Source organism: Pseudanabaena sp. PCC 9330 (genome assembly GCF_055795045.1).
This window is the reverse complement of the sequence record NZ_JAYFES010000047.1, coordinates 57,672-115,342: the sequence shown is the minus strand read 5'-3', so window position 1 is coordinate 115,342 and position 57,671 is coordinate 57,672. Positions and strand designations below refer to the sequence as shown.

Sequence of the window (57,671 nt, the reverse complement as noted above, 5' to 3'; positions counted from 1 at the left end):
GCTGGTGCGCCCTACGGTGCGGTCTTAGGGAAACCAGGGTTATCAGGAGCCTGATTGGGTCTTATTTCCCCTTGGTGCGCCCGAAGTGGATACCGCGATCGCGGTGTCTGAACCGTTTGTCTGACGGCTCCACGGCTTTGAGAACCGGTTCGTTGTGGGGATGGCCTTCCGGCAATGGTTTGTGGGTGCTCATGACACGTCCTCCCCCTTCAGGATAGAGGCTATGGGTAGGTGCCCTAGGTCAACACATCACTCAATCAACGATGCACCCAATGACCATTCAGGCGCTCTACCTACCTATATTTTCGCATTTATTCCTGGTTTTAGGCAAAGGGTTAGGGCGTGTCATTCATGACCGCCCATCCAGCCAAAAGCCTTGGGCTACAAGCGTTGCCACAAACCAGGCTAGGGCTCTGTAGCGGCCTTGCTCACCCGCCAGGCGGTCTGCCCTCCCAGCTTGCCGGTCTTGGTAAAGACCCAGTTGCCCCGCTGAAACGAGTCGTGGCCCTTGGGGCAGGTGGGGTGCACGCCAATCAGCTGGTGAATCTCTTCGCTGGCCAAAATCCAGCCGCCGGCGCAGGCCTGCTCTAGCACCTCCATGTACCAGAGGGGGTTGACCGGGGGCGGCGGTGTGGCCCGCAGGGTTTCGCTGAGGCGATCGAGTGCCGCTGCGATCGCCTCCATGGCCCGCTGGCTGCCCCCCGGCTCAGCCGCTGCCGCATCGGGGCTGCGCCCTGGGGCGGGCGGGGCTACTAGCGGCTGGGGAGCTGGGGCCGGGGCCAAAGTTTCTGACCACGGATCCTCCAGAGGCGTGGCGGACGGCCCTGAAGGGGGGGACGCTGGCGCGGCAGTAGGTGGCGTTCCAGCGTCTGGCTCAGCCGGGCCGGGCTTGGGCTTGGTCTCAAAGTCGTGTTTTTGCAGCCACAGGTGGCTGAGCTCCGTGGCCCAGCCATAGAGATAGCTCGCCGAGTCTGGATCGCCCTGGGCGGCCAGCTGAGTGGCCACCTGCTGCATGTAGTGAACCAGGCCAGGGCCGATGAGCGCCTCGTGGGCCGCCAGCAGATCTGCCTCAGCGCCCTCGGGGCAGTCTAAAAGGGCTTTGGTGAACTCCAGATAGGCCTGGGTTTGGTCGTCCGCCGCCGGGGCGGAGGGAACGGTTTGCGCCACAAACAGGTGGTGAATTTGCCCCGCCAGATTGTGGAGAAACTTGGCTTCCTGGGCACTGCCCTGGCGCACCAGTTGGGCGGCCACCTGTTCCATAACCTGCACCAGTTCTGGGGTGACTAGCCCTTCGTTCTGGCGCAGCACAATCCACTCTTCTCCCCTGGGGCAGGCCAGCAGTTGTTCGATCAGGCTGAGGTAGCTCCGCAGATGTTGTTGGTTCATGGGGCCATGGCTCCCTCGCGTTAGAGCGTTACCTCTATTTTCTGGCGAATCTGAAGCCGGGGCGATCGCCCGTCACGAAGCGTAATGCCCGGTTGAGCGGTGGTCTTGTTTGCCGAAGCCAACTTGTACCTGCCTGCCCAGGGCAAACTTTAGACTACAGCTTTCGGGATTACTCCCGAAAGAAGTGTTGCTCATCCCATTGCCGGATATGCCTTTGGGCCGCTTGCGGTAGGCAATTGGTAGGACGGTTTATTGAGAGCCGCTATAATCGAGATACAGAAGGGGTTAGAAGGTTTCCTGAACTTCGTTGGGGACGGAGGGGCCGTGGGTTCGCATCCCGCCATCCCGATGTCGAGGTCAAGATGTTCGTGGGCGAAGCCTTCGCCGTGGGCCTCAGCAGCGACTGCTGGGCGACTTACGGGCCGCAAGCCGTTGCCGCCCAGCAGAAGTCTTGGGCGCACTTACTTGGAGCGATAATTAAAGGCATTAACCACCTCTCGCTTCCAGAGCCCGCCCTGGCTAGACCACTACCCTGGTAGATCGAGCCAGCGATGGCCCCACCGACGTTCTGACCTTGCTGGGTCAAAGGAGGCAGCTTGAGCACCCGTCCCCAGCCCCCCATTGTTGCTCTCGATCTGCTCGACACCGATTACGCCAAAATTGTCGCTGGCGAGCCTATCCCCCAGGCCAAAAAAGATCGCCTTTCCCAAGACAGCTATGATTTCACCCGGTTAGGGCAGCATATTGCCCGCTACCGCTACGGCGGGCTCGACGATCAGGGCCGCGACGATATTCTCTGTACCCTGGGCCATACTGCCGGGCTCTTTACCCTGGCGGATATGGAAGACATGAACGATCGCCTCCGTCAGACGGGCCGCTTTTACCTCACCCCCGGCGAACGCCAGCAGGTGATCAACTGGCTCGCCGATGAGCTGGGAATTGACCTCACCCTTGACTAAATCCAGCGGATGAAGGGAGGGGCCGACAGATTAGTGCTGCATTGGCTGAGAAATTCGCTACCCTAAGTGGTCGTAATCGTGCGGGACGGCCAGGGAAATGACGACCATAGGATGTGTTGGCGGCAGTGTGGCGAGTCTTTTGCTGGGGCTGGTGTTAGTCGGAAGTGGGGATCTGGCTATGGCCAAATCCTTCAACCTAGACCCCAGCTACGACGGCCCTAGCCTCAAGCAAAACCGATCGCAGACCTATACCAACGCCATGCTGGCGGCCTACGGTGCTGCCGAGCGGCAAGACTACCACACGGCGCTGATCAACTTTCGCCGCGCCCTGGCCGCTCGACCGGGCGATCGCTATGCTACCGCTGGCATTCGCAATATGGAGAGCTACATTGCCCGCGATCGCCGCGAAGCCGCCAAGCAGGCCGAGATCGTCGAGCGCCAGGCCACTCTGGCTGAGGCCGTGGCCGCCAGCGACTGGGCCTGTGCGGCGGCTTCGGTCGATCGACTGGTGGTGCTAATGCCGCCCGATTCTGCCGATCGCGCTCGTCTGATCGCCTACCGGGGCGAGCTCACCGGCTTCATTCAGGCCAGAAGCAATCTTGAGCAGTGGTCTACGGTCTGCCCAGGAGGGCAGGTTTAGATTAGGCCAGCTAGCGGGGGAGGCTCATCATAGCAAGGCATAATATCAGTTGGTCTACCACCGTTTGTTTCGCCCCGCCCTATGAACTATTTGGTTGCCGTTTTAGACAATCGCATCAAGGCTGAAGAGGCCTACAGTGCTCTGGAGCAGGCTAGCCTGCCCAAAGACGATATCGACATTCTAGGCAAAGGCTTCAAAACCCCCGACGAGTATGGCCTGATCAACCCCGCCGATCAAGCCTGGAAGCAGGTTCGCCTGATGATGGTGTGGCTGGTGCCCTTTGGGTTTGGGGCCGGGTTTGTGTTTGATCAAATCACCGGCCTCGAAACCTTTGCCTGGACGGGGCAGCTGGGAAATCAGCTGATCGGCGGGCTGCTGGGGGCCATTTCTGGGGCCATGGGTGCCTTTTTTATCGGTGGCGGGGTGGGCATTGCCGTCGGCAGCGGCGATGCTCTCTCCTATCGCAATCGCCTGAGCGAAGGTAAATTTTTAGTGGTAGTGCGCGGCTCTGAATCTGTAATCCGCCAGGCGACCCCTATTCTGCGGCAGTTTCGCCCCGAGGCCATCCAGGGCTATTCGGGCAGCTGAGCAGAGGGGTGCCTATTTCTCCTGAGCCTGTTATACCTTCCCCCTTCAACGGTTCGCTGCCCTATGTCTTCTCGCTCTGCCGCCCTCCGCTACTACATTTTTACGCGGCTGCTGCTAGCTCCTCTGATGGTTTTAACCATCACTACGGTGGTGTTTTTGCTGCTGCGGGCGACCCCAGGTGACCCTGTAGATGCGCTGCTGGGGGCGCGGGCCCCCCTAGAGGCTAAGGATGCCCTGCGGGTGCAGCTGGGTCTTGATCAGCCGTTGGTGGTGCAGTACCTCAGCTACCTCGGCAATCTGCTGCGCCTCGATCTGGGTACCTCCCTCGCTACCCGAGGGCAGACGGTGTGGCAGATTATTCAGGCTCACTTTCCAGCCACGGTAGAGCTGACGGTGTGCGGTATGGTGGTGGCCACGGTGGTGGGGGTGGGGGTCGGTGCCCTGGCGGCATCGCGACCCAACTCGCCCATTGATGCCGGGGGGCGGCTGTTTGGCATCATCACCTACGCCATTCCAATGTATTGGTTTGGCATGATTTTGCAGCTGATCTTTGCGGTACAGCTGCGCTGGTTTCCCATCGGCACCCGCTACCCGCTGCGGGCCACCCCTCCGTCGGGGCCAACGGGGCTATACCTGGTTGATAGCCTACTGTCCTTTGACTTTAGTGCTTTTGCCACCACCCTCTACCATCTGGCTCTGCCCAGCCTCACCCTAGGCATTCTCATCAGCGGTGTGTTTGAGCGCATGGTGCGGGTCAATCTCCGGCAAACCCTGGCCGCCGACTACATCGAGGCAGCCAGGGCGCGGGGCATTCCTGAGCGTCGAATCGTCCTGGTACATGCTCTAAAAAATGCCATGATTCCAGTGATTACGATTTTGGGGTTGACCTTCGCCGCCATGCTGGGGGGCGCGGTGCTGACGGAGGTGACTTTTTCCTGGCCGGGGCTGGCAAACCGGCTCTACGAAGCGATTTCCCAGCGCGACTACCCGGTGGTACAGGGGCTGATGGTGTTTTTTGCCACCATTGTGGCCTTTATCAGCATTGCGATCGACATTTTGAATGCCTACGTCGACCCGCGCATTCGCTACTAGGGGACTGTTAACGTTAAAAATTGGGGTGACGGCCGAGCAAAACTCCGTTATCTCCAGCAAGATTGCCTATATGTATCGGGAACCGTCTCCTCTTGGGGATGGGTGCCTGAAGGTAGGGGTGGGTTTTAGCGTCCAAGTTGACCCACCCCTACCCCTCCCAGGAGGGGATTTCTCGTCACGAGCCTGCTACCCTGGCGGCGGTGACGGCGGCCAATAGGTCTGCATGTACAGCCTTAGAGCAGCCGATTACCATGCCGGGCCGTAGGTAGTCGGTGCAGGCGTGCAGGGGCGGCAGCGGTTCCCCGCTGAAGGTGGTGACGACGAACCCCATTTCCTGGGCCATAAAGGCCAGGGCGGCCCCGTCGATAAACTGCCCCCGAGCCAGTATCGCCCCGGCTAGATCGCCGCTGAGCAGCCCGTTGAAGTTGGGAATTTGGGTCTCTTTAGAGTAGGCAGTTTTGGTGTGGTAGACCCGGTAGCGATCGCCAATGTGCGGCACCACAGCCCCCATCTGCCAGCCCAGACAGATCGCTGGAGTGGGGGTGTCGACCCTAATCTGGGTGCAGGCCTCTAGGGATTGCTCAAGCGTGCCTTTGAAGGTGCCCTGGCCCCGCAGGGCGTAGTAGTAGAGGTCTTGGCCGGGAGTAATGGCGATCGCCCCCTCATACTCATCCGCATTGAGAATGGCCAAAATAATCTGATAGTTGGAGTGGCCATCCAGATAAAACTGAGTGCCATCGATGGGGTCAAGGGTAATCAGGTAGTCGCCTGCTGGCCCCAGATCAATGGCGCGAAAGTACTTGGTGTTGTAGGTCTGCTCGTACTCTTCACCGTAGAACCGCATTTGGGGAAACAGCCCCAGCAGCACTACCTCCATCATGGTTTGAATGGATAAATCGGCATCGCTCAGGGCTGAAGAAAAGAAATTGTCGCCCTTACCCTCTTTGTCGGGCTGGGCCGCAATCTGGGCCTGAATCTGCTGGGCATAGGCTCCAGCCGTTTTTAGATAGGGCAACAGGGCTGCGAGAATCTCCCGAGGAGTCGTTGGGGATAGCATGGTGTAACCATTTAGGGGCAGAGCAATCTTAATTTAGGCGGTAGGGGCGCAGGGCCTGCGCCCTTTGGAGAGATCCTAAATTTTGGGCATTAATTTTGGGCATTTTCGTTGTCAGCGGCCCGCAAACAAAGGCTAACCCGCCCCTGCTCCTCCCAAGAGGGGAAAACCAAAAACAGGGCTCCCTCAACGAAGAAGCCCTGTTTTATCAATCTATAGCCTGTTCCCTAGAAAACAGAACTGGGGTGACTAGACCGCAGCGACGGTGGAGACTTTGGCATCGAGTTCGCCCTTGGCGTACTTGACAGCGTAGACTTCCACAGGCTCTTGCTTGATCTTGCTAGCCTGACCGGCGGTGCCAAAGGCGTCGTAGCGCTCGGCGCACACTTCGGTCATATACTTCATCGAGGGCTTCATGAAGTGGCGAGGATCAAAGTTAGACGGATCTTTGAAAGCCGCTTCGCGGATCGCAGCGGTGATCGCCAGACGGTTGTCGGTGTCAATATTCACCTTGCGCACGCCGCTCTTGATGCCCTTCTGAATTTCTTCGATGGGCACGCCGTAGGTCTCAGGGATATTGCCGCCGTACTCGTTGATCATATCGAGCCACTTTTGGGGCACAGAAGATGACCCGTGCATGACCAGGTGGGTGTTGGGCAGGCGGCGGTGAATCTCTTCGATGCGGCTGATGGCCAGAATTTCGCCAGTGGGCTTGCGGGTAAACTTGTAGGCCCCGTGGCTGGTGCCGATCGCAACGGCCAGAGCATCTACCTGGGTGGCTTCCACAAACTGCACCGCTTCGTCGGGGTCAGTCAGCAGCTGGTCGTGGCTGAGGGTGCCCTCAAAGCCGTGGCCGTCTTCCGCTTCGCCTGCGCCGGTTTCGAGGGAGCCGAGGCAGCCCAGCTCGCCTTCCACGCTGCAACCGATGGAGTGGGCTACTTTAACCACTTCACCGGTAACGGCGGCGTTGTACTCAAAGCTAGCGGGGGTCTTGGCGTCAGCTTCTAAAGAGCCGTCCATCATGACGCTGGTGAAGCCGTTGCGCAGGGCCGAGTAGCAGGTGGCGGGGGAGTTGCCGTGGTCTTGGTGCATCACCACGGGAATGTGGGGGTAGGTTTCGACCGCAGCCAGCACCAGGTGACGCAGAAAGTTTTCGCCAGCGTAGGAGCGAGCACCGCGAGAAGCCTGCAAAATCACGGGGCTGTCGGTGTCATCCGCCGCCTTCATGATGGCTAGAATTTGCTCCAGGTTGTTTACGTTATAAGCCGGGATGCCGTAGCCATTCTCAGCGGCGTGATCCAACAGTAATCTCAGTGAGACAAGCGCCATAAAAATCCTCCTAGTGTGTTCTCGCCGTTAGGCCTTGAGACGTTTGAGTAGGTAGCCTTACTTATCAATCTTAGGATAGATCGATGATCTATAACGAAATGTTCGGACAAGCTAAAACTAAGCTTAAAAGAACTCCCCACCCAGCCGGAATGTGTACATTCCATTACTCTGCCCCATCATAGATCACTGGGGGGCACAGTCCGTGGGTTGCATGATTCCAGAAAAGTAAATCTGGTCTAAATAAATGGGTCGCCTGGGATTCGAACCCAGGACCAATCGGTTAAAAGCCGAGTGCTCTACCGCTGAGCTAGCGACCCCCTTGCGGGGAAAGTGGTGCGTGGTTGTTAACCGGGCACGGCTTATAAACATAGCATAAGAAAATCACATTTTTGAAGCGATGCTGAAAAAAAAACTAACAATTACCTCTGCGTTAACCTTCTGGACGAGGTTGGGACTAGACCTCGTCCAGAAGGAAAGCTGATTTTCTCTCGCTTTAGCGGCTTGCCCAGAGCGATCATTGGCCTGCAAAGCCGCCTGACAAACTAAAGCATTGGCCTAGAGAAGGTTCACATCAGTGCCGAGGGCTGCGATCGCCCCTGCACCCATGCTGTCATCCCAGGTTTATAGATTACAGAACGTAACCGATCGCTTGTGTTCGCCCCCAAAGAAAGCTTTAGTTTAATGAAGCTTCATTTTTAGCAATCCCTTCAGGCCATGTTCCCCACCCACCGCCCTCGCCGTCTGCGCCAGCACCCCCAGCTTCGCCGCATGGTGCAAGAGACCGTCGTCACCCAGGCCGATCTGGTCTACCCGCTGTTTGCGGTGCCTGGGGAGAGCTTTGCCAAGGAAGTTTCCTCCATGCCGGGGGTTTACCAGCTTTCTATCGACAAAATTGTGGAGGAGGCCAAGGAAGTTTACGACCTGGGCATTCCCGCTATCATTCTCTTTGGCATTCCCGCCGACAAAGACACCGACGCTACGGGAGCCTGGCACGACTGCGGCATTGTGCAAAAGGCGACTGAGGCCGTCAAGGCGGCGGTGCCCGACCTGCTGGTAATTGTCGATACCTGCCTGTGCGAGTACACCAGCCACGGCCACTGCGGCTATTTAGAAACTGGCGACCTGACCGGGCGGGTGCTCAACGACCCCACCCTGGAGCTGCTGAAAAAAACCGCTGTGGCCCAGGTGAAAGCTGGGGCCGACATCATCGCGCCCTCGGGCATGATGGATGGCTTTGTGCAGGCGATTCGCAGCGGGCTAGATGCGGCGGGCTTTATCGATACGCCGATTCTCTCCTACGCGGCTAAGTACGCCTCGGCCTACTACGGGCCATTTAGAGATGCGGCGGAAAGTGCGCCCCAGTTTGGCGATCGCCGCACTTACCAGATGGATCCGGCCAACGGCACCGAAGCCCTCAAAGAAATCGAGCTAGACATCGCCGAAGGCGCCGACATGCTGATGGTCAAGCCCGCCCTGGCCTACATGGATATCATCTGGCGGGTGAAGCAGGCCACCAACCTGCCCGTGGCCGCCTACAACGTGTCGGGTGAATACTCGATGGTGAAGGCCGCTGCTCTCAACGGCTGGGTCGACGAGCAAAAACTGGTGATGGAGACCATGACCAGCTTTAAGCGATCGGGAGCCGACATGATCTTGACCTATCACGCCAAAGACGTGGCCCGCTGGATTGGTTAGGGTTCCATAGTCCCTGTCTCCCGGCTGTGACTACTTCTGCTCCCACTGGTCTTTCATCCGCTGAATGCGCTCTAGCAGCGTTTCGTTAGACATCCGCGAGTTTAGCCTTTCTACCAGTAGTGGAAAGGCTAAGGGAGAAGGGCGGGGAGTCTCTTTCCATACCACAGAGCGGCGATCGAGGCGGTTCAAAGTCTGGGTAAGGCGGTGGGTTTCGAGCTGATCTTGCAGCACCTCGCGCTCGGCCTGCTTGAGCAAAAGATTCTCAGGCTCGTATTTGCTGAACACGTCGTAGAGCAGCGAAGTGCTGACTTGCAGCTGGCTAGAGGTTTTGCGCGACCCTGGATAGCCCTTAAACACCAGCCCCGCCACCTGAGCGACACCGCGAAACTTACGCTGGGTTAGCTCTGAGATATTCAAGCTGGCGCGAATGTCAGTTTCTAGATTTTCCAGGCTAAAGAATTCGCTAGAAAATAACTCCCGATAGGGATAGCCCTTGGGGCCAAGAATCTCAAAGCCGTAGTCGTTGACCGAAATAGTGAAGGTGGCGGTCTTTTGCTTAGCAAAACGGTAGCCCCAGAGAAAGCCCAGCCCCTCGTGGACAAAGCGCCCCTCAAAGGGGAACACGTAGAGGTGCTGGCCCTCGCGGGTCTTGCAGCTTTCGACCAGCAGCTCGTCGGCGCTGGGCAGGGTAGAGAGCCGCTGCTGGGCTGCGAGAATGGGCGCGATGGTGAGAATTTCGTCATTGGGGAGATCTCCCCTGCCTCCCTTGGTGAGGGGTGGATCAGAGGGCGTTTCTACAGTTAGGGATTGGGGAGATTCGGTGTCTGTAAGCGCAGGGTGTGGATCCCCCCTGCCCCCCTTAAAAAGTGGGGTGCCGGAGGACATTCCTAGGGCTGGGGATTGGGGGGATCGGGGCTTGTCAGCGATGGATTTCTCTGGTTTTAGAGAAGCCGCACCGTTGGAGGTGGTGAGGATCGTTCGCACCCGCTCTACCTCGCGCCGTAGATGGTGGCTGAGGGTATCAGAAATGGCCAACTGCCCGCCCCCCCAGCTGGGGGTGACGGTCGATTTTTTGCGGGTGCCCTTGACGTAGAGCACCATATCTTTGAGTTGAAAGTACTCTAGCTGCCGCCCGGCGAAGAAAAACACGTCCCCTTTCTTTAGCCGCGAGACAAAAGATTCTTCTACGGTGCCGATCGCCTTGCGGTTGGTGTAGACAATCTTGATCGGGGTATTGCTGGTGATGGTGCCAATGCCCATGCGGTGGGTGCGGGCCAGCTTAGCGTCGCTAATGTTGTACAAACCATCCTCTAGCACCACCTTTTTGTAGCGGGGATAAGCCCCTAGGCACTGCCCCCCTTTTTCGATGAACTCTAAAATCCACTGATATTCTTCATCGGTGAGGTTGGTATAAGCGACGGTCTGCCGCAGGTGGCTAAGCGTTTTTTGCGGGTCAAAGCCATCGCCGCAGGCGAGGGTGACCAAGTGCTGCACCAGCACATCGTAGGGCTTGTACTGAGGGCGGCGGGTTTCCATATCGCCCTGCTCTAGCCCCCGACGAAAGGCAGAAATTTCAAGCAGCTCTAGGGCGTTGGTGGGCAAGAAAAATACCTCTGAGGTGCCTTCGGGCACGTGGGCGCTGCGCCCTGCCCGCTGCAACAGCCGAGCCAGATTCTTGGCGCTGCCGATCTGCACCACCCGCTCTACGGGCTGAAAATCGACCCCCAGATCGAGCGATGAGGTACAGACTACCCAACGAATGTCGCCGGATTTTACCCCCGCCTCGATCGCTTCCCGCTCCTTTACATCAATGGAGCCGTGGTGCAGGGCAATTTTGTTCTCGTGCTCTGGCAGGGCAAAGTGCAGCGCCTGGTACCACCGCTCGGCCTGGTTGCGGGTGTTGGTGAAAATGAGGGTAGATTTCTCAATGTCGAGCGCGGCCACGAGGGCATCAAGCATGCGCAGCCCCAGGTGCCCCGCCCAGGGAAAGGTATCTACCGACTCGGGGCGAATGCTGCTGATCACTGTGTCGCGCTTTAGGGTTGAGCGAATGATTACCGGTTCGATGCCCAGCCCCACGGCGGTTTGGGCCGCTTCTGCGAGGTTGCCCAGGGTGGCGGAGATGGCCCAGGTGCGGAGGGCCGGACGGAGCGATCGCAGATGGCCCAAACACAGCTCTGTCTGGGTGCCCCGCTTCGAGCTCATCAGCTCGTGCCACTCGTCGAGAATCACGGCCTGCAAATGGCCAAACCGTTTGGCCCCGTCTTTGTAGGACAGCATCACCGCCAGCGACTCTGGCGTGGTGATCAAAATATTGGGCATGGTCTTGAGCTGCTTGGTCTTGCGCGCGGAGCTGGTATCGCCCGTGCGCGACTCGACGGTGATGTTCCAGTTCATCGCCTCAATGGGCGCTTTGATCGCCTGCTCAATGTCTCTCGACAGGGCGCGCAGGGGGGTAATGTAGAGCAGCTGCAAGCCTTCCAGAGGGGCGGCGAGCATGTCGGCCACTGGCCCCATGACCACCGCATAGGTTTTGCCCGACCCCGTGGGCACCTGCACCAGCCCGCTGCGGCCTGCCAAGTAGGCGGCCCAGGTCTCGGCCTGAAATGCCAGGGGCTGCCAGCCTCGGGTTGCGAAGTAGTCAAAGATAGGAACTAGGCGCTGATCAGCCGTCACAGAGGGTGCCTAAGGTCGGAGTTAGCCTATCTATTGTAAGGAGTTGTAGTGAGCCAGCTTGGAGCTGATACCCCGCAACCCTTTCGCCAGCGATCGCCGATATCCTTTACCATCCAGAGAAGGCTATTATTCTCACCTGACCTCTTACCATGACTACTCCCTACGCCCACCGCCGTCAGCGTGTAATGGATCTCATCGGCAGCGGCACTGCGATTTTCGCCAGTGCCCCCCCGGCGGTGATGCACAACGATGTCGACTACCCCTTTCGCCAGGACAGCAACTTTTACTACCTGACGGGGTTTAACGAGCCGGGGGCGGTGGCGGTGCTGGCCCCCCACCACGACGAGCACAAGTTTGTGCTGTTCGTGCGGCCCAAAGACCCTGAAAAAGAGACCTGGTCGGGCTACCGAGTGGGGGTAGAGCTGGCCAAGGAGCAGTTTGGGGCCGATGCGGTCTACCCGATCGCCGAACTGGACGAGCACCTGCCCAAGTATCTGGAAAAGGCCGATCGCCTCTACTACCACTTTGGCCACGACGAACCGCTGAACCAGCGCATGCTGAAGCACTGGCAGCGGCTGCTGGCCACCTACTATAAGCGCGGCACTGGCCCGGTGGCGATCGAAGACGCCGCGCTGATGATGCAGACCCTGCGACGGGTCAAGTCGGAGGAAGAACTGGATTCGTTGAGAAGGGCGATCGCGATCGCGGCCAAGGCCCACAACCACGCCCTTGAGATCGCTCGTCCCGGTCGCTACGAGTACGAGATTCAGGCCGAGATGGAGCATATCTTTCGCCTAGAGGGGGCGATGGGGCCAGCCTACGGCTCAATTGTCGCCTCGGGGGCTAACGCCTGCATTCTGCACTACGTCGAAAACAACTGCCAGATGCAAGACGGCGACCTGCTGCTGATCGATGCTGGCTGCGCGGTGGATTACTACAATGCCGACATTACCCGCACCTTTCCGGTGGGGGGGCGCTTTAGCGATGAGCAGCGGATTTTGTATGAGCTGGTGCTGGAGGCGCAGTTGAGGGCGATCGCCGCCGTTAAACCTGGTGCTCCCTTTAATGAATTCCACGATGCTGCCACCCGCACCATTACCGAGGGTCTGGTGGAGTTGGGTCTATTGGCGGGCAATGTGGATACATTGATCGAAGAGAAGAAGCACAAGGCCTTTTTCATGCATGGCACCGGTCACTTCCTCGGACTAGATGTCCACGACGCGGGCATTCTCCGCAACGCCGACAAAACCTGGAAACCCTTTGAAGTGGGCAATGTCGTCACGGTCGAGCCGGGCATTTACATCTCCCCTACCTACGAACCCGTCGAGGGTCAGCCCCCGATCGACGATCGCTGGCGGGGCATCGGCATTCGCATCGAAGATGACGTGCTGGTGAGTGACAGCGGTTGCGAGGTACTGACTGCGGCTGTGCCCAAAGCACTGGATGATATGGAACGTTAAGGAATTTGAAAAATCTATGATCGGTACTCAATCGACTGCAAAAACTGTGTTCTTGCTGGTTTCTATGGTGGGCTGGCTGCTAGTAGGGGCAGCGCTGATGTATCTCTTTCCGGCGATCGCCGACGGGCTGGTCGGCAGCGATCTCACTCACCTCTGGATAACCAATCTGGCCCGCAGTGGCTACAACCCCGCCCTCGGCTGGATCGGAGGCGGCATCGTTCTCGCGGTGACGGTAGCGGGCAACTGGGTCTGGTACCAATACTTTGACGGCAAGCACTAGAATTCTGCCGTAGAAACCCATAGCCCTAAATTTAAAGCAGCTGTTGCTTGATCACCCAGCCCAGCACAAATCCCAAAATGAGGTGATAGGGCATCAGCCACAGCACAATGGGGTAGTGGGCAAAGAAAAACAACACCAGCAGCAGTGGGTAAAAGCCAATCAGGGAAAGGGCGATTCCGGAACGGATCGCTTCGCGAATCGCGATCGCCAGATTCTGCGCGTAGAACCGCAGCCCAAAAGGCACAATCGCAAACTCCCGCAGAATATTTGGCTGCTTGAGTAGACCCTGCACGTAGCGGTCTTGAAAGAAAAACGAGATCGCGTTGATCAGCACCGCCGCTGCCAGCAGCACCAGCACCGCCTGCCCAAAGGGTGCTCCGTTGGCATAGGCCTTGGGCAAACTCCACCGCCAGGCCAAGCCGAGGATGGTAATGCCAGCCAAGAGCACCACCAGTAACCCGTAGTAGAGCCGAAACTGCTTGAGAATAGCCTGCTGAGCTACAGGGGTAAGGGATATTTGCTCGGTCATGGGGCACACCTGTCATGCGATCGCTCAAAGACTTTGCCAGAGTAGCGGATTTTGCAGCTGAGAATACTGTGGAATCTGCAGGAGAAGTTCTTTGGGCAATTTGCGCAGCAATCCGTTTTGGAATCGGCAAAATAGTGCCTATCCTCTGCTAAGATATAAAACTGCAAACGCAGCACGGGCGATTAGCTCAGTTGGTAGAGCGCCTGCCTTACAAGCAGGATGTCACTGGTTCGAGTCCAGTATCGCCCATACAGGAAACCTAAGCCCTCAGGCCTCTTCAGGCGGTTGCTTCAAGCATCGCCAGAACTGACTGAATGGGGCTGAACTAGAATAAACGGAGGCATTTCTAGATCAAAATTAGATCAGGAGCTAGCTCGCCATGGGACGAAAAGCGCTGACAGTGGACGCGGCCAATCAACGGCTGGAGGCGGCTCAGATGGGGCTGAGGCTTTACCAGCGTGGCGAGAAGCTTTCGCTGCGGGGCACCCTCCCACCCCGACCAGACAGCAAGGTAACTCGGCCCAAGCAGCAGTTCATCACCTTGGGAGTCTATGCCAACCCTGCGGGTATCGAATATGCCGAGGCAGAGGCCTTTCGCCTGGGGGCGCTGCTTGCTCAGAAGCGCTTTGACTGGCGCGAAGTTGAGCCTGACACCAAAGAGAACAGCGAAACCTGCCAGGCCTGGATCAATCGCTTTCAGCAGGATTGGCAAAAGCAGCAGGAGGGCGATGAAGAAGCCATTGCCCTGCGTTGGCGAGAACAGTTTTGGTACCCGGCCTTCAAATGGCTACCACCAGCGGCGAAATTAACATCCCATCTTTTGGATGACGTGGTGGATCGGTGGAAGCCCAATAGCCGCAGTCGCCAGGTCGCCTGCCAAAAGCTCCAGCGGTTGGCCGACTTTGCCGGTATAGAGTCCAAGGTGCGCGATCGCCAGGGCGACTACCGGCTCAGCAACGTCGAGCGCATCATTCCTAACGACGACGAGATCATTGCCGCTATCGACGGTATGAAAAACAAATCATGGCAGTGGGTCGCTGCGATGATGGCCACCTACAACCTCAGAGACCACGAAGCCTTTCTTTGTGAGGTGGAGTGGCGTGAGTACGACGGCCAGCGGTGGCTGGTGGCCCTAGTGCCCGATGGCACTAAAACCGGGAAGCGCGAGACCTTTCCATTACCGCCAGAGTGGGTTGACCGCTGGCAACTGTGGGAGGTGCGCCGACCCGCCGTGACGGCTCGCATGAATAAGGACTACGGCGATCGCACGTCTACGGCTTTTCAACGGGCTAAGATGCCCTTTCCACCCTATAGCCTGCGTCACGCCTGGAGTTTGAGAGCTGCTCTGTGGCTGGAGCTGCCAACGGCGGTGGCCTCACAGTTTATGGGGCACAACCCCAACGTCAACCTGGGCACCTACCAAAAGCACATTTCTAAGGAGCGAGCCGCCCAGACCTATTTTGCCGCTCTGAAGAAAAAGCAGGCGGGTTAAGGGCTGATCAGCCTCGCTTGCTGGCCATGGTGCGATCGCGGAGCTGACACTTCTCGATATCGGCATACCAGTCTGGGCGACGGGAATCGGGCGATCGGCGATCAACAATCTCTTTATTCACCCGGTAGTGGCCAGACCGCACCTTGTAGAGACAGGCATCATAATTCGGGTAACCCAGAATTTGCCAAGCCTTGTTGAGCTTTACCAGCTTAGGCACATCCACCTCGCCATTCAGGCGTTGCCTCAGCTCTCGAAGATTGCCTTCGATCAAGTCAAGGCGGGCGTTAAGCCGTTCAAATAGCGCTTCCAAAAGGTCATGGGTGTCCATCGTTGCATCTCCAAAACCGATCCACACAAAGCTCTTAGCCGCCTGGGCAAATCGATCCCAGCCGCCCGAATTTGGCTTTCCGACGGTCAAAAGGCAAAGAATTTGATAGACACACACCTTGATGAGAGCATCTTAGGATGAATCATTCGCTGCTAGCTGAGTCCATGCTGACTAATTCATAAAACTTAGCAGTAGAAGCGCACGGCTAGAGTTTTTAGATTGTTGGCCCTGAAAGAAAAGCCTTCAGCAATCAGCAATGCTGGAACATGGTCGATAGGAAGAATGCATTCTAGACCTAACAGGCATTAGATCAGCATGTACTGGTGTTGCAGTGTAAAATTGTCTTGATAGGTGACTAATCATAGTTATCTACCCAAGGTGCTGATCACGATTGAACCATATAGGCTGAGTTTTGACCTATGCCCCGAGGACGAAGCCCTTCCCCAAGCCCAGATCCTGCAAACCCTGATAAAAAGTCTCGGGTGCGCTTCATTTTTGAGCCCGATCGCACCTCTCCCAACGGCATCACCTACTCCTGGCTGATCCACGAGACCTACAACGGCAAAGAGAAAGCGGCTACGGCGACCCGTGCCTTTTGGCTGCCCTTCGCCTACCGGCAATCGGGAAACCACTCCGAGGGAGAGCTACGCGATCTGGCGCAGCAATCGATCTGGCAGATGGAAGCCCAGATTCAGCACTTACGCGAGGAATTTGATTTGGGGATGGCTCGATCCGGTAGCACCGAATTGGTAGGCACGCCTGATGCGGAGAATCTATCAGCAGAGGCAGACACTATGCTGGTACAGCCCGTGACCGTTGCCACTCCATCGGCTGACTTGCTCGACGAGTTCACGGACGCCCTATGACTGAGCCACAATTGCCGAAGGAGCCCGAGACGGAGAAAGGACGATTGATGCGTCAGCAATACCTGGCGCTGGCCAAGGCTTCTCTTAAGGATGCCAAGGACTACGAGAGTCTCTACACCCGCTACAGCGATAACCCCGCGTCAGCCCGATTAGATCAGGAGGTAGCTAGAGCGGCGCTACAGACCGGCAAGGCTCCCCGACAGGTAATTCAGCTGCTGGCCCAGGGGCCATTTACCCAGCAGCAGATTTTGGGGTTGTCTGATGAAGAAAAGAAAGAAGCGTTACCCAAACTACTTCAGTACGCCCAGACGACTGTGGATAGCCTTCAGCAGCAGCGCTACCTGGAGTATGCCTGCTCGGTGACGGGGAAAATCCAGAGTTATCCCGATCTCTATAGAGACTATGTGAGCAGCGATCTCACCGGCATTCAGTTGGATCAGAAGGTGACGGCGGCGGCGCTGGGGGCTGGGGAATCAGGAGAAGCGGTAGCGACGCTGCTGCACCAGGGGCCATATGCCCGATTCCAGCAAGATGTGCAGGGGGTGGCCCCGCAAACGATTGAGCAGTACGCCCGAGGGACGGTGGCCCAGGTGCAGGCGATTCAGGCACTCCAGGTAGGGCAGCCGAGGCGGATGCCGACTCGCAATAGGGGGATGGAAGCCTAGGGAATGGCAGAACGTCGGCTGGGGAAGTATTTGACGCTGAAGGAATTCTGCACCTGCACGCAGATCTACCAGCGGTTTGCTGACCAGATTGACCCGTTTCCCAAGAATCTGGAGGAGACGTTACCAGCCTTGGAGGCTCTGTGTCAGCACATCATCGACCCGGTAATTGATGGGTTTGGGCGGGAGCGCTTCCAGCTTACCTATGGCTTTTGCTCAATGGATCTGAAGCGGTGGCTGGCGAGAAAAGACCCGCTGACGGGGAAGAAGCACGGTATCGCTACCCCTAGCCTGGATCAGCACATGGCCCATGAGGTGAATCGGAAAGGGCGGTACTATTGCGATCGCCTCGGTGCCGCCTGCGATTTTCGTATCCTCGACCTGCCCAGCGATGTCCTGGTGGACTGAATTCTGGCCCAGAGACTGCCCTTTGACTCGCTCTATTTCTATGGCCCAAATCGCCCCATCCACATCAGCTACGGCCCCCAGCACAAGCGCGATATTTGGGCCTTTACCGACCAGGGGACACCGACGCGGTACCGTCCTGATTAGTCATAATTCAACCAAATGCCGCTCAATTTGCCAGAGCTGATCAGCCGTGAGCCACTCCGACTGAAACTTAAGCAGGTCAATGCGGCAGTCGGCACTGGGCTGTTAAGAGGTGATGAACTGAAAACCTTGCATTGTGAGGAGTTCGCGGGTTGAGAGTGGACGCTCACAATAGCCCATGAGCATCGCAGGTGTCGTCTTCTTGCCCAGTCCCCAGTGTGGTCGCACCCAGTTATGGATCAATCGTTGGATGTTCAAAGCCCGCTGTAACCCCTGCACTCGTTTGGCGTAAAGATTCTGTCGTCTACGATAGGCACTTGCCCGTCGCCGCAATGCACTATTTTGCGCCTCGTTATGGTTAGCATGTACCTCACTCATTGCGCTGATGGCCGTGAAGGGATGTTCCGCTTTGACCCACGCTACTCGTCGCTGTCCTTGAGACCCTTTAATTTTCATGGCCACTTCCAATCCCTGCCGCCACACTTTTCGTTTGCCATAGCCTGGAGTTGTCTCACGATGCGGGAGGAACACACTCGCCAGGGGCCATAACGCCTGACCATAGCGCCGCTCACCATCGGTGAACCAGCGAATAAACTGCGCGGGTTCAGCCCACTGCCAAGCCTGCACGGTTCCTTGCTCAAACAACTGCTGGTCTTTCAGGCCTGCTTGGGCGGCTATCCAGTAGCGACTTCTGCGCTCAATAAAGTGAATGGTCCAGCCTTCAGACTCACTGGGGGGGAAGGTTCTCGCCCACGCGAGTGTAGACTTCATCTCCTTCGACGGTAATGTCACTCCTCTCAGGGGCAGGAGGTGACCAAGAGTCGACTTGCTCAGACAATCGCGCTTCCCAGCGAGTTATGGTGCGATGAGACTTGCCGAAGGAGCGACCCGTCGCCCGCAGCCCCAACCCTTCTGTGCGCACATTCAAAGCCGCAGAGACGATGGCGGCAGGCACCCGTAACCGGGCCATCGGGGTATTGGTATGTTCGTTAAATCGCTTGTCACAGTCACGGCACAGATATCGTTGTCGAGGTGGTTGCCCCTTCAATATGGCCGTGCCGTTTCTCACAGTGCGTTCACTCTGGCAGTGTGGGCATTTCATGGGCTAGAACTCAAATACCGTATATATTCTAGCCATCACCCGTTAGAGAACCAGTGCCCGAAGCACAACAGCCGTGGACTAGAGATAGGCGATTGAATGGGCTATGGAGCCTTTTAGTTTTGAATTATTGCCGAGGCGGGTGGAACGATCGCCCTCTATAAAGCCTATGGTGCAGTAGCATAGCGATCGAGCCGCCTGGCGGGTTTTGCCGAGGTTGCTCGACCTATTGGGGGAACCACCATGCCGCATCTCTGGCCGCCGCTGAGTCTGGACGATTGGCAAGATACCTGCACCACGTTGCACCTGTGGACGCAGATTGTGGGCAAAATCCGCCTGGTGCAAACGCCATGGATCAACCACTCGTGGCATGTGCCGCTGTACCTAACGGCGCGGGGGCTGACGACGAGCACCATTCCCCACGATGACCAGATTTTTCAGATCGACTTCGACTTTTTTGACCACCAGCTGCGCATTGTCACCAGTGCAGGGCAGGAGCGAATGGTGGCGCTGCGACCTCGCTCGGTGGCGGACTTTTACGAAATGGTGATGGCGGCATTGGGGGAGTTGGGGATTACCGTGCGCATCCACACCACACCGAACGAAATCCCAGACGCGATACCTTTCGAGCAGGATGACACCCATGGGGCCTACGATGCCGAGGCCGCCCAGCGGTTTTGGCGGGTGCTGTTGCAATCTGATCGTGTCTTTCGTGAGTTTCGCTCCCATTTTTGCGGCAAGGTCAGCCCGGTGCATTTTTTCTGGGGCAGCTTTGATCTGGCGGTGACGCGCTTTTCGGGGCGGTCTGCGCCGCCGCATCCGGGGGGTGTGCCTAACCTGCCGGACGATGTGGCTCAGGAGGCTTACTGCCAGGAGGTCAGTAGTGCTGGATTTTGGCCGGGTACTGGACTGGGCTACCCGGCGTTTTATTCCTACGCCTATCCGGTGCCGGAGGGGTTTAAAGACGCCACTGTGCAGCCGGAGGCGGCGTTTTTCCATGAAGGATTGGGGGAGTTTGTCTTGCCCTACGAGGCGGTGCGCGAGGCTGCTGACCCTGACCAGGCGTTGCTGGGGTTTTTGCACAGCACCTATGAGGCTGCTGCTGAACTGGCGGGATGGGATGTCGCTGGACTGAAGCAGACCTGGTTTAAGTAGGGGCGGTTGGCACGGATGGCTTTTGGTGGCGATCTGCCAGAGTTGTCGGTAAGAGCGTAGCGCAAGGTGTCTTATTGTGGCTTGAGTCTGAAATCTCTGCCATCTCCCCAATGTGGATGCGATATTAGAGAGAGCGTCGGGTCATGTCTGAAATCTCACTATGTTGGAATGGTTGGCAGCGACAACAGGAATTGAGCTTGGCAAGTTAGTACTGGATCAGGTTCTCGATTTGAGCAAGCCTGTTCTGGAAGGGTATGTTCAAGATTTTTTCAAGGATTGTCTAAGTGGCGGAGTCAGCCGATTAAATGCCTCAGCGTTGAAAGCGCCAATGGCAGAAGCAGTTGGCTACTTTATCAAGCGCTTTGTTAAAGAACTTCAGATTAACGACATTCCTGAAACCAGTATTCAGCATCACTATAAAACAGCGATCAAGAAATTTGTGCAAGATAAGGCGGTGCGCCCGATTCTGGGGAAAGCCTTTGAGAAGGATTGCAAACAAATTGATTACAGGCAGTTAGAGAAAATTTGGGCAGAGCAGTATCAAGGCTCTGGATGGCAGTTTCCTTTAGAGGAGTTTGATTGGCGAGGAGTCGGTAAAGAATATGTGTATGAGGTCAAGGGCATTGTTAAAGCAAATCCAGAGTTGCGCGAGATTCTGAACTCTGACCTGCTAGAAGACATTGTCCGTAATACTGCACAACTCTCACCGGGATTTGATATTGAAACCTATCGAGACAGTTTGCAGTCTAGCTATGGCTATCTGAAGCTGCATACCCTCGACAGCACTGACCGAGTCGATGCCATCAAACTTTGGGCTATATTCATTGAGCAAACGGTGCGAGAGGCATTGCCCCCGATGCGTTACGATCTGCCTCTGGACTTGAAACGACAACTACAAGACAGAGGACAACTTGAAGCAGATTTATCGCCTGAAGCCTTAGAGCATTACCGCCACGAGTATTTTCAGCAGCCTGCACGAAAGGTTTTAGAAGCGATAGCCGACTCTCAGCGGGCGCTTATTTTAGGAGATCCGGGATCGGGAAAATCAAGCCTTTTGCAATATTTGGCGTTGGAGTGGGTTGAGGGTAATACCGAAAAACTGCCATTATTGATTGAGTTGCGAGAATTTGCTCTCAATCCATCTGCTAACTTTCTCGAATTTCTGCATCGCGGTCGAGGTGTAGATTGGCAGTTTGACCAGCAGCAACTCCATCAGCATTTGCTAGAGTTGCCCACGCTAATCATGTTTGACGGTCTGGACGAAGTGTTTGATCGCACCACCCAATCCACCATCATTGATGACATCATTCGTTTTTCTCAGCAATATCCCAAAGCACGGGTGCTTGTTACATCTCGGATTATCGGCTACAACCCCGATCGCCTCCAGCACAGCGGGTTCCGACACTTTACGATTCAATCTCTGAATACCGATGAAATACATGAATTTATAGATCGCTGGTATGACCTATCAATGGGCAGTGATCTCGATAAAGTGAGGCTGAAACAGCGGTTGAAGGATGCTATTGCCAATTCTAAAGCGATCGCCAACCTGGCAGACAATCCGCTGCTGCTGACGATGATGGCAATTCTGAATCGACGGCAGGAGTTACCGCGTGATCGCGCTGACCTCTATGACCAGGCTTCACGGGTACTGCTCTACCATTGGGATGTGGATCACAAGCGTTTACAGATTCCTATACATGCGATCGGACGACGGGAAAAGCAGGAAATGCTTCGCCTGATTGCCTATGAGATGCAGGCCGGGGAAGAAGGGCTGAAGGGCAATCTTATTAGTGCAGAACGCCTCACCCACATTTTGACCAACTATTTACGCGATCAGGGCTTCAGCGAACCCCGTGAAAAGGCCGATCGCTTGATTCAGCAACTTCGAGAGCGCAATTTCATCCTTTGCTATCGCGGAGCCGATACCTATGGCTTCATGCACCGCACTTTCTTGGAATATTTCTGTGCGGTTGAAATCGTCCATCGCTTTGAAAAACAGCGCACTCTCACCTTTGAACAATTACGCGATGAAGTATTCGGTCAACACTGGCAAGATGAAACCTGGCACGAGGTTCTTCGGTTGATTTGTGGAATGGTTGACTTCCAATTTACCGAGCAGTTGATTTGGTGGTTGATTAGACAAGAAGAGGCAAATACGTTTACCCACATATTTCTGGCTGTTGATTGCTTGTTAGAGAAAGATATTCACAGACGTTTAGCAGAGTTAACTGATTCATTATTGACTACTCTAAAGGACTTAATGAAATATGGCCCTTATGGGGAAGATCCAGAAGATAATGGAAGAATTCTTAGAATTAGGACAGATTCAGTCGTTGCTATTTCAAAAATTTGCCAGCATGATTTGGAAACCTTTAACTGGCTTAAACAGATTGCCTTGTTTGATGACACGATTGGAGACAATAAAGATATAGTTAGAGGTATTGCATATGGGTGGAAAGAAGACCCAAGTATCTTAGACTGGCTTAAATACTGTATTCATTCTGAAAAGCCAGTTAGACCTAAAGCAAGATATGGGGCTGTGATAGCTATGCAAGAACTTTATTCAGATGACCCAGATGCATTAGCTATTTTTAAGGAGGCGGCGCGAACTGGGTATAATTGGGGCTTTAGGTTGAGTGGGTTAAGAGGTTTGTTATCATCATGGAAAGATGATCCAGAAACATTCTTAATTGTTAAATCCCTCGCTCAATCTGACGAAGAAGATTTTCTGCGTGGACAAGCACTTGAAAAACTGGCACTCAATTGGAGTAACTCCCCAGAGGTTTTTGAGATTCTTTGCACTTCTATCATTCATGATCCATGTAATAAAACTGAGCATGATTGGATTCCCAACCCCCGAAAAGTTGCTCTAGAAGCTCTCCTTACCCATTATCCAAAACATCCTAAAACTCTCGATCTGTTGCGAGATCGTGCACTCAACGATCTCGACGAGAAACTGCGAGAATGGGCGCAGGAGAAGTTGCAAAAATTGGGGAATAAAGGAGGATCAAGCTAATGGACTTGATTTACCTGGACTACAACTGCTTTCAGCGAAGATTTGATGACCCCAATCAGAGTCGCATTCAAATTGAAGCGTTAGCCTGTCAAGAAATCTTCAATCGAGCAGAAGCCCAAACAGCTCAGTTAATCTGGTCATTTATGCATGAAGACGAAACGCTACTCTGTCCCTTTCCAGAGCGGCAGGAGTTTGCTTTGGAACTTTCCACCCTGTGTCAAATCAGAATTGGCCCAGAAGACGCTATTTACGGCCTTGCCCAGCAATTAATGCAGCAAGGTAAATTCTCGGCAAAGGATATTTTGCATGTCGCATGTGCTAGCTATGCTAATGCAAACTTCTTCCTCACCTGTGATGATGTCCTGATGCGACAAGCCAAGAAGCTATCATTAGCTTGTGAAGTCATGAACCCGGTTGACTATATTCGGAGAGAAACCCCATGACAGATTCCACCCCAACCCTAAATGATGCTCAACTTCGAGTTAAAGCTCTAACCACCCTCAAGCAAGAACTTGGCATGGCCAATACTCTGCGTTTTCTGGCATTAATCAATCAAAACCCCACGGACTATGTAGAGATATCTCGTCAGATTTACGAAGAGCAGCAATTAGACGAAATTTTTTCTAGAGCGAAACAAAACTGGAAAGGCTAGTTTTTGGATATTAACCTTGCCAACCCTGCTGATGACTGCCACAGCTACTAGAGCCGCCGTCCAAGTTTGGTAGGCGTTTTTAGAACGTCTCTCTTTAGCATTCCAGTGCCCTTTTCGGCTCCTAAGGCATTTCAGTAGTCATTGCCTTTTCTCCCATCAATACAGTTCATCTGTATTGATATCTGATAACGTATTAGCCTGGGAACCCTAGAGTTTGGATAGCTATGACAGTATCTAGGGAGGGAAACAACACCGATGGAATCTGGTGAGCAACTCAGCCTGCTACGTCAAATCGAAGAAGTCCAGGCAAGCCCCAATCTCCAATTGCCTGCCCACGATCGCTTCCCTCACAACCATAATCGCCACACCGTCAAATCAGCCGTCTTTCCAGACCTGCTGAACTCCCATCGTCCCCTCATCATCAGCGGTTACACCTCTCTGAGCATGGTGATCGAGTTTCTGGCCGAATGCCACCAGAAGTTGGAAACAAACGAAGCTGCCTTCGACACCATCCAAATCCTAATTGGCAACGAGCCACATCCTACCCAGCGCACCACCTTTCGCCTCAAAGACAGCAACCTAGCTACCGAAGTTCAACGCTACTGGCTGGAAGAGCGAGGAATCTCCATCTTCCTCTGTGCCAAAGTGATTGTGGCCATCGAACTCCTCCGCAGCGGCAAGGTAGAAGCCCGACTCTCCAATCAATCCCGTCCCCTACATGCCAAAATTTTCCGGGGGGATGAGGCTATTACCCTCGGGTCAAGCAATTTCAGCCAGTCCGGCTTAGAACTCCAACACGAGGCCAATAGCCGCTACCAGCGGGAAGCAGAGCCCGAGCGCTATCAAGAAGCCTGCCAGATAGCAGCGAGCTACTGGGAGCTAGGGCGAGACTACCAGGCAGAACTGATCGAACTGCTAGAACTGCTGTTGAGCGTCGTCACCTGGCAAGAAGCTCTGGCCAGAGCCTGTGCCGAACTGCTGGAAGGCGATTGGGCCATTCGGTATACCCAGGGACTGCAATACAGCGATGAAGCCGCCCTCTGGCCTTCTCAATACCAGGGCATTGCCCACGCCCTGTGGGTGATTGAGAACGTTGGTAGTGTTCTGGTTGCCGACGCCACCGGTTCTGGCAAAACGAAAACCGGTGCCAACCTAATTCGCAGCGTGATGCAGAAGATGTGGAGTACCGGTCGCATCAAGACGGAAATTCCTATCCTGCTGTGCCCGCCTAGCGTCGAAGCCTCCTGGCAAGAAGAGTCTCACCGCTGTGGAGAGAATACCCTCACCTGTTCCCATGGCCTATTGAGCAACACTACTGAAAACAAGCGAGAGGATGTCTTGCGCCTCATCCGCCGCGCCCAGGTGCTTGCTGTTGATGAAGCCCATCGCTTCTTGAACCTGAAATCCACTCGGACTCGACAGCTGTTCAACAATATTGCAGACCATGTGCTGCTGTTCACGGCTACCCCCATCAATCGCGGCCCCCTAGACTTAATTGCCATTGTTGACTTGCTGGGGGCCGACAACTTTGACGACGACTTGCTAGATACCCTCAGCCATATTCGACGGCGGCGGGGGGAAGACATTGCCCAGGCCGAGCTAGAGAAAATCCAACGGGCCATTCAACGCTTTACGGTGCGGCGAACCAAAACCATGCTGAACCGGATGATTGAGGGCAATCCAGAGGCATTTAGAAATAAGCATGGGGTTCCCTGTCGCTATCCCAAGCACATCACGGATGTCTATATCTGCGATCGCAATACCGCCACCGCCAATCAAGACCGCCAACTGGCCGCTCAAATCCGGGAAACCGCTGCTCAGCTCAAAGGCATCCAGTATGTCCAAAAACCGATAGAAGTGCCCGATTTCTATGGTGGAACCCACGAACAATATCTGGAAACTCGGCTGAGCAGCGCTGCTGCCCTGGCCATGTATTACGTCATGGCGAGCCTAAGATCCTCCCGAGTTCGCCTTATCGAGCTGATTAGGGGGACGGAATTTGCCAAGACCTGGGGCAAGATTTCTACCAAGGTCAAGGCTCAAGAGACTGGCAATGTGATCAGCAGCCTGCAAGAGAAAGCCGGTAAACCTGCCCAGCAAACCCTGAATATTTCAATGCCCGAGTGGCTGACCGACTCAGAGCAGCATGAGCTGGCCAGCCAGGAAGAAATTCGCCTGTATGAACGTATCGAAAAGCTAGTCAACCAAATGTCGGATGGTCGAGAAGAGGTCAAAGCCAGGAAACTGACTGACTTATTGAAAAAACACGGCATTGTCATCGCCTTTGATAAAAGCCTGATCACCCTAGCGGATATTCACGATCGCCTCCGTCAGCACCCAGGTTGTGAGGTGATGATCGCGACGGGCACCAGCAAAACGGAAAGAGACAAAGCTAACCGGGCCTGTCAACTGGGGTCTCAACGAAAAGGCGTCATTCTGCTCTGTTCCGATGCCATGTCAGAGGGCATCAATCTCCAGCAGGCGTCGGCAGTGGTCAACCTCGATATGCCCACCGTGGTGCGGGTGGCTGAACAACGAATTGGGCGCATTGACCGCATGGACAGCCCCCATCCTCAGATTGAGGTGTTTTTTCCGAAGGATAGCGAAGAGTTCATTTTGTCCTCTGACCAGCGGTTTGTGGATCGGATGAGATTTTCTTCTGAGATGCTGGGGGCCAATATTCCCCTGCCGAATGAATTGTTGACCGGGGAGCTACAGCTATCAGACACGATCACTCGCTTAAATGAGGTGATTGAAGCGGGCACCCCGGCAGACCAGCTCCTGGATGTGTTTACCCCAGTGCGATCGCTGGTTGAAGGAGAATCAGCCCTGGTTCAGCGGGATATTTACGAACGAATGCGAACCAGCGATGCGCGGGTAATTGCCTCGGTGCGGGCACTGCAACGCAAGCGGATTAGCATCGTATCGGCCCGCCGTCCCTGGGTATTTTTTGCGATCGCAGGCACTGAATGGGGTGCCCCTCGCTGGGTCTACCTGGATAGCCCCCAAGCCAAACCCGTAACGGATCTGGAGGAGGTCAGTCAGCACCTCCGCAATGTGCTGACTGATGAAGTCGATAACCTACCTAAAGACAAGCTGGAACAGGCGGCTAGGGTTCTCCAAGACTTCCTGCAACAGCTCCGTCAGACCGAGGTGCTGCTCCTACCTCGTCGGAAACAACGGGCGTTGGAGGAAATGAAGTTCATTTTAGGGGAATACCTGGAGCGGGCTAATCTCAAAGGGGATAGTGATCGCGCCAATTTCATTCGACAGCTCTTAAAGCTTCTACAGCCCAACTCCCAGGAACCCGTAGACCCCGGTAGCTTAGCCGAACGCTGGCTCGACCTGATTCGTCCTATCTGGTATGACTGCCTCAAACAGCAACGGCGGCGGCATGGCCCCCTCAGGTTGAAAGACATCCGTCAAGAACTGCTGGATAGACCATTGGTGACCCAGGACTTACAAAAAGCTTTCGCAGGAATCGATTTAGGTTACCTCAAGCCCCTAGACGAGCGAATTGTCGCGGCGATCGTTGGCGTTGCATCATGACCTCTGTCTTTCGACTGCTGCTACATCTCAACATCTACAGTCTTCTTAACCACCGCCCTTGGCCTACTCCCCAAATCTCGCTGCATAGCCGCGATCGCCTTCTCCGACAGTGACTGTCCTTTCGCTACTTCTCTCGCCACCTCCGTTATCCGGCTCAAATACCCCTCTGGTCTCCCCAGCGCCACGGCTGCCCCATGCCATCGCCAGAGTTGACCTAACTCCGGGCGGCTCTGCTGCCACCCATTGCCGCCCCCCTCCGGATTGACCAACACCTCATTCCAGTCCTTGCCTTGGTTCGGCGTCAGCCGCTCAATCCCCGGCACCTGCTGCGCTACCCGCCAGGCCATGGTCTCCCCCGCTACATCCGCATCAAACGCCGCTGCCACCAGCCCCCCACTCCGTAGCACGGTCTTGAGTGCCTCGACTGGCACGCCACCCGCGCCATCCGTCGAGAGATAAATCGACACTCCCTCCGGCCCTCGTTGCGCCCGATCCAGCACCGCCAGCGACATCGCATCAATCGGCGACTCCACCAGCAGCACCCGGTTTACTGGCCCCTGCCCGGTGCCAATCCAAAACCACCCTTGGTCTCTGGCCGACCCTGGAGCTAACCCGTGGAAATGGTTCTCCTCCCCCCAAGTCCCCCGCAAACTGGCCCCAATCACCTCGCCCCGACTCCAGGTTTGAGCCTGCAACTCATGGCGCAAAAATACGGCATTCTGATGGTCATCGGCGAAGATCAAGCCCCGCTCATTGAGCCGATCCACCAGCACCGCCGGTAGCTTGCGGATTTCCACCAGATACTCACGCACCGCATCCCATCGCCGGGGAGAGTCCCCCGGCATCTCCAATGCCCGAGGTTCCGAGGCTTTCGCCTGGGCAGAGCTAGACGCCTGTGCCGGTCGCTGGGAGAAATCCTGACCTGACAGCCATTCCACCGCCTGCTTGAACTCCACCCCCTGAACATACATCACCAGGTCAATCGCTCCGCGCCCCCCAGCATCGGCCAACCAGTCCATGAACAGCGGCCCGCTGATACTGATGATGTGGTCGCCATTGCGCCACTTGTGCTTGTCGTGGCGATCGCATTCCAACCCCAAATGCGCCGCCACATCCTCCAAATCCGCTCCCCGCACCTCATCGGCAATCTCTTGTAGCGTTGGCCCCTGAACCGGTTTTACAGGCTTGGCTGGGGGCAGATTCTGAGATGGCGCGGGCGCTGTTGTCGCTGGCTCTTGCTGCCACAGCGGATCTGGGCTAGGTCGTGGCACCTGTCCAGTGGGGTGACCTGTCCGAAAGGGTTCCACATCAAACAAACTCTGCACCCGAAATTCAGGTTCTCCAGTAGCTGGGGCATCAACCACAGCTTCGGGTTCAGGCGGTGGTGCTTCCTCCACAGCGAGGGCAAGCGGTTGATGGGGGTGGATGGCGATCGCCCCCTCTCCCTCCGCAATCACCACCTCCCCCTGCTGGGTCAGCCTGTCTAAATACTTGTGCAAACTCTGCACCGGAAACCCTGCCACTCGTACCCGTCCGAGTTCCTTCACCCCAGACTCCATGCTGGTACCAATCATTTCTAGATGCTCGATCAAGGGCCGAGCCCCGTCAAAAAACGCCTCATAGAACCGCTGGTCTGGCGACTGCACCAGCACGATCGCATCAGAATACTGTTCTTTCACCTCCAAATACTGCCGCATATCACTCGGCATCCGCGATCGCTCATCCTCCGGTTCCTGCTCCACTGCGGGTGCTGCTTGGGCCTGAAGCTGGGCCTTCGCAGCCTCCGCGAACCCCTGCTGCACGATGTTCTTGGAGAAAATCTGGGCAAAGGTGCGATCCGGCAACCGCGACTCCCCACCGCGCAAACTCTGCACCGCCGTCTCCTTAAACTCGATGTGCCCCTCACCCCGCACCCGAAACACCATCTCCGAGTCGATGAACATGTCGCCGTTTTGGGTCAGGTAGTGGGTCAGATACAGCTCATCGCCCTGACGCTCCACCACCAGGGGAATAAACGGCTCATTCTCAATCCGCAAGTGAAACTCCTGAGAGGTCATTACGTCCTGCTCAATCCCCGCATTTCTCAAAAACCGCAGAATCCGCTTCTCCAGTTGGCCCATTGGGGGTTGATTGGGTACGGCTGGGGACACGGGATTCTCTGCTGTTTCAACCGCAGGTTTTTCCACGGCTTGCTCTGGGCGTGGCTGACTTACCACCGGTTGGGAAACAACCGGTGGCTTAACTGCCTCCATCTCCACCTTTTCCAGCGTCGGCAACGACACCCCCACCAAATCCCGCGCCACCTCCTTGAACTCAAACGCCGCCAGGGTGTAGTTCCGTTGGTGCATCACCACTCCTAGCACCCGCTCCAGCCGCTCTGGGGGAATGACGACTTCCATGCGATCAGCGACCGAGTAAAAATCCGACCCCGCCGCCGCAATTAGTTCCTCATCCAAGTAATACCGCCCGCCCGACTCTTTCGATTTCGGTGCTTGCAGAATAAATCCGTCCCCTGCCTGCTGGGGCTTCAGCAGCAACAGCTCATCCAGGGTCTTTACCGTCCCCTGTCGGTTGGTCAGCTCCGTGAGGAACCGAAACACCTGCTGGGGCTCCTTAAACGCCACCGGTTCCTTAGTCAGCTCCGACTCAATATCAAAGCCCTTGGGCATAATCAGCCCCTGGCAGACCTCGCCCCGGAAGTCGGTGTAGTTCACCAATTTCCCATTGGAGTATTTCTCAAACGCCTTAATCAGGTTGCCCGTGAAAATCTGCCGGTTGACCCGCCCTGCTTCCTGCTGCATGTCGAACAGCGAGTACACGCTATTGCCAAACCAATCCTCGGTCTGCACCGTGGCGTCAATTGCCCCAGCCCGCCCCGTGTTGAACTTCGACAACGGCACCGTAATCTGCCGTGCGGAATCTGCCACCAAAATCCTCAACTTCCAGCGGTTCGGTGCCGCCGGACTCCCGGATCGCTTCTTGGCGTCCGCCCCCGCGACCACACCATAGAGAATCGTCTTACTGGCTGGGGTTACCAGCCGCAGCGGTGTCCCCGGTACGAAAGTTTCCAACACGCCAGAGACATGCATAAACTGCTGTTCAATGCGGTCGTTGAGTTTCTCAATCGCCTTGCTGTCTTGCTTTTGGGCGATCGCCGCCTGCCGATATTGGTTCGTCTCTGATTCCAACTGGCTAATTGTCGCCGCCACCTGCTGCCTGGCCTGCGCAGCTACAGCATCCGGGTCATGGGCTTCTACCAAATTCACCTCCGCCAACCCCACCGACTCGCAAACCACATTGATCGCCTGGAGCTGGGTCAGCGGCTTGCTCTCACTCTTCGCCTCCACCAGTTCCAGATACACTGGCCCGGTAAACTCGCTCGCGGTCTCACTGTCATCGGACATCACCTCCATCCGCGCTAGGGGCCGGGCATCCAAATCCAGCTGATCTGCCTCCAGAATGTTCTCCCCCATCGCCCGCGCCTGATCCACCAGGTCGCAGTACTCGGATTCAATCAGGCTGTAGACGGCTTCTTGTTCGGCAATGGGCAGCAGCGGAATCCGACCTGTCACCCTCTTGATCAGGGCAATATCTGAGGCATCGTTTTCGGCCTTGGCAGCAGGAAAATCTAGCTTGGCGTTGAGTTCGGGGTCATCCGCCAACAGCTCCGTCACCACCTGCTCGCCGTAGGGATTCATAAAATCCACCACCGTGTTGAGCGAGATATCCGTCTCTCTTGCTGCCGTGGTGTTGGCATTCAGACTGGCCATCTTGCGACACAAAATGGCCCCTGGTCGCTTTTCGGCTGGGAGGTCACCCATCAGCAGCGTATAGTTGGGCAACGCTACCTGCCCCGTGCGATGCACCCGGCCCAACATCTGCATAAACACGTTAATGTCTCGTTCGGCCTGGGCCACAATCATGTGGCGAGGCCGCTGGTCAGCAAACTTCTCTGAGGCGTGGAGCGAGATGCCAGTCGAACCCGAGCAGTTGAGCAGAATAACGTCCGCATCCCCGGCATTGAACCGGGCCACCGCATCGATCCTACCCTTGGCTGTCTTTTCCTCCCCCAGTCGAACCTTGTAGGCCATGGTGCCATCGGCCCCATACTCGATGCCCGCCTTGCGCCCGGTGACTTCGGTAATCCGGTAGCCTGCCCGCTCTAGCTGCTGCTCGATGTAGTCAATCGGGCTAATGGGAATGCTGCTGAAGTCGGACTCGCGAATGCAATCCAGCGCTTCTTCATAGACCAAAACCGCCTCGGCTCCGAGTTGCTCATCGCTGAGTCGCAGCCGAGTGGAGTGGCCCCGGTAATCTTTGATAACGACATCACGCGATCTCTCCAGATACCGTTCCAGCAGATCCCCAAAGGAAAGGCTCATGGCGTCCCCAGGGCTCAAATCCTGGGATTCCGCATAGGCCTCGATGAAGCTGCCCATGGTGTTAGCCACTGTAATCACGGGCTTTTCGCCCCTCTGGAGAGCTGAGATCGCCTCTTCTACCGTCGCATCCGCTTTCTGGGCCAGCAATCCCTGCTCAATGCAGTTGTGCATCAACGAGGTGAAGTTGGTACTCTGCGCTCCCACCTCGCCAATCGCCCCATCCTGCCCCAAGGCCTTCGCTTCCGCCTTCACTTCATTACTGATCGCCTTTACTGCCTTCTGCTTGGCCCGGTCAAAATCCTTGATCCCCCGCATCGCTGCCGAGAAGTCGTCGGCCACCACCCGATCCACTGGCACCGTCTTGGCTTGAAACGAAATGCCCTCATAGGAGCGCTCCCGCCTGAGCATTTGCCCAGAAGCGACAAACTTACTGGCGACAATCTGCTGGAGCGGCACCCCGCCACGGGTGAGGATATTCTCCAAGGCCGTCATGCTGCTCACGCCCAGCCGCAAATCGGTGCGCCGGGCATAGAGATCCATCACATCGGCTCGTTTAGCGTAGGTGGCCGAGGAATAAAACACCCCCGAGGACAGATCGATCAACTCCCGTACAAAATCCGCCCGATCCGGTGGCCCCGCTTCCTTCCACCCGCCCTTGCTGCCCCCCGCCTGGTGGGCCTCATCAAGGATCAAGATGGCATTTGGAGCCATCCGTCTCAGGAACGTGCGCCGTAACGGTTCCTTCTTCCCTACGGTCTGAAGCTGGCTGTAGGTGGTAAACACCGCGCTGTAACGGCCCAGGTTGCCCCGCTGGATCATCCCCTGCATTTCCGCCTGCTGCTTGGCGGCCCCAGCGGTCTTCAGCGCCGCGCCATTGGCCAGCGGAATCTCGGTACCGCTATCGGTAATAAATGGGGTGAACCGCCTCATCCCGATATCCCCCACATCCCGCATCATGTCGGCATAGAGTGGTTTGTCTTTGGTGATGAACAGGGCGATCTTCCCCTGCTGCTGGGCATAGCGCATGATGCTGGCACAGATTCGGCCCTTGCCGATGCCGGTCTGGTCGCCGGTAATAAACCCCGCGCCCCGCTCGATGTTGCTAATTGCCAGGGCCGAGGCATCCACCTGTTCTGCACTGAAATACTGATGCAGCTCCGCCACAGACCCATAGCCCAGGCGGGTAGCTAGGTAGTCATCAATGTCGCCATGCTGCTGCTCAAATCGCTCTAGCGCCTGCTGAGCTGCACTGGCCATATTGAACGGAATCAGAGTCTGGGTTGAGAAACCCTTGCTTTTGGGCACATAGGCCACTTGCCGAGGCTGGACATCATAAGTGTCTACCGACGGAGCCACAGCCTCGCCGGTTGAAAGAGGAGTATTCATGGTGAGTTCTGGGTGAAGGGCTACAGGCTTAGTTCGTTCAGCCACGTCTCTAGCGTGGTTTCGTCGTGCAGGCTCAGCCAGTCCGGATAGTCGGGATAGCTGGGGGTTACGGGCGTTACCGGAAAGCTCCCCCCGTAATAGCCGAGTCGTTCCTGAAACCGCCAGTTGCTCCGAATCAAGGTCACCGCCCACTGCTGCCGCCAATACTCCAGGGCGAAGTCCGGGTCGTCGTCTGGCTCCAGTATCGGAATTTCCTGAGCCCAGTCCAATTCGCTGAGGGTGGTGGCCAGCCCTTGTTGCGTCTCGATTTGGGAGGTTTCCGAGACGGAATCCTGAATCATTCTGTCCAGCCGAGTTTGCATCAACTGTAGGTAAGTTGCTTCGCTCAGCTGATCCAGTTCGGGCGGCACTTTGACGATGAATAGCGTTCCCAGACCCTCCGGCGTCCAGAGGTTGGGAAAGCTGGGATACTGACGGTTCATGAATGGATACGTCCAAGGGGATACGGGCATGGTGGATAGGTTCATTGGGAAGTAGCTCCTTTAATTCAGTAAACGATGTGTAGATGGCAGGCACCTCTGCGGCAGGCAGGGGGCGCTCTGATTTACCCCGCCCCTCAATCACAATCACGTCGATGGGAAACCCAGCGCCCTGCTTGCGGTACAGGTCACCCCAGATCGAGACATGCTGGGTAACCCGGTAGTGCTGGTACAGCAGGTAATAGAAGGCACGACTCTCACGGCTGTTGTAGCGCTCCGAGCGGTGTTCGTCTTCACGACCTTGCTTGCCTCCTAAAATTAGGACTGCTCGACCGCCCTCTTTCATCACCGTCAACGCCTTCAGGGCGATCACCTGGTCGATTTGGGCTGTCCAGGTATCGGCCATGGGAAATCGGCGGGTGTGACGCTGCTCGTCTTTAACCACCCCGAAGGGCGGATTACTGATGACCACATCCACCTGGGCCTCAGGCTTGTAGGTCAAAGCATCGGCCTGGGTGAGCTGGCTAAAGCCACGGGTTTGGAGTTCAGCCCAGCGATCTGGATTCAGCTCATTGGCGATCACCTGCTCTGGATTCGCCCCAATCAGCAGCGCTCCATTACCCGCCGTGGGTTCATAGACCGTCTTGTCAACGTTGATGCCACCTAAAACCGAAGCCAAATAAGCAATTGGAATCGGCGTACTGTAGGCTTGTTGCAGCACCGAGGTGGATGACCGCACGCTTAAATTAGGCTGTCGCTGGAGCAACTCCACTAGCTGGTCATAGGCTTCGTGAGTCGTGGCTGAGTTCTCCACCACTTGCCGCCCAGCCCGCACCACTGCTGCTTCAACGGATTCATCCACCGTCTTGGCTAGCGCGGTTCCAGGCTGCACCGGCTCCCCAAGAACAGCCGCCGCAAACCGCCGCGCTTCGACAATAGAGCCAAAGCCTTGACCCGATAGGAAGTAGGACGCATAGGCCTCAGCCAGCTGAGGATGGCCCATGATTATGGTCTCCGGGAATGGACGGTCGAGGTAGATGCCGGAGAATCCCTGATTGCGGTGATGATTCAGCCCAGCTCCATCTGGGCCTTGGGCTGACGATGGGTCTGCTGCTTAACCAGCTGCATCCGCTGCTCTAACCGCTCAAAGTGCAGCAAATCCTGCTGGTTCAGCCGTGAGACAACGTTGCTGTGGTGACGTTCAAATACCACCCCGCGCCCCCACTTATCGGTGATGCGCAGCAGGTCGTCGGTGCCCACTTCCAGCTTGAACTGGCCCCCTTCCTTATTCCAGGCATTGGCATAGACGTGACTCTGGAGGAAGCCCCGAACGGTATGCTCAACCCTGCGGGTGCGAGCCGCATAGACGGCTTCCACATCCAGCTTGCCCTGGGGCATGGTTGCTCGGTTGTGGCGCAGGCGGCTCAACTCCTGCCTCTGAAAATCACTGACCCGCTCTGCCACCGATACCACCTCAATGCCCCGACCCAGCCCGGCAGATCTCGTCACCCGCACCTGCATCAGCTCTCCCTGCTGGTCTCGCAGGCTGTATTCGCCCGCCCCTTTACGGCTGAGGTTGTAGTCCCCGATTTGATAGAGGGTTTCCCCCGTACGTTCGTGCCCTCGCTGAAACAGCTCCACCACCGCCCGCGCCATCTGCTGATTGCGCCGGTTCTCCAGGTGTTGACTGGTCCACTGGGTGACGCGAACATCAAGCGTTGGTAGTTGCCAGGTTTCTGCCGTAGCCTTCAGCAGGGTCTTGGTCGGACTATTTTTTGATCGCTCCACTTCCCGGTTCAGCACTTTTAGTGCTGGTAGGGTTGAACCATTGCGGGATAGTTCTGGCTGAGCTACCTCCGCTGCCATGGCTGGGGAGAGCCGAGTCTCCAGCTCCAGGAATGTGGCCCGATCAGTGTCCTGCAACTGATTGGACACTACCGCCCCATCGCGCACCGCCAAAATTATCTGGTTGTCGCGACTAACGCTCAGGTGGTGACCACTCTGTTTGATGCGGTAGTCGCCAACAGCTACGGCATCATAAAGAGGCTTGCCCTCGTGGAGCGGGTTAATCAGGCGAGCTGCGATCTGAGCCACAGCCTCTGGGTCAACCGTCAGACCTGGCTGTTGAGCGTCAGGAGTTCTCCCGTTGCGGCCATTCAGGGCTGGACTGGGAGCAGTGGGTCGAGCTTGTTCAACAGCCTCCCCAATCTGCATCTGGATCTGGTTAATGGTAATGACACCGTCCCGCTCTTCGCGAAACAGCACCGTCCCGCGATCTCGAATCTCAATGGCCGGGACTTTGCCCCGATACGCGTCTGGATCAACGCCTGGGGTGACCGGCTGCTGAATGGCATCGAGAATTACCTTCAGACTGTTGGGGTTCAGCTCTCGCCGTATCGTGCCATCGGCCAGTTGACCATAAACCACCCGTTGCCCCAGCTGAATCCGCAGGTCATCTTGCCCCGCTTGGGGAAGTGGTGGCGTTTGTTTGAAGGTCATCGCTAGCCTCTGTCCCACCTGGGTCAGGGCCATCACCAACTGCATCTCATCTTCTTGAATCGCCTGAGCTTCCTGGGGACTAATCACAAAGGGATTCATGCCACCCTCCCGTGCACCAGCGCTAGACCACCCAATCGATCAACCACCACGTCGCTGCCGACTTGAAAAAAGGCCAGCTGGTCATCCAGTCGATATTCCACGCAGCCAGGCTGGTAGTCAGGTAAGCAGTCTCTGGAAAAAATCAATTCTCCGTTTACCGCTCGGAGGTAAGGCACATCATCGAATAATACCTCTACCACCTCGGGCACATAGCCAGGGGGTAACGGCGGTAAGGCTTTTGCGTCAGCCAGTGCGGACAGTTGCTCTGGATGCTGACTTAAATATGACGTAGCCCCTGGGGATAGCCCCCAAGTTGTTACAGTGTGGTTCATCGTAATGCCTCATCGAATTCGTCTTCGGTAATGTCAGAACTGGCAGACAACCCTGATAGCTGTTGCCCGTCACTCAGTGGCAAAGGAAATAAGCACTCGGCGATTTCCTTGCGTTTTTGGTTCTCGTCATCTAAATCCGTTAGGGTCTGCTGCTGTTGGCAGCGAGCGATGAGTTTCTGCTGCACGGTGCTGTTCCAAAGGGCTTCACTCCTGGCTTGAGTCGCCTGCTCTTTTTTTGAAATCTTCACCCTCACCCGCAGCGGCACGGATGCCTCGCCCCCACCTCGGTAAGCCGGGTTGATAAATACGCATTCCCCCTGATCCAGCTTGAGAATCTGATCCGCCGTCATCAGCGGCACTCGCTGGCACTGCTCTGAACGACTGTTGCTGCCGTAACGGCCCTGGCTGCGGGAGCGGGTATAAATCCGCACGTCCTTTTCCCCCAGGTAGCCGGAGAACTCCTGAGCCGTCTCCCGGTCTTTGGGGTTAAAGAACACCTTGGTACCACAGGCCGCGAACAGCGCCCTGGAGAGATCGCGCCCATAGATGTGCTGGAGTTGAGCAAAGTTCTGATAGCCCAGCAGCGCCACAAACCCATAGGAGCGAAATTCGTTGATCCACTTGGGGAGATCAGGCAGATAGAGCGTCGGCAACTCATCGAGGGCGAGCACCAGGGGTTCAGAACGGGGCCGCGCAAAGTTGCGGGTGACGATCAGGTGGAGGATAGCGGCCAGGAGGGGGCTGACGGCATCTCGCTTCTGGATATCTACCTGCAAAAACAGAATGCGCTTGCCGGTCATATCCAGCGGGATAGTGGTCTTGCCGCAGAAGCTAGAGACCAACTGCTTGCCGGTAAACGTTTTGAAGGTGCGCTGGGCAGTGGCGACAATCCCCGCGATCTGCTTATCGGCTTCCTCGGAGGCAATCAGCTGGTTAAAGCTCTCCATCGTCCAGGGCGGAATCCATCCCGACTCACCCGCCTGCCGAATGCGCCCTGGCAGGTTGGAAAGGTTCAAGATTTTGTTCGCCATCAGCAGGTCAGGGTAGGGCGTGCGCTTGGCGAGCAGCATCACCGCCTCAACCAGGTTGGTACCGGCACTGTTGAAGAAGTCGTTATCCCGGTAGCCGCCGTCTCGCTGGGTATTCTTTTGCAGCACCGCCGCGAGTTGCGACGCCATCAGGGCATCGGTTTCATCTTCAAGGAAATCGAGCGGGTTGCAGATACCGGTATAGGGCTGACCCGGTGCGAACACATCCACTTGATAGCCCTGACTCGCGGCCCAAGCAGCATGAGCCGCGAGCTGACTGCCCTTGAAATCGTAGACCACGATGGGAAATCCCTGGGCGATCGCCGAGCGAATGGCCGGATCAATAATGCTGTAAGTTTTCCCCGAGTCCGGGGCTCCGGCCACCACAATGCTCTGCTGGGCCTGGGGGATATCCAGATCTCCGGCTTTGAGCGGCACTTTAGCTGGATGCCGCTGCTTCTGCTGCTTCCGCCCCAGAGCCTTCGCCCGTCGCCGTTCAACCTTCCCCGCAAAGCGTCCGGTCGCTAGCTTGTTCTTGGTGGTGCTGTTGCCAAACAGACTCATCCCCGCCCACAGCACCACCAGGCCGAGCAGCAGGGTACCCAGGCCGGAGTCCAGAAAGGGTTGGGCGGTGTCCCGTAGGATGCTGAGATCCAGAGAGCGTTGGGGTTGAGAGGAGGTCGTCATAATCGCGCCAAAGTGTCAATGTGCTGAATTTCGTAGACCTGACCGTTGAAGCCCAGGGTGTATTGCTGGAAACCTTCGGCCCCTAACTGGTTCACGACAAGCCGGGGTAGCCCGTTGTCCACAGTTGTTGTCGGCTCAATCAGGCTCCTACCTGGTGGGACATGGGGATTGAGGTAGGTGGCCAGCACCTGCTGAAAGCCAATGTCCTGAGGGATGTAGCCGAAGAACGCACAGCCAATCGCCCCACAAAGAGGCTGTATCTCGATTCCTTGAACCCGAGAATCGACCAGATACAGCGGCTGGCGCTGGCCTGCAACCTGCATCTTCCACATCTGCATCTGACCCGGATCAACCGGAAAATTGGGGCTGAGGTTGTCCGCTAACATCTGACTGAGCAGAGGCAGGGGAGCCACCTCCTGGGCTAAACGCCAGCCTGTCTGAGATGGCCGAGGCCAAAGCCAAATAGCCAGAGCCACAAGCATTACTAGGCAAACCAGAAGGGGTTTAACACACAAGATGCGCTTCATCCTTGCCGACCTCCCTGGGCTAAACAGCCTTTGGCTTGGGCATAGGCCTGACTCAACGAAGCCGTTTGAGGGTTGAGAAACACCTGGCCCTGAATGTCAGCCACTGTGCCCTCGACTAGCACCCCTGGGCCACCAAAGTAATGCTGGCCAATGCGCTCAACTAGGGCAGCCTCTGGTAACCCCTCGACCTGGGCTTGGTCGGCAATAGTCTGTAAGGATTCCTTCACCAAATGGGTTTGGGTCGCCATTGGCAAGAATCGCTCTACTTCATCGGCGTTAACCTCAGCCCCGGACTCAACTCGCTTGAGAAACTCCGGCCCCCCTGGTTGAGAGGCAATCATGGTCTGCACCTCCAGCTGATAGCTCATCAGGAGGTACTGGCCCAACCGGCGACCGCAGTGGCCTCGGGCATCGCAGCCATAGGGGCCAATGGCGGTGGGATAGCGGCTGAGGGTAGAAATGGCGGTTGAGAGTGACCCCAGATCGAGTCCACCATTGCTAGGCCCACAGGGTTGTAGACCCGTTAGATCAGCTGCTTGTGGTTGCGCTCTCTGAGAAGCTGGCTGGCTCAACCCTCCAGGTGATGCCGATACCATGGGCAGACTCGAAGCCGCCTGGCCCCCACTTCCACCATCCACAGCGCCTACCAGCATGAAATCGGTTTCTCGGTAGGTCATAAAGGGCACCGGGCCAATGAAGTAGGGCGTACAACCCAGATCAGGAGCCAAAAAGCCCCCCCGCTGACACATGCGGAAAAACAGCGCCGTGCTGACCGTGCCTGAGGACTCATCCACCTCCCACAGCGCCACTTTGAACGCATCGCCAAAGGGATGACGCCCGGTGGGCTCCTGGCCCCCATTGACAAACGACAAAAACCCTTCGCCCCCCGGCACCTGCTGCACATGCCCTGAAATCCACTGTTTCCCGTGCAATCCTGGAGTACCTGCAAATTCCACATGGGCGCAGGACTTTTCACAGGGCACCTGAAATCCGGCTTGCTTACTGCCTGAAATCGTCGTCTGCCGCTGGGTTTCAGCCTGGCCATAGACCATATCAATTTGACCAATCTCCCCAGCCCCAGAAAGCGGATTGGGCATCTGATCTAATGGCACCGACGCTAGTCCCGGCACCCCGTCGATGGTGCTATTGCCCCAGTCGCGAAAGTTTTGCAGGGAAATACTGGTGAGCCCAGGAATATTGGTCAGGGCAAACGAATTGAGTTGGCTACCCAGTTGCCCCAGACTCAGTTGGCCCAGGTCTGGAAACTCCGCCAGCAGGTTAGAAAGGGTCAGGTCATTGCCACTGAGTCCCCGTAAACTCGACACTGGTAGTGCTTCAGAAATAAGGGCTTCCAGCGGAGGCACCTGCTCCAACCGCAGGTTGCCCAGCCCCGGAATGGCCGAGACCAAATCCTCAACCCGCTGCCAGCCCACCATCTCCAAAGCGCTCAGGGCCACCTGGCTCAGGTCGATTTGACCCATCTGAGCTAGGGTCTGGAGATTGAACAACTGAGGATAAAGGCTGGTCTGAAAATCGCCCAGCTTCAGCACCTCGGCCACCGATTGCCCCGCCTGCCAGATTCGAGACGGGTCGTAGCCCAGGCTGCTGACCAGATCGCCGGGGATATCAACAGCCCCGCCAGACAGTAATGGCGGCAGGTTGGAAAAGGTCAGTTGCGACCAGTCAGGGACTCGGGCGTACTGCTTATCCCACTGCACCGGCACTGTTGGAATCCAAGGCTCCGTGGCAGCTTGAGGCGCAGGTTTAAACCAGACCAAACTGGCTGTGAGCAGGCCCAGAGCCACCAGGCCCAAGCGTTGAAGGCGTCGTCGAAATCGTTTATTCATGGGTTATCTCCCTTGGGTGATTTCAGAATCAAGTCGGCCTAACTCCGCCAGACGCACCACCAGGGCTTGAGATACGCCTGCATTCTGGGTAGCTTCAGCTAGGGATCGGCCCTGTTTGAGCTGTTCGAGCAAAGCTTGAATCCGCTCCCAAAGCGGATCTCCAGTAACGACCAGGCTGCGTCGCTGCGCTTCGAGCAGCCCTCGCTCTACCCACTGCACCCCAGCAGGGCTAGCGATCTGTGTCGTCAAAATGGCTGTGGCATGGGGCGATGGGGCATCGGGTTGAATGGCCAGGATGCTGTAAGCAGGTGCGCTTGAATTGGGAAAGGCCAGTTGAAAGGTATAGAGGTCGCGATCAGTTACGACCGTTAGTGTCGTCGTTGCGGTGGCAGGCAAGCCCGGAAAGGCCAGAGGCTGAATTCGTCTAAGGTGAATTACTGTGGCGGCGCAGTCTCCTGGTGCTGCGACTGTCGCGCAGCGGGTATCGTCAAAATCCAGCGTCACCTGAGACGGATCATCGAGCCAGGCGCGACGCACAACCGCTCCTACCGGGCGAAAGTTGAGCGTGACCCCATGGCCAGGATGGAGTTCAACCGTGACCGGGGCATGATCACCTCTGGCAGCTCGGTTTGAAACAGTGCGGGTCGCCTGTGCCCAGGCTGGAGTAGAGAGACCTGCCAAAGCCAGGGATAGGATCAGTGTTTTCCAGTGTTGAATCATTTTCCTGTCCTCAAATCGGCATCTGCATCGACTGGTTGACAAACACCTGCACAGGCCGACCCGCCTCGATATAGGCAATGCGGGGACGCTGCTCTAACTCCTCAATCGCCCGCTGGTTGCGCTCAGTAATGGTGTCGAGGATGGCGTCGGTGCCCCCTTCCAATACCCCGGCCAATACATTCGGAGCTGGATTTTCGGTGGTCACCACAGTTGACCCGCTGCCGGTTTCAACCCGAGTATTGGGGCGGGTATAGAGTTCACTGGCGCGACGAATCGAACCCAGGGCAAATTGACCAGCATCCATCGCCGCAATGCCAGGGCCAATGTCGTCATAGGCTTCGGCCTGGAGCGGTGTTCCGCCCTGGCCCCGGATCTGGATCACGCCCTGAGGCAGCATCAGTTCTCGGGAGTGGCCCTGGTCAGTCCAGATCGCCTGAGTAGCGGAGAGCTGTACCAGGCCATTGTCAGAAACGGTGTCTACCTGTATGACCAGCTCGCCCCCAGCGGGAATTGCCACTTGGCCCTGGCTATCAACCAACGGTTCTGAAAGCACAACCAGCAGATTGTTGCCGTCAGCGGTGCTATCCAGAATGACCGGTGTAGCCAGAGATCCACTGGACTGAGTCCCCGCGATCAGGGATGCAGGCGGTGCCGGTGGCTGAAGAATGCGGGCCTCATCTGCCGTCAAAATGGCAGTGAATGAGGGGTCTGCTTCAGAGGCCGCTACAGGAAACTCATCCAGGTCATCTATCTCCTGTATTTCAGGCGGTTCCGCCGCTGAAAATTCTGGTGTTCCCTCCGCTGCCACGGATTCTGGAGTGCTGATAATTGCTGGTGCCGGACGAAGGGCCGGGGTATAGGCAAATTGCGCTTGAGCTACAGGCTCCGGCACTGAGGCAGGTTCAGCGGATTCCTCGGGCAGGGGCAAACTCCCATAGCTCCCCACCTGAGCCAGTTGTTGCCAGCGTTCTACCGGATCAACAGCAGGTGCCACTGCTGGGCTTGGAGCCGTAGAAACCGCTGACGGGCGCGAGACCACAGGGGTAGTTGTCGCCGCTGGTTGCAGGCGAGGCGTTGGGGCTGGGTAGCTGACGGCTGGGGAGGCTGGTCTTGCTGAAACGGTGGGCGGCGGAGCCGATGCGACGGGTTGAGGAGTTGACCTGGCTGGCGCTGCAACAGACGTGGGAGACGGCGGTGCAGGCGTCGTAGTCGGGCGAGGCGGTGCGCCTGAGGTCGTAGTTTGTACTGCCCCCTGATCTTCCAGAGCCATCTGAGCTTTGAGAGCGGCAACCTCCGCTCTGGCCTGCTCCAGTTCAGCTTCCACCGTCTGAGGCTGGGCTTCTGTTGGATTAGCCTCCGGCGAAGTTGTCGCTGTATCGGGCGTATCGCCCTGACGGCTGCCTGCAATAAAAACGCCCGCCAAGGCAAAGACGGGCACCAGTGCCGAACCAATCAACATGAGCTTCGGCACTGGTAGCTTCCAGAAAGGACGCTCAGATTGCACGGGCTCTGTGAAAGCTTCTTCAGCCACCAGCGGTTCCGCGAGATCGGGTGCGCCCATCATCTCGCGCAGCGTGTCCAGGTTAGGTTCTGGGAGGGTACTCATCGGCTCACGTCCTCCGGTTGAATGGGTCGAATTGCTTCAATCTGCACCCCGCTCTCTAGCAGCCGGTAGGCCACCGCCTGGTAATCCGAGGCATCGGGAATTAGGGGTTTACCAGTAGGTTCAACGGCTCTTACCGTGATGCGGCGGTTAAAGGTCAGTGTTGTCCCAGCCGGGTTGCTGGCTTCAAACACCACTCGGGTCGCCACCAGATCCACCTGCCAGCGACCTTCGCCAATCGCTTGGGGCGGGGAGATGTGCTGGGGAATTAAGACCGCTGACACCTGTCCGTCAAAGACGCCCTCGGGAATCACCTCGGTAGCTAGGGTTTGGAGGAAGGCATCGCGGAAGTCAGGGGCCAGCAGGAATGAGGCTTCCCAGGCGGCTTTTGAAATCCGGTTGCGCCCAGAAACCTGAACCCCTTCATCAACAGCTTCTTCACCTTCACCCGGCAGCTTGCCCCAGGTAAAGGTCATCACCGCCCAGGTCGAGACCACCTGACGGATCACCTCCGGTTCCCGGTGGCGGTAATCGGCAGGACGCACCGAGAAGGCACGACCATCTACCTGCTGCACCAGGGTGGGCGGCTTCTGGTTGGCCAACCGCGACACTGAGACCGATAGCCAGAGTAAAGCCAACGCGAAGACCAGCACACCGACTGACAACCCCGCAAAGGCCAGGGGCAAGATGTCGCTGGAATGGATACGGGGCCGTTTCACTTTACGGCTAAGTTCAAGCAGTTCCATTACTTACCTCGGAATGGGAATTGCAGAGGTGCCGACCGAAATCAGTCGGGTCACCCCACCGGACACGCCGCGAAAGACCGCCATCCCAGCCCCTCCAGCAATGGCCAGGGCCAGAACTGGAGCCAGGATGCTAATCAGCAGCAAAAAACCAAAGTCGCTGGAGGTCTGGGCATCGGCAGCCACGACTACCGTTGCAGCCAGACCGACGATGACGTTGTAGGAAAATTTCGCCATCCCCAGGCTGAAAAAGCCCACCAGCCATGACCACAGCGGGCGGCCCTGGAGCGGTACAACGGAACCGGCGACTGCAATCGGGCCAATCAGTCCGGTCAGCAGCATGGCCATTTCCAGCAAATTGGCAAAGGCCCACTGCCAGCCCTTGAGAAACTGCTCGGCCAGCGCCTGACTACTGGTTTGCAGCACGGTTCCGACTAGGATGTCAGCCAGGGGATTGCCCCCGATAGGCGCTTCGCCAGACTCGTAGACCTGCTCCACCTGTTGGCTAATCTGCTGCACTCGACTCCAGAGCCGTTGCAAGCCCGCACTCCAAAAGCCTCGGGCGCGGTACTCCTGCTCCAGCCGCTGCTGGGCGCGTTCCCCGGCACGAATGAAACAGTCCACCTGGGCTTGCCCGGTCTGAGCATCGCAGGCGGCATATTCTTGCTGGATGACGGCCTTGGCCTGTTGGGACAGAATCACGTCGTTGAGAGCTTCCAGCATTGACGCCTCACCCACCTGCACCTGAAGCACCGTCTGGGTTTGAGCGTTGATCAGGTTGCGGATGCCGAGGGTGGCAGAGCCGAGCAAAGCACCGTTGTCAAAGAGCAGCACGGCGATGGTCAGCACCCAGAGCACGTTGGGTAAGGCGGGGAAAATGCCTCGTTCAATGGCTTCTTTAACCCAGCCCACAGCAAAGAAGAGGAAAGCACCGACTAGGATGATGGAGGCAAACTGGTTGATACCCAGATACAGCCCGCTGCTGCTGGCAAAGATGTCTTGCCAGCGGGCATCCCAGGCCTGCTGCACGGCTTCTAGCTGCTGCACGCTGTCGTCGATGATGCCGACCCCGCCAGTGACCTGGGCGGAGACAAAAACCCATGATGGTAGGAGAGCGTTGAGCATTGGTCTTAGTTTCCAGAAGAACTGGTACCTAAGGCACCGGGGATATAAATCGGAGCCTGGGCGGAGCCGGAGATCGAAATCTGTCGCTCCACCCGTTCGCGGCGGTTGGCCTCGTCAATGCCTTCGCTGGTGTTAGCGGCGAGCTGGGTGAGCATCCCCTGGAGCTGATGGAGCTGCGTCAGGGTGGTATTGTTTTCGGCGGTGAGCTGGGTTTGCTCGTGGAGTAGGGCTGCCACGGACGCTTGAATCTGGGCATTTTGCTTCATCACGTCCTGGGTGACGCTCATGCCCTGGGCTTCTTCTGCCATGGACTGCACCTGCTGGGTGCGGGCCTGACTCCCTTCTAAAAGAGTCGTGGTTTGTTCAGCTTGATTAGATAATCGAGTCTGGCCCTGATCGCCCAGCCAGGGCGAGGCCATCGAGCGGGCCACCTCCTGGTCGTAGCGATTGGCCAGTTCGCGTTGTTGAGTGGTGGGGTCAGTGCCGAGGATGCTCTGGAGTGGAACGGCCTCGTCCATCCGTACTCGGTGCGGGTCAGGCAGGTTGCCGCCTAGAGCCGTTTTTAGAGCTTCCCACTGGTCGCCTAGAACGGACTGCAAGGTTTCTTCGGCCAGGGCCGTGGTTTCCTCGATTTGGGCCAGGATGTCTTCGAGGGGATTAGACAAGTTTTCTATGGCCCAGTCTTGCCACTGCTGGCCCCAGCCACCAGGCTGGAGAGAGGCACGAGCGGTGCCGATGCCGAGTAGACCGAGGCTGAGGCTGGTGCCGAGGATAAGGCGATAGCGGATGCGTTGGCGTTTTGATTGAGTCGTCATGATGACCTCCGAGGGGTTGTAGTTTGGGGCTGATAACCGTTGGTGGGAATCGGTTGAGTCAGTTCAGAGACAGGACGAATGAGTTCAAATTCGGGCGTAGCGGGCGCAATGCTGTCGAGGGATTGGCCGCTGCGCAGCGCCTGAACGTAGGCTTTGGCAAAGGCGGCATACCCGGCAAACTTGTTGGGATGCTGGGCCAATACCCGCTGGCGTGCCCGCTGTTCTTTGGGGTTATTGGCCACCGCCCCCAGCAGTTCAGGAGAGGGATAGTGGGCGCAGGGGGTGAGCCTGGCATCGGCATCAAGCAGCCAGTGGGAGCAGAGCCGACCGGGGCTAATGCGGAAGGATTCTTCGGTGTTGGGTCGCAAGAGACTAGGGTCGTAGCCGAAGAGCCGTTGGTAGGACGGCAGCGCGTTGGGCTGAATGGCTCCGACCAGGCGGGTGTTAAGGTTTTGAAGAATTTGCGACCCGGCAACCGATTGGGCGATGGTGTCGGGGTCTTGACCGATGATCAGGGGGCGGATGCCGGATTTAGCCCCGTTGGCACAGACTTGGCCGATGATCTGGGCGATGCCGTTGTACTTGAACAGAATCGGACTCTCATCAATGGCCAGCAGGGAGTCGGAGACTTCCAGCGCTCGGCGAAAGGCCATGGATTGAGCCGAAAGGGCCAGCACCGCTGCTTCGATGTTGTCGCCGACGTTGCGGAGGGCAAAGACGGTGAGCCGAGCATCGGTGCGAATGGTGGAAGGTTGGGAAATAGCTTTGCCGACCCTACTGGAGAGCCAGCCCCGCAGCTCTAGCAGAATGGTGGCGACGGCTTCATTGAGTAGAGCGGATTCCACTTCTAGATCGAGATGAACCACCGTCTCGACAAAGTCTGCCAAGGTCGGCATTTGCTGCCAGGCAGAACTCCCAAAGCCATCCTCAAAGGCGGCATCATAGCGAGCCAGGATTTGGGGAGTCTCAAAGAAGGTGGATAAGGCTTGCCAGAGCACCGTGTGAACCCGTTTGCCCAGCTGGTTATCGGTCTCGGTGCCCATCACCATGGTATCGAGGGCTTTGACCAGGAACTCTTTGTAGTCGTCCAGGCGCTCTTGCCGTTGGTTGTCCGGCAGATTTCGCAGGTCCGGGATCTGGAAGAGGTTGTTGCTCTCGGAGCCGATGTCGAAGTAGGCACCCTGGTCGCCGAAGAACTTCACCAGGTCGGTGTAGGTGGTGGTGCCATCGGGTTTGGGGTAGTCCAGCGAAATGACGTTCATGCCGTTGGCGATCGCCCATACAAAGATCTCCGCCGCCAGCACCGACTTGCCGCTACGGGTTTCCCCAAAAATCAGCATCCCCCGGTGTTGATTCACGAAGTCCAAATAGACGGGCATCTGACCGTCGCGGGTGATCAGCTCAATGCCCCGCTTGTCGATGGTGCGAGGGCAGGCCACGGGCATTAGCCCTGGAGCTTCGTTGGTGAGGTACATCTGTCTGCGGCCATCGTCGATCAGGCGATCGCCGACAATTGGCAGCGATCTAAGCCACAACTGCCAAGCGATCTCGGTCTCTCGAATGAAATCGCCCTGATGGAAGGCGTTGGTCAGTTTTTGGCAGGCTTCGGCTAGAGATTCTGGACTGTCTCGGTGCAGCAGCACCAGACCGCTGATCCAGATGGGCAGCGCACCCTCATAGATCCGCTCCTGGGCTTCGACTCCTTGCTTCATCCGCATTTGAGACGCCACATCCACATCCCGCAATAGGTTGGCGCGGAACGTAGCGGTGACACTTTGTTTAGTCAGCCGTTGCAGAGTGACGCGGGTCATCATCCGGTCGGCAGCAGCTAACTCGCAAACGCATTCGCAGTCGGGAAATTGGGCCAGGGCTTGCCAGAGGTAATAAAGCTGGTGATCAGGAGTCGTGAATCCTGCGGGCTTGGATTCCAGCACCACAGCCCCCACGAACTTGCCTTTGACCTGCACCCACTGGCGATCCGCTTTGGGATGGCTAGGCTGACCGTTCTCTCCACGAATTAGGCGAGACGTGGCGTGCAGCGGATCGTGGATTAGTTCGCTGAGCTTCGCATCACCGTCAGCATCACTCAGCTCTAGGCATTGTGGAATGGGGGGTACTGTTGTCGTGTTGAACTGAGCCCAGAGGTACTGCCACAGCTCTTCGGTTCCCATCGGGGTGACCTGGAGCCCCATGCGGGCATTGAGCTGCTGCTCCCAGTGCAGGTAGCCATCAGTGAAGCCCTGAGTCAAAAGCTGGACGTAGGACTGCTGCTGGTTTTTCTCCTTCAATCCTTTAAAGGTGTCGTACTGAGCCACCACCCAGGCCAGCAGCTTTTCGACGTGGTCAGCACTTTGCTCCTGCCCCGACCCAAGGGGGTAGGTGGCAAACAGGTAGAGCTGTTTGGGTTGACGCTGTTTCTCGGTGGTGAGGTCGCGGGTTGAGCGCTGTTGCGCCAGCAAGAGAAACTGGCTTTCCAGGGTAGCAGTGGTCTGGATCAGGGTTTCGAGGGATTGTTGGCGATCCCTGTCATCGGCAAACGATCGCCAATGAATCCGCAGCCGATCCCCCGGTCGAAACCCCTTCAATCCGTCCTCCAGTCGTTTCAACGTCGGTTCCGCCTGCCCCGGTTGCAGCTGGGTGTGAATACCCCGGCTGCGAAAGCCAAACACCAGACTGTATTGCCGCTGGTGCTTGAGCAGATAGGCTCCGACGTTGCGCCCCCGCAGGTTCAGACGGCAGAGACATTCCAGGTGTGATTCATCTTCAAAGGGGCGAAAGCGATAGCGTTGCGTTCCAAGCCTTGGTTTACTCATGGTGGTTGGATAAATGACGCTGATAGGGCACATGACCCCGTTTCCAATCGGGCACGGGCACAAACTTGTGGGTAAAGAGCCAGGTTTTCTCGCCGACTACCACCCACCAGGTCGAGATACCCCAGGTGCTGAGCAGCAAAAATAGGCCAAAACCCAGTCCGAGTAGGACTTCAATCAAGATGTAGAAACCGACAAAGATGCCACCCGAGGGGGCGAGCAGGTTAGCCGGGATGGGGCCAAGGGCGGGCTGACGGCCCAGGCTCGGATTGACCGGGCAGTACAGGCGCGAGTCGTCGCTCATCTCAGGCTCCGAAGAATAGGCGACTCAAACCTTCGACAATGACGACGGCAGCAATGATGATGAAGGCGTTTTGCAGCAGCGGTTGCCACTGTTCGCCCCGCTGGGCCTGGTAGACGGCAAAGAACACAAAGCCCACCGCCGACACCCAGATCACCAGGCGCAGGATGCCGAACATGAACGTGATGATGTTGCCGTCTAGGTATTGCCCAAAGATATTCTGGGCCTGGCCTTCAACGGTATCGAAGAGCTGGGCCATGGCCGGGTTGACGTGGCTGGTAATGCTGATGAATAGAAGGATGCCGGTAACGAGGCCCAGCAACATCCAGCCGCTGAAGCCACGGAATTTGAAGTGGGCGAGTTGATCTCCGGCTTTAGAAAGTGCTTTACGGCTGCGCTGAAATAGAGGCAGTAGATACCTCAGGCGGTTAGATACAAGATTCATATCTCCTACTCCAAAAGATTTAGGACGTAGGTAGATTGCTCCCTGAACAGATTAAGTAGGACGATTTTCAGCCACGTGTGGCAGATCGTTGGTCTCGCCACCCGCAGGTCAAGTACGGAACTTTATCAGGAACTCAAGATTGACGACTCAATCTTCGTTGTACTTTCATGTTGAAAGTGTTACGGGTCATAGTGAAGTACTACTTCTAAAAAGTAAAGCAGTTTTTAGATTTTGTTTACAAACAGAAATTTGTTATGTCTAAAGGGAGCCAAAAATGTCCGAAAATGTCTAAAGCCTCCTGAAAACAGTGCTTTACATCGTTTGAAGACACACGAGTGTGTAGGCTGAGGTGCAACGAGGCTACGTCAACCTTAGCGATAGCGACCAGGTAGAGTGCGAGGTTTCCTGAGTCAAGGTGATGTGAAGCGGAGGAACGCTTATACCTGTCAACCTCAGGCTTCTGTAAAGCTGTGACACCCCGACGTTTCGCTCATTAAATGGGGAGGCTAGGATAGCGGCAGTTGGTCTCATTTGTGTCACTCCTATGGTCAAGTCCTCTGTGCCCCAAGACAAATCGCCCTCAGACTCCTCAGATGTAGGATGTCGTCCTACGTTTTACATGACGGCGGAACTGCTGGAGGCCCTTGAGGCACAATGTGCGGTGGAAGGGAATCGAAAGCGATCGCCCTTTCTGGCCGAAATCTTGGAACTTCTGCTCACGAGTGACGTAGGACAAACTCTGCGAGAGAGTGCCCAAAAGCACCGTCGCCCATTAATTAACGAACTTGAAGCTAACCTAATTCTGTTCAACGAACACATTCCGACAGAACGGATTGTGGAGTTGGCGGAGGCGAGTCAGCGCAATCCTGATCAAATGCTGGTGCGACTGGTGCTGCTGGGTTTGCGGATTTATGAGCGAGCGGTATCGCTGATGGAATCAGATATTGAAGGCCGTCAGAGTTGATTTTGTAAACCTCACCACAGTTTTTGATTTTCTTCCGGATTTAGCGCGGTGACTCCGTACAGATGATGTATTGGTGATATTTACTACTCATTTTTCTGGGTAGTAGTGTGTTGCTCTGTTTGCCCCCAGACAGGCGCAATTCACATCACCCGGCCATCGTTGTTTTCAGGATCACTGGGCTGGAATGAAGAGGTTCTTGACTAGACGCTTTGGGGGCAAGGTATTGGGAAGCGTTCCCGATCTCGTTGCCATTGTTCTGAGTGTGGCAGTAGCGGGGTAGGGGCATCATGGCTCGATTTATGACGCGCCGCTATGTGGCGGTGACCAGGGCTGAGGCGCTTCGTCTGGCTGCGCTAGATCAGACGCCCTGGTCAGCGATTCGGCAGGCTGGAGATGTACATCTGCTGCACCGGGAAGAGTGGTGGGCCTGGTGGTCAGATGAGCAGCTGACAACGGCGATTGGGTTGCCGGAATCGCTTTGCCCAGAAACCCTATCAGCAGACGCAGTATCGCTGATTTCCGAGGTTTGGGAGAGCTTTTCGCCTGCGCCCCAGTGTGGGTGGGGGACATTGGCGCGAGTCAAAGAGGTGCTGAGGCTAGCGAATGGGTCGCCTCCCCAGGGCACCGTTTCTGAACGCCGGGCTATTACTGAATTGCTAATCGTGAAATTTACAGACGACTCAGAGGGGGTACTGCAATGCTGGCGCAGGGCGCTCGGAGATGGCTATGAGTGCCATATCGAACTGCTTCAATCAGATGATTGATCGGCTTGTAGTAGCCAGATACCGATCCTAAGAGTTAAGGCAGCAGCGGGGCGTCTCTTCCTCACCTCGAGATTTGCGTGAGCTCAACTTGTCGTTTGAGCAAAAAATCCATCAGCCCGGAAGATCGACGGGAGATGGCATAGCTAGTCAAACATAGTGACAGCAAAATACGTCATTGACAGTTTAATTTGCAAGTGACTATTATGGGCCTATGAGTATGTTGCAACAGATTGCCCAGCAGCAGCCCGAGATGGTCTTAGATCGCTTCGTTGAGGTGACCAACGACCTGCTACCCCAGTTTTTGCCCGACCAGAGTTCTGGAAATCGTGGGCAAGAGCCAGTGAACCCTCGGCTGGTGCGCTACTACACCACTCAGGGATGGTTAGATAAGCCCCTCAAGCAGGGGCGCGAAGCTCGGTACACCTACCGGCATCTACTGCAATTGCTGGTGCTGCGCCGCCTGCTGGCGGAGGGCTACAGCGCCAGCTCCATCGGCGGCCTGATTGGCGGCCAGGCTGACACAGCGCTAGAAGATATTCTGCAAGGCGGCGTGCAGCTGACGGTGGAGGCGGCGAATCCGGCGCTGGCGTTTTTGTCTCAAATTCGCGATCACAGGGAATCCTCTCCACCAGACCGTTCGCCCCAGCGTTCTGCCACTCCAGCGATGCAGGCTCCTCCAGCGGCGTCTAGTCTGCCTGCCCCAGCCCCCTCCACCCCACCCCAAGCCTGGACTCGTCTAGAAGTTCTCGACGGTCTAGAGCTTCACGTCCGCCAAGACTTTGTGACACCCGCTACCGCCCACGAGCGGGACAGCCTGCTCCAGCTCATCGCCGACCATCTCGCCCACCTTAAATCCACCCAGAGGCCACCATGACCCAACCTAAACCCGCTCTCCCCACCGTCGAACTGATGCCGCTCCACGGGGCGATCGTCACCCAGCAGCCCATGACCCTCGATGTGCTGGTGCGGATCACGCCCCCAGCCGTCACCCTCAAGGCCGATCGCGTGCCGCTCAACCTCAGCCTGGCGATTGATCGCTCTGGCTCCATGCAGGGGCAAAAGATGCACTACGCCCGCGAGGCAGCCCGCTTTGCGGTGGAGAATTTGCTGCCCTGCGATCGCATCAGTGTCGTCCTCTTCGATGACCGCGTCGAGACCCTGGTGCCCAGCACCCTGGCCACCGATAAAAATACCCTGCTAGAGAAGCTTAGCCACGTCCATTCGCGGGGTTCCACAGCCCTCCATGCCGGGTGGGTCGAGGGTGGAGTGCAGGTGAGCCAGTACCTCAACCCTGCCCAACTCAACCGGGTGATTGTGCTCTCCGACGGGTTGGCCAATGTGGGAGAAACCAGACCGGATGCGATCGCCAGCGATGTCCACGGCCTGGCCCAGCGCGGCGTCAGCACCACCACCCTGGGCATTGGCGACGACTACAGCGAGGACTTGCTGGCGGCGATGGCCCGCAGCGGTGATGGCAACTTTTTCCACATCGAGTCTGCCGACCAGCTACCGACGATCTTTGAAACCGAGCTGTCGGGTCTAGCGGCTACTCTGGGCCAGCGCGTCAGCTTAGGCGTTAAGCCGAACAACGGCGTCACGGTCATGGACGTACTGAATGACTTTGAGCAGACCGACACTCGGCGCTACAAACTGCCCAACCTGATGGTGGGGTCGCCGATTCAAGTTGTGGTGCGCTTGCAGGTGCCCGCCCTGAGCCAGAGCGGCGAACTGATGCAGGTGCGCCTGGCCTGGGATGATCGCGACCAGCCCGGTCGGCAAATGCTGCGGGCCGGGCTGGAGCTGCCTCTGGTGAGCCCCGAACAGTTCAGTGATTTCCCTGCCAACCCAGCGGTGCAAGAGCAGGTGGCTTTGCTGATGGCAGCTCGTGCCCGCCGTGAGGCAGTGATGTACTCAGACCGAGGCGACTATGCCGCCGCTAGTATGTCTTTAACCAATGCCCGGATGTCGATGGCGGCTATGCCACCTAGTGCGGCGTTGCAAGAAGAGCAAGCCGTCCTAGAAGAGTTGGAAATTGATTACCAGAGTGGCAATGTGAGCAGCGCCCGTAAGAAGGCATTTTCGCAATCCTTTAACCTGTCACGCACGGGCAAATCCAAGCCCCGGCGCTCGATGGATTCTAAATAGGCGGTTGGCATGCTGCGGATGACTACTTTTCAGTCATCCGCAGCACCCGCCGTTGATATGCCAGAACGTGAAGACCAGCTTAAGTTTCCGCAAAACTTAGGGGTTTTCTCGGATAGCTTGGGAAGAATTAGGTATTAAGACTCTCTTTGAAGGCAGGGAGAGGATCTGCCTTCAGCTGACACGCCCCTATTCTATGAATATCTTTGACTTCCGCGATGGTCTGATTGACGACTATAGCAAGTACGTCACCAGCTTCATCCAGATCCGCGATGAGCACATCCGGCACCACGTTGAGGAGAAGATTAAGGCAGGGGTGCTTTGGCCAGAGCCATTGATCCAGCTCAATCCATCCTTTGAGCCAGGGGATCTAATTGATAATCTGGTAGGCCAAAGTACTCTCCATGAAGAGTGCTCACGTATTTTTCGGGTCAAGAAGTCTCAGGCCGACCCGGCAGGACGCCCGCTGAGGCTCCACAAGCACCAGCTTGATGCCGTGCTAACGGCTGTGGCAGGCCACAACTACGTGTTAACCACCGGCACAGGGTCTGGGAAAAGTCTTTCTTACATCATCCCGATTGTTAACCATGTCTTGAAGCGGGGCTCTGGTAAAGGCATACAGGCGATTGTGGTTTACCCCATGAATGCTCTGGCAAACAGTCAGGCTGGGGAACTGAGAAAGTTCTTGCAAGAGGGCTATCCCGAAGGTGAGTCGCCGGTTACCTTCAGACGCTATACCGGCCAAGAGAAAGGAGAGGAGCGAGATGAAATTCTGGAGAATCCGCCAGATATTCTGCTGACCAATTACGTCATGCTGGAGCTGTTGCTCACGCGTCCTAGGGAAAGGAAGCTGATTGAGGCAGCCCACGGGCTTCAATTTCTGGTTCTGGATGAGCTGCATACCTATCGTGGGCGACAAGGGGCCGATGTGGCCCTACTGGTGAGACGGGTACGCGATCGCATGGCCGCAGAGAGTCTGCAATGTGTGGGTACATCTGCCACCCTAGCCAGTGGCGGTAGCTACGCTGAGCAGCGGTCTGAAGTGGCCCGAGTCGCCACCCAGCTTTTTGGGGCCACGGTCAACCCAGACCATATCATCGGTGAGACTTTAAAGCGGGCAACCCCAGATTGTGACTTCCAAGACCCGGCCTTTGTTGAAAGCTTGCGGGCTAGAATTACGGAGCCGGACAACGATCCATCTGATGAGTACAGGTCATTCATTCAGGATCCGCTTTCCATCTGGATTGAGAGTACCTTTGGTGTAGAACCTGAAGCAGAGACGGGGCGTTTGGTTCGAGCCAAGCCTCAAAGTCTCTTGGGTGACAAAGGGGCCGCTGAGTCTTTACGAACGTTGATTGGTTTACCCCAGGAACAAAGGGGAAAATGTGTCGAGGCCATTAAACAAGGGTTGCTGGTGGGGCACGAGGTCAAAAATCCTGAGACAGGCATTGCCCCCTTTGCTTTTCGGCTGCATCAGTTCATCAGCAAGGGCGACACGGTCTACGCCTCTTTAGGCAAAGAAGATGATCGCCACATTACGCTTCAAGCCCAACAGTTTGTGCCCGGCGATCGCAGCCGTATTCTCTTGCCCTTGGTATTTTGTCGGGAATGTGGCCAGGAGTACTACTCGGTGCGCCGCAGCCATGACTTTCAGGCCGATCAGCAAAAGCTAGAACCCAGGGAGCTGTCCGATACGCAGAATGATAACGCCAGCGAGTCCGGCTTCCTGTATATCAATACCCAAGACCCATGGCCTACCGATCCGGAGGTCATGCTGGCAAAGCTGCCAGAAGACTGGATTGAGGAGCATCCGACCCGAGGGCCGAGGGTAAAGCAGTCTCGCAAAAAGCACTTGCCTCAGGCCATTGGGTTCAAGCCAGACGGGTTGGTTGGGGAAGATGATTTACACGGACATTTCTTGCCAACTCCGTTTCGCTTTTGCCTCACCTGTGGGGTTTCCTATGGTGGCCGCCAGCGATCTGACTTTGCCAAGCTGGCTTCATTGGGCTCAGAAGGGCGCAGTACGGCGACCACCATTCTCAGCTTGGGGGCTCTGTTAAAACTCAAGGGGTCGAGCCTGCCGGAAACGGCAAAAAAGCTGCTGAGCTTTACCGATAATCGCCAAGATGCCTCCCTACAGGCTGGGCATTTCAATGATTTTATTGAGGTTGGCTTGCTCCGGGCAGCGCTCTACAGGGCAGTCGAACAAGCGTCTACAGCCGGTCTACGCCATGATGAACTGCCCCAGCGTGTGTTTGACGCCCTCAACCTGCCTCCAGATCTCTACGCTAGCGATCCGGCGGTCAAGTATCAAGCGCTCAAAGATACCCAGCAGGCGCTTCGAGATGTGCTGGGCTATCGCCTTTACCTAGATCTCCGCCGAGGCTGGCGAATTACTTCGCCCAACTTAGAGCAGTGTGGCCTGCTGGAAATCCAATATTTGTCTTTGGAGGATGTCTGCCAGGATGAAGATGTCTGGCAAGACTGCCATCCTGCCTTGGTAACAGCTTCCCCGACAACCCGCCAAAAGGTAGCCAAGGTGCTGCTCGACCTGATGCGGCGGGAGTTGGCAATTAAAGTGGACTATCTCGATATCCGCTATCAAGAGCGGATTCAGCAGCGCAGTTCCCAGCGCCTGAAGGATCCGTGGGCACTGGATGAAAATGAAACATTGGTCTACGCCACCACCCTTTTCCCCCGTTCCTTCAAAAAAGAGGAGGACTATGGTGGCAATGTTTTTCTATCGGCTCGCAGTGGATATGGCCAATATCTACGACGGCGAAACACCTTTGATAACTTTGGAGAGCAGCTCAGACTAGAGGATACTGACCCGATTATTCAAGGGGTGCTGCGGGCACTTAAAGTAGCGGGCATTGTCGAAGAAATGGTGCCTGCTAAAAAAGAGGGCGATGTTCCTGGCTATCAACTGGTCGCTTCAGCGTTGCAATGGCAGGTCGGGGACGGCCAAACCCCCTTCCACGACCCTACCCGCGTGCCCCAACTCCCGGAAGGTGGTAGCCGCACCAATCAGTTTTTTGTCGAGTTTTATCAAAAAATTGCGGCGACGACTCAAGGGCTCGAAGCGCGAGAACATACGGCTCAGGTACCCTCAGACCAGCGGGAAGCAAGAGAAATCGCGTTTCGCCGTGGCGATCTGCCCCTGCTCTATTGCTCTCCCACCATGGAGCTGGGCGTTGATATCGCTGACCTGAATGTGGTCAACCTGAGAAATATTCCTCCGACGCCTGCGAATTACGCCCAGCGCAGTGGTCGGGCCGGGCGCAGCGGCCAACCTGCTCTGGTGTTTGCCTATTGCTCCACGGGCAGTTCCCACGACCAATACTTCTTTAAGCGTCCAGACAAAATGGTGCGCGGCTCGGTCACCCCACCTCGGCTGGATCTGAGCAATGAAGATTTGGTACGATCGCACCTCCATGCCGCTTGGCTAGCCGAAGCTGGCCTAGATCTGGGGTCATCGCTGAAGGAAGTCCTGCGGCTAGACCTGGAGAGCGGTGCCCCCAGCCTCGATTTACAAGATCATGTAAGAGCATCTCTCAATGACGCTGCGGCAAAACAGCGGGCCAAACGCCGCGCCCGAGCAATTCTAGCCACCCTCCAGGAAGAACTAGACGACTCTAGTTTGTTTAACGACACCTGGCTCGACAACGTCTTTACTCAGATTGAGCAGCGGTTTGAAAATACCTGCCAGCGCTGGCGCGACCTCTATCGAGCGGCCCTGGCCCAGTTCAACGTCCAAAACCGCATCATTCAAGATGCGTCTCGTCCGGCTAGGGACAAAGACCAGGCCAAGCGACTGCGGCGAGAAGCCGAAGCCCAGCTAGAACTGCTAACGGTTTCAAGTAATCTTTCCCAGTCAGACTTCTATAGCTATCGATACTTCGCTAGCGAAGGGTTCTTACCCGGCTACAATTTTCCTCGGCTGCCCCTATCGGCCTACGTGCCAGCGAGACGGATGCGCCAAGGTCGAGAAGAGTATCTATCTCGGCCCCGCTTCCTGGCTATCTCTGAATTTGGCCCCCGCTCGGTGGTGTATCACGAAGGCTCAAAGTATCTGATTAACCGGGTGATTTTGCCTGTGGAGGGGGAAGAGGGCACCTTGTCCCTTGGAGAGGTGAAGCAGTGCCCTAGCTGTGGCTACCTGCACCCTATTAGCGATGGAGTAGGGCTCGATAAGTGCGAACGCTGTGATGCCGACCTGGATAGTTCGCTGCGATCGCTCTTCCGATTGCAAAACGTCACCACAAAACGCCGCGACAAAATCAACTCCGACGAAGAAGAACGCCTCAGGCTAGGATACGACCTCTGCACTGGGGTTCGCTTCCCAGAGCGAGAGGGCCATCCGTCTTACCAGGTGGCTCTAGTGCAACGAGACGATCAGAAGCTGGCTCAGCTCACCTATGCGCAAAATGCAGAGCTGTGGCGCATCAACCTGGGCTGGGCTCGCCGCAAAAATAAAGAGCAGCTCGGCTTCGTGCTCGATATCGAGCGGGGCTACTGGGCCAAAAATGAACAAGTCACCGAGGAAGAAGATGTGGCCGATCCACTATCGTCTCGCACAGCGCGGGTGATTCCCTACGTTCAAGACAGCCGCAACAGCCTGCTATTTGAGCCCAAGCGCGCGCTCAGACCTGAGCAAATGGCGTCCCTGCAATCGGCGCTTAAGCAGGCGATTCAGGTGACCTACCAACTGGAAGACAATGAACTCGCTGCCGAGCCGCTACCCCATCGAGATGATCGCCGATTGATTTTGTTTTATGAGTCTGCCGAGGGCGGTGCCGGGGTACTCAAGCGGCTGCTGAATGACCCTACGGCCCTAGCGACAGTTGCGAAAGCGGCGCTGGAGGTGTGTCACTTTGATCCAGAGACGGGTGAAGACCTGGGCCATGGGCCTCA

At 56.5% G+C, this 57,671-nt stretch carries 40 protein-coding genes, 2 tRNA genes and 1 pseudogene (1 of these 43 only partly in view); 22 read left to right on the top strand and 21 right to left on the bottom strand.

The window, feature by feature from the left end:
- Window positions 1–405: 405 nt before the first annotated feature.
- A complete protein-coding gene (locus AC0QKW_RS01740) occupies window positions 406–1,386 on the bottom strand; it encodes a hypothetical protein (protein ID WP_473149340.1) in 981 nt (326 codons plus the stop codon).
- A 596-nt stretch (window positions 1,387–1,982) separates the two neighbouring features.
- Between AC0QKW_RS01740 and AC0QKW_RS01735 the strand changes: the two genes are divergently transcribed.
- From AC0QKW_RS01735 to AC0QKW_RS01720, 4 genes are all read left to right on the top strand, one after another.
- The gene (locus AC0QKW_RS01735) at window positions 1,983–2,345 is read left to right on the top strand and encodes a hypothetical protein (protein ID WP_473149339.1); all 363 of its coding nucleotides are present in this window, start codon (window positions 1,983–1,985) and stop codon (window positions 2,343–2,345) included.
- A gap of 97 nt (window positions 2,346–2,442) precedes the next feature.
- Entirely contained in the window at window positions 2,443–2,985 is a 543-nt protein-coding gene (locus tag AC0QKW_RS01730) for a hypothetical protein (protein WP_473149338.1), read from the top strand.
- An 81-nt stretch (window positions 2,986–3,066) separates the two neighbouring features.
- A complete protein-coding gene (locus AC0QKW_RS01725) occupies window positions 3,067–3,573 on the top strand; it encodes a hypothetical protein (RefSeq protein ID WP_473149337.1) in 507 nt (168 codons plus the stop codon).
- Between the two features lie 63 nt (window positions 3,574–3,636).
- Window positions 3,637–4,665: an ABC transporter permease gene (locus AC0QKW_RS01720; protein ID WP_473149336.1), complete on the top strand. Its 1,029-nt coding sequence runs from the start codon at window positions 3,637–3,639 to the stop codon at window positions 4,663–4,665.
- A 175-nt stretch (window positions 4,666–4,840) separates the two neighbouring features.
- Here AC0QKW_RS01720 and AC0QKW_RS01715 read toward each other — a convergent pair whose 3' ends face one another.
- The 3 genes from AC0QKW_RS01715 to AC0QKW_RS01705 all read right to left on the bottom strand — a co-directional run bounded on the left by AC0QKW_RS01715 (window position 4,841) and on the right by AC0QKW_RS01705 (window position 7,365).
- Window positions 4,841–5,722 carry an inositol monophosphatase family protein gene (locus AC0QKW_RS01715; protein ID WP_473149335.1) on the bottom strand — a complete coding sequence of 294 codons (882 nt, stop codon included), beginning with the start codon at window positions 5,720–5,722 and terminating at the stop codon, window positions 4,841–4,843.
- Between the two features lie 246 nt (window positions 5,723–5,968).
- Window positions 5,969–7,048 (bottom strand): class II fructose-bisphosphate aldolase, encoded by a 1,080-nt coding sequence (gene fba, locus AC0QKW_RS01710; RefSeq protein ID WP_473149334.1) that lies wholly within the window; start codon window positions 7,046–7,048, stop codon window positions 5,969–5,971.
- Window positions 7,049–7,293: 245 nt separating this feature from the next.
- Window positions 7,294–7,365, bottom strand: a tRNA-Lys gene (locus tag AC0QKW_RS01705).
- A gap of 397 nt (window positions 7,366–7,762) precedes the next feature.
- On the opposite strand from AC0QKW_RS01705, the gene hemB reads away from it, so the two are divergent.
- Entirely contained in the window at window positions 7,763–8,743 is a 981-nt protein-coding gene (gene hemB, locus AC0QKW_RS01700; protein WP_473149333.1) for a porphobilinogen synthase, read from the top strand.
- 30 nt (window positions 8,744–8,773) lie between these two features.
- On the opposite strand, the gene AC0QKW_RS01695 is transcribed toward hemB, so the two are convergent.
- On the bottom strand, window positions 8,774–11,419 hold the full coding sequence (locus AC0QKW_RS01695; protein ID WP_473149332.1) for a ligase-associated DNA damage response DEXH box helicase: 2,646 nt from the start codon (window positions 11,417–11,419) through the stop codon (window positions 8,774–8,776).
- Between the two features lie 149 nt (window positions 11,420–11,568).
- Here AC0QKW_RS01695 and AC0QKW_RS01690 point away from each other — a divergent pair, with 149 nt between their 5' ends.
- Both AC0QKW_RS01690 and AC0QKW_RS01685 read left to right on the top strand, forming a co-directional pair.
- Window positions 11,569–12,879, top strand: coding sequence for an aminopeptidase P N-terminal domain-containing protein (locus tag AC0QKW_RS01690; protein ID WP_473149331.1), 1,311 nt, complete (start codon window positions 11,569–11,571; stop codon window positions 12,877–12,879).
- 46 nt (window positions 12,880–12,925) lie between these two features.
- On the top strand, window positions 12,926–13,159 hold the full coding sequence (locus tag AC0QKW_RS01685) for a hypothetical protein (protein WP_473149330.1): 234 nt from the start codon (window positions 12,926–12,928) through the stop codon (window positions 13,157–13,159).
- 31 nt (window positions 13,160–13,190) lie between these two features.
- Here the strand turns inward: AC0QKW_RS01685 and AC0QKW_RS01680 are convergent, their stop codons facing one another.
- Complete coding sequence (locus tag AC0QKW_RS01680) at window positions 13,191–13,688, bottom strand: hypothetical protein (protein WP_473149329.1); 498 nt, start codon at window positions 13,686–13,688, stop codon at window positions 13,191–13,193.
- Window positions 13,689–13,864: 176 nt separating this feature from the next.
- Between AC0QKW_RS01680 and AC0QKW_RS01675 the strand changes: the two genes are divergently transcribed.
- Both AC0QKW_RS01675 and AC0QKW_RS01670 read left to right on the top strand, forming a co-directional pair.
- A tRNA-Val gene (locus tag AC0QKW_RS01675) sits at window positions 13,865–13,937 on the top strand.
- Window positions 13,938–14,067: 130 nt separating this feature from the next.
- Complete coding sequence (locus tag AC0QKW_RS01670) at window positions 14,068–15,180, top strand: site-specific integrase (protein ID WP_473149328.1); 1,113 nt, start codon at window positions 14,068–14,070, stop codon at window positions 15,178–15,180.
- A 7-nt stretch (window positions 15,181–15,187) separates the two neighbouring features.
- Here the strand turns inward: AC0QKW_RS01670 and AC0QKW_RS01665 are convergent, their stop codons facing one another.
- On the bottom strand, window positions 15,188–15,508 hold the full coding sequence (locus AC0QKW_RS01665; RefSeq protein WP_473149327.1) for a hypothetical protein: 321 nt from the start codon (window positions 15,506–15,508) through the stop codon (window positions 15,188–15,190).
- A gap of 419 nt (window positions 15,509–15,927) precedes the next feature.
- On the opposite strand from AC0QKW_RS01665, the gene AC0QKW_RS01660 reads away from it, so the two are divergent.
- The 3 genes and pseudogenes from AC0QKW_RS01660 to AC0QKW_RS01650 all read left to right on the top strand — a co-directional run bounded on the left by AC0QKW_RS01660 (window position 15,928) and on the right by AC0QKW_RS01650 (window position 17,588).
- Window positions 15,928–16,374 carry a hypothetical protein gene (locus AC0QKW_RS01660; RefSeq protein ID WP_473149326.1) on the top strand — a complete coding sequence of 149 codons (447 nt, stop codon included), beginning with the start codon at window positions 15,928–15,930 and terminating at the stop codon, window positions 16,372–16,374.
- Window positions 16,371–17,039, top strand: coding sequence for a hypothetical protein (locus AC0QKW_RS01655; protein WP_473149325.1), 669 nt, complete (start codon window positions 16,371–16,373; stop codon window positions 17,037–17,039). The genes AC0QKW_RS01660 and AC0QKW_RS01655 overlap by 4 nt, the downstream gene beginning before the upstream one ends.
- A 3-nt stretch (window positions 17,040–17,042) precedes the next feature.
- Window positions 17,043–17,588 (top strand): annotated as a pseudogene (locus AC0QKW_RS01650) (hypothetical protein).
- 102 nt (window positions 17,589–17,690) lie between these two features.
- Here the strand turns inward: AC0QKW_RS01650 and AC0QKW_RS01645 are convergent.
- Window positions 17,691–18,687, bottom strand: a protein-coding gene (locus AC0QKW_RS01645; RefSeq protein WP_473149324.1) for a transposase whose coding sequence is annotated in 2 segments (ribosomal slippage) — window positions 17,691–18,314 and window positions 18,316–18,687 — 996 coding nt in all. Because the reading frame shifts where the segments join, the coding sequence is not laid out codon by codon here.
- A 240-nt stretch (window positions 18,688–18,927) separates the two neighbouring features.
- Between AC0QKW_RS01645 and AC0QKW_RS01640 the strand changes: the two genes are divergently transcribed.
- The 5 genes from AC0QKW_RS01640 (at window position 18,928) to AC0QKW_RS01620 (ending at window position 27,059) form a co-directional block, all read left to right on the top strand.
- Window positions 18,928–19,839: a DUF5996 family protein gene (locus AC0QKW_RS01640; RefSeq protein ID WP_473149323.1), complete on the top strand. Its 912-nt coding sequence runs from the start codon at window positions 18,928–18,930 to the stop codon at window positions 19,837–19,839.
- Between the two features lie 160 nt (window positions 19,840–19,999).
- Window positions 20,000–22,858: an NACHT domain-containing protein gene (locus tag AC0QKW_RS01635; protein ID WP_473149322.1), complete on the top strand. Its 2,859-nt coding sequence runs from the start codon at window positions 20,000–20,002 to the stop codon at window positions 22,856–22,858.
- Window positions 22,858–23,301, top strand: a complete 444-nt coding sequence (locus AC0QKW_RS01630) for a hypothetical protein (protein WP_473149321.1) — start codon at window positions 22,858–22,860, stop codon at window positions 23,299–23,301. The genes AC0QKW_RS01635 and AC0QKW_RS01630 overlap by 1 nt, the downstream gene beginning before the upstream one ends.
- A complete protein-coding gene (locus AC0QKW_RS01625; protein ID WP_473149320.1) occupies window positions 23,298–23,510 on the top strand; it encodes a hypothetical protein in 213 nt (70 codons plus the stop codon). Before AC0QKW_RS01630 ends, AC0QKW_RS01625 begins: the two co-directional genes overlap by 4 nt.
- Before the next feature lie 255 nt (window positions 23,511–23,765).
- Complete coding sequence (locus AC0QKW_RS01620) at window positions 23,766–27,059, top strand: helicase-related protein (protein WP_473149319.1); 3,294 nt, start codon at window positions 23,766–23,768, stop codon at window positions 27,057–27,059.
- Window positions 27,060–27,079: 20 nt separating this feature from the next.
- On the opposite strand, the gene AC0QKW_RS01615 is transcribed toward AC0QKW_RS01620, so the two are convergent.
- The 13 genes from AC0QKW_RS01615 to AC0QKW_RS01555 form a co-directional block, all read right to left on the bottom strand.
- Window positions 27,080–34,309, bottom strand: a complete 7,230-nt coding sequence (locus tag AC0QKW_RS01615) for a strawberry notch C-terminal domain-containing protein (RefSeq protein WP_473149318.1) — start codon at window positions 34,307–34,309, stop codon at window positions 27,080–27,082.
- A 65-nt stretch (window positions 34,310–34,374) separates the two neighbouring features.
- Window positions 34,375–35,904, bottom strand: coding sequence for a hypothetical protein (locus AC0QKW_RS01610; protein WP_473149317.1), 1,530 nt, complete (start codon window positions 35,902–35,904; stop codon window positions 34,375–34,377).
- A 328-nt stretch (window positions 35,905–36,232) separates the two neighbouring features.
- Window positions 36,233–37,951 (bottom strand): type IV secretory system conjugative DNA transfer family protein, encoded by a 1,719-nt coding sequence (locus tag AC0QKW_RS01605; protein WP_473149316.1) that lies wholly within the window; start codon window positions 37,949–37,951, stop codon window positions 36,233–36,235.
- On the bottom strand, window positions 37,948–38,364 hold the full coding sequence (locus AC0QKW_RS01600; RefSeq protein ID WP_473149315.1) for a hypothetical protein: 417 nt from the start codon (window positions 38,362–38,364) through the stop codon (window positions 37,948–37,950). Before AC0QKW_RS01600 ends, AC0QKW_RS01605 begins: the two co-directional genes overlap by 4 nt.
- Before the next feature lie 110 nt (window positions 38,365–38,474).
- A complete protein-coding gene (locus AC0QKW_RS01595; RefSeq protein ID WP_473149314.1) occupies window positions 38,475–40,325 on the bottom strand; it encodes a hypothetical protein in 1,851 nt (616 codons plus the stop codon).
- Window positions 40,326–40,328: 3 nt separating this feature from the next.
- Window positions 40,329–41,045: a hypothetical protein gene (locus AC0QKW_RS01590; RefSeq protein WP_473149313.1), complete on the bottom strand. Its 717-nt coding sequence runs from the start codon at window positions 41,043–41,045 to the stop codon at window positions 40,329–40,331.
- A gap of 10 nt (window positions 41,046–41,055) precedes the next feature.
- Complete coding sequence (locus AC0QKW_RS01585) at window positions 41,056–42,651, bottom strand: hypothetical protein (protein WP_473149312.1); 1,596 nt, start codon at window positions 42,649–42,651, stop codon at window positions 41,056–41,058.
- Window positions 42,648–43,394 (bottom strand): hypothetical protein, encoded by a 747-nt coding sequence (locus AC0QKW_RS01580; RefSeq protein ID WP_473149311.1) that lies wholly within the window; start codon window positions 43,392–43,394, stop codon window positions 42,648–42,650. Before AC0QKW_RS01580 ends, AC0QKW_RS01585 begins: the two co-directional genes overlap by 4 nt.
- A 3-nt stretch (window positions 43,395–43,397) precedes the next feature.
- On the bottom strand, window positions 43,398–44,516 hold the full coding sequence (locus AC0QKW_RS01575) for a hypothetical protein (protein ID WP_473149310.1): 1,119 nt from the start codon (window positions 44,514–44,516) through the stop codon (window positions 43,398–43,400).
- A 5-nt stretch (window positions 44,517–44,521) separates the two neighbouring features.
- Window positions 44,522–45,331: a hypothetical protein gene (locus AC0QKW_RS01570; RefSeq protein WP_473149309.1), complete on the bottom strand. Its 810-nt coding sequence runs from the start codon at window positions 45,329–45,331 to the stop codon at window positions 44,522–44,524.
- Window positions 45,328–48,144, bottom strand: a complete 2,817-nt coding sequence (locus AC0QKW_RS01565; RefSeq protein WP_473149308.1) for a hypothetical protein — start codon at window positions 48,142–48,144, stop codon at window positions 45,328–45,330. The genes AC0QKW_RS01570 and AC0QKW_RS01565 overlap by 4 nt, the downstream gene beginning before the upstream one ends.
- Window positions 48,137–48,445: a hypothetical protein gene (locus tag AC0QKW_RS01560; protein ID WP_473149307.1), complete on the bottom strand. Its 309-nt coding sequence runs from the start codon at window positions 48,443–48,445 to the stop codon at window positions 48,137–48,139. Before AC0QKW_RS01560 ends, AC0QKW_RS01565 begins: the two co-directional genes overlap by 8 nt.
- Window position 48,446: 1 nt before the next feature.
- The gene (locus tag AC0QKW_RS01555; RefSeq protein WP_473149306.1) at window positions 48,447–48,887 is read right to left on the bottom strand and encodes a hypothetical protein; all 441 of its coding nucleotides are present in this window, start codon (window positions 48,885–48,887) and stop codon (window positions 48,447–48,449) included.
- Between the two features lie 544 nt (window positions 48,888–49,431).
- Here AC0QKW_RS01555 and AC0QKW_RS01550 point away from each other — a divergent pair.
- The 5 genes from AC0QKW_RS01550 to AC0QKW_RS01530 form a co-directional block, all read left to right on the top strand.
- Window positions 49,432–49,851 (top strand): hypothetical protein, encoded by a 420-nt coding sequence (locus AC0QKW_RS01550; RefSeq protein ID WP_473149305.1) that lies wholly within the window; start codon window positions 49,432–49,434, stop codon window positions 49,849–49,851.
- A 299-nt stretch (window positions 49,852–50,150) separates the two neighbouring features.
- Window positions 50,151–50,615, top strand: coding sequence for a hypothetical protein (locus AC0QKW_RS01545; RefSeq protein ID WP_473149304.1), 465 nt, complete (start codon window positions 50,151–50,153; stop codon window positions 50,613–50,615).
- A gap of 211 nt (window positions 50,616–50,826) precedes the next feature.
- Entirely contained in the window at window positions 50,827–51,489 is a 663-nt protein-coding gene (locus AC0QKW_RS01540) for a MerR family transcriptional regulator (RefSeq protein WP_473149303.1), read from the top strand.
- Window positions 51,486–52,760, top strand: a complete 1,275-nt coding sequence (locus AC0QKW_RS01535; protein ID WP_473149302.1) for a vWA domain-containing protein — start codon at window positions 51,486–51,488, stop codon at window positions 52,758–52,760. The genes AC0QKW_RS01540 and AC0QKW_RS01535 overlap by 4 nt, the downstream gene beginning before the upstream one ends.
- A 193-nt stretch (window positions 52,761–52,953) precedes the next feature.
- Window positions 52,954–57,671: the 5' portion of a DEAD/DEAH box helicase gene (locus AC0QKW_RS01530; protein WP_473149301.1), read on the top strand. Its footprint extends 832 nt past the window's final position; 4,718 of the gene's 5,550 nt are visible here — the first part of the coding sequence; the start codon lies at window positions 52,954–52,956; its stop codon lies beyond the right edge, outside the window.

Bases quoted from the DNA above. Each gene is read 5' to 3' on its own strand.
- AC0QKW_RS01680 (WP_473149329.1), bottom strand. From the start codon at position 13,688: ATGACCGAGCAAATATCCCTTACCCCTGTAGCTCAGCAGGCTATTCTC.
- AC0QKW_RS01585 (WP_473149312.1), bottom strand. From the start codon at position 42,651: ATGAGTACCCTCCCAGAACCTAACCTGGACACGCTGCGCGAGATGATG.
- AC0QKW_RS01565 (WP_473149308.1), bottom strand. From the start codon at position 48,144: ATGAGTAAACCAAGGCTTGGAACGCAACGCTATCGCTTTCGCCCCTTT.
- AC0QKW_RS01590 (WP_473149313.1), bottom strand. From the start codon at position 41,045: ATGATTCAACACTGGAAAACACTGATCCTATCCCTGGCTTTGGCAGGT.
- AC0QKW_RS01545 (WP_473149304.1), top strand. From the start codon at position 50,151: ATGACGCGCCGCTATGTGGCGGTGACCAGGGCTGAGGCGCTTCGTCTG.
- AC0QKW_RS01655 (WP_473149325.1), top strand. From the start codon at position 16,371: ATGACTGAGCCACAATTGCCGAAGGAGCCCGAGACGGAGAAAGGACGA.
- AC0QKW_RS01570 (WP_473149309.1), bottom strand. From the start codon at position 45,331: ATGACGACTCAATCAAAACGCCAACGCATCCGCTATCGCCTTATCCTC.
- AC0QKW_RS01560 (WP_473149307.1), bottom strand. From the start codon at position 48,445: ATGAGCGACGACTCGCGCCTGTACTGCCCGGTCAATCCGAGCCTGGGC.
- AC0QKW_RS01725 (WP_473149337.1), top strand. From the start codon at position 3,067: ATGAACTATTTGGTTGCCGTTTTAGACAATCGCATCAAGGCTGAAGAG.
- AC0QKW_RS01730 (WP_473149338.1), top strand. From the start codon at position 2,443: ATGACGACCATAGGATGTGTTGGCGGCAGTGTGGCGAGTCTTTTGCTG.
- AC0QKW_RS01625 (WP_473149320.1), top strand. From the start codon at position 23,298: ATGACAGATTCCACCCCAACCCTAAATGATGCTCAACTTCGAGTTAAA.
- fba (WP_473149334.1), bottom strand. From the start codon at position 7,048: ATGGCGCTTGTCTCACTGAGATTACTGTTGGATCACGCCGCTGAGAAT.
- AC0QKW_RS01635 (WP_473149322.1), top strand. From the start codon at position 20,000: ATGTTGGAATGGTTGGCAGCGACAACAGGAATTGAGCTTGGCAAGTTA.
- AC0QKW_RS01595 (WP_473149314.1), bottom strand. From the start codon at position 40,325: ATGAATAAACGATTTCGACGACGCCTTCAACGCTTGGGCCTGGTGGCT.
- AC0QKW_RS01540 (WP_473149303.1), top strand. From the start codon at position 50,827: ATGAGTATGTTGCAACAGATTGCCCAGCAGCAGCCCGAGATGGTCTTA.
- AC0QKW_RS01620 (WP_473149319.1), top strand. From the start codon at position 23,766: ATGGAATCTGGTGAGCAACTCAGCCTGCTACGTCAAATCGAAGAAGTC.
- AC0QKW_RS01715 (WP_473149335.1), bottom strand. From the start codon at position 5,722: ATGCTATCCCCAACGACTCCTCGGGAGATTCTCGCAGCCCTGTTGCCC.
- AC0QKW_RS01605 (WP_473149316.1), bottom strand. From the start codon at position 37,951: ATGACGACCTCCTCTCAACCCCAACGCTCTCTGGATCTCAGCATCCTA.
- AC0QKW_RS01535 (WP_473149302.1), top strand. From the start codon at position 51,486: ATGACCCAACCTAAACCCGCTCTCCCCACCGTCGAACTGATGCCGCTC.
- AC0QKW_RS01665 (WP_473149327.1), bottom strand. From the start codon at position 15,508: ATGGACACCCATGACCTTTTGGAAGCGCTATTTGAACGGCTTAACGCC.
- AC0QKW_RS01555 (WP_473149306.1), bottom strand. From the start codon at position 48,887: ATGAATCTTGTATCTAACCGCCTGAGGTATCTACTGCCTCTATTTCAG.
- AC0QKW_RS01580 (WP_473149311.1), bottom strand. From the start codon at position 43,394: ATGGAACTGCTTGAACTTAGCCGTAAAGTGAAACGGCCCCGTATCCAT.
- AC0QKW_RS01575 (WP_473149310.1), bottom strand. From the start codon at position 44,516: ATGCTCAACGCTCTCCTACCATCATGGGTTTTTGTCTCCGCCCAGGTC.
- AC0QKW_RS01690 (WP_473149331.1), top strand. From the start codon at position 11,569: ATGACTACTCCCTACGCCCACCGCCGTCAGCGTGTAATGGATCTCATC.
- AC0QKW_RS01550 (WP_473149305.1), top strand. From the start codon at position 49,432: ATGGTCAAGTCCTCTGTGCCCCAAGACAAATCGCCCTCAGACTCCTCA.
- AC0QKW_RS01640 (WP_473149323.1), top strand. From the start codon at position 18,928: ATGCCGCATCTCTGGCCGCCGCTGAGTCTGGACGATTGGCAAGATACC.
- AC0QKW_RS01615 (WP_473149318.1), bottom strand. From the start codon at position 34,309: ATGGGCCATCCTCAGCTGGCTGAGGCCTATGCGTCCTACTTCCTATCG.
- AC0QKW_RS01670 (WP_473149328.1), top strand. From the start codon at position 14,068: ATGGGACGAAAAGCGCTGACAGTGGACGCGGCCAATCAACGGCTGGAG.
- hemB (WP_473149333.1), top strand. From the start codon at position 7,763: ATGTTCCCCACCCACCGCCCTCGCCGTCTGCGCCAGCACCCCCAGCTT.
- AC0QKW_RS01740 (WP_473149340.1), bottom strand. From the start codon at position 1,386: ATGAACCAACAACATCTGCGGAGCTACCTCAGCCTGATCGAACAACTG.
- AC0QKW_RS01660 (WP_473149326.1), top strand. From the start codon at position 15,928: ATGCCCCGAGGACGAAGCCCTTCCCCAAGCCCAGATCCTGCAAACCCT.
- AC0QKW_RS01610 (WP_473149317.1), bottom strand. From the start codon at position 35,904: ATGAATCCCTTTGTGATTAGTCCCCAGGAAGCTCAGGCGATTCAAGAA.
- AC0QKW_RS01630 (WP_473149321.1), top strand. From the start codon at position 22,858: ATGGACTTGATTTACCTGGACTACAACTGCTTTCAGCGAAGATTTGAT.
- AC0QKW_RS01720 (WP_473149336.1), top strand. From the start codon at position 3,637: ATGTCTTCTCGCTCTGCCGCCCTCCGCTACTACATTTTTACGCGGCTG.